Below are 57,671 nucleotides of genomic sequence, written 5' to 3' on the forward strand. Positions count from 1 at the left end.
AAATCGTTGAGGCTGAGCATACGCTCCCCAGCGATCACGGCACTGCGCGTGTCTTGTCCTGCGTGCATCAAGTGCTACGTGACGAGCAAGGCCATCCCTACTTGATTTTGACTGAGTCTGAAGATATTACCGCGCGTAAACACGCCGAACGAGAAATGCTGGTGGCCTCGAAGGTCTTCGAGCAAGCTGGCGAGGCGATTGTCGTCATCGATGCCCAAGGCAATGTTAGGTCGGTCAATAATGCGTTTAGTCGCATTACGGGGTACGCGGCTGACGCTGTCGAGGGACAGCCCGCGCTACCCTTGCTGTACCGCGACGATGACAGCCAGGAGGGTAGGCAACGACGGGGCACTTGCTATGTGCTGTGGGACATCGTCAAACAGCACGGATATTGGCAGGGTGAAGTGTTCAACAAACGCCGAGACGGCACGTTATTTTCGCAGTGGCTAACGCTCAATATGATCGAGCCCGATAGCCAAGACGAAGCGCTATGTGTAGCGGTCTTTTCGGACATCAGCCATATCAAGGAGTCGCAGCGCCAAGCAGAGTATTTGGCCACCCACGATGCGCTGACCGGCTTGCCGAATCGAACGCTGTTTCAGGACCGTCTCAAAGTAGCGATTGCTCACGCCAAGCGTAGTGAGCAGGCCAGCGCACTAATGTTTTTGGATTTGGACAACTTTAAGAGTATCAACGATACCCTGGGGCATGACGTTGGGGATGAGCTGCTCATTCAAGTCGCGCATCGTCTGAAAGAGCTGGTGCGGGACATGGATACCGTTGCCCGCCTAGGCGGTGACGAGTTTACGGTCATCCTCGTGGATACCTCCATCGAAGGGGCCGAGCAGGTCGCTAAGCGGATTGTCGAGGCACTCTCCAAGCCTTTCGACGTGCGCCGTCATGCGCTGTTCGTGACCTCTAGCGTTGGCTTGGCGTTCTGCCCCGATGATGGTGACGACGTGGCTGGGCTCACCAAAGCCGCTGATACGGCAATGTATCGAGCCAAAGAAAATGGTCGTGATCGGTTCGAATTGTTTAAACCCGAGCTTCAAGCACGCCTGATGCGTGATGTCGCCATCGAGCATGCCCTGCGCGACGGAATGGAACACGACCGTTTACAGCTGGTGTACCAGCCGAAATTCGTCTGTGTCGACCAAGGCGCGTTATCCGGAGCCGAGGCGCTGCTGCGGTGGGTCGATCCCACGCTGGGACAGGTAAGTCCTGTCGATTTCATACCGGTGGCCGAAGCGACCGGCCTGATTCTGGAGCTGGACCGCTACGTAGCATTGCAATTGATTCGCCAATTGGCCAAGTGGCGTGACGATGGACTGACGCCGCCGCCAGTGGCTATGAACGTATCCGCGCGTAGTTTTCAAGAGGAGCGCTTCATTACGCATCTGTTCGGCTGCTTGAAACAGTACCGGGTGCCTTGCTCACTGATTCAGGTGGAAATCACGGAAAGTACCCTAGTGGATCGGTCGAGTTCGGCGTTGGGCAATATCGAAAAGCTGCGTGAAGCGGGCATTAAACTGGCCGTGGACGACTTCGGCACTGGTTACTCATCGCTAGCGTACTTGAAGCGGCTGCCCTTGGCCGAGTTGAAAATAGACAAAAGCTTCGTGGATGGTTTAGGGGAAAAAGACGAGGGTGATCGCGCCATTGCGCTGGCGATTTTGGGTATGGCAAAGGCCTTGGGCATTCGCACCGTGGGGGAGGGGGTCGAAACCTCCTCTCAATTAGCGTGGTTGATTGAAAACGACTGTGACTTTGTTCAAGGTTACCTACTCTCGAAACCGTTACCGCTGGCCGAATTCACGGCCTTGATTACCGGCAGTGGTCACCCCCACGATGCCCCCTCTCAGGATGTAGTGTCATGACCCAATCCCGTGGCTTTATCCACCACTGTGAGCAGGAGGCGCTACACCTTTCTGGCGCCATTCAGCCCCATGGTGTGCTGCTGATTACCGATGTCGATGGCACGGTCTCACACGTTTCGGCCAATGCAGAGACTCTATTGAGGGATGTGGAGCCCCAAGTAGCCCTGGGAAAGCCGTTGCCCGCCTTTCTTGACGGTATCGTCAAAACGCTCCCCAACCTAGGTCCTGGAGAGCGGCATGCGGGTCAATGCGAAACGCCCCGGCAAGAGTTCGATGTCGTGGTGACTCAGCATCATGGGCGCGGTTTGATCTATGAATTGTATCCTGTCGATGCCCATGCCGCACCGATGGTTGCCGTCAGCCCTCCTACGGCTGTGCCGGAGAGTGCTGATGAGCTGGCAAGCCAGTGTCAGGCGCTAATGGATAGCCTGCTGGCGGTGAGTGGTTTCGACCGGGTGCTCTATTACCGTTTCATGCCAGAGGGTGATGGTGAGGTGATCGCCGAGGCGCGCCGCGAGGGCGTGACGGGCAGCTATCGTGGGCTGCGTTTTCCCGCCAGCGACATACCCTATATCGCTCGCCAACTCTATTTGAAGAACCCGTGGCGTACGATTCCCGATGCCACGGCCGCCCCTGTACCGATCTATGCGACCCAGGCCGATGCAACGCCTGACTTGAGCTACGTCGACCTGCGCAGTGCCTCGCCAGTGCACTTGGAGTACATGGCCAATATGGGCATTGAGGGTGCCGTCTCGCTACCGATCATCCAGGGGGGAGAGTTGGATGCGCTTATCTCTTGCCATGCTGCTATGCCCAAACAGCTTACGCTCAGCCAGCTTGAGTCCATACGTACGTTGAGTGAGGGGTTTAACTTACGTCTGCGCGATTTCAAAGCGCGTCGGCGTCAGCAAGTCATCGATGGTCTGCAGCGCTACTTCGATCACGCTAAGTCGGTGCTGATGCGTCACGGCGAGCTTGAAAGCGCCTGGGACGAGTTGAGCGAGTGGTTGATGGACACCTTCAGTGTAGATGGCGTCATACTGCAGATGGGGGAGGAGTACTACCAGCAAGGCGTAGGGTTGACGCCTCATGTGATGGCGATGGTCGCAACCCAGGCTGCGAAGGAGTCCAGCAATGTTTGGGTCAGCGAGTGTCTGCAGCGTGACTGCCCGGGGATGCCGCTTAGTGAAGTGGCGGGTGTGGCATTGATCAGCGATCTTCCCTTCGACTCGCATCATACCGTCAATCTTTACTTATGCCGCGTGGAGCACATTTACAACGTCACCTGGGGAGGCAATCCCGATAAGCCGGTGGATTACCGCGAAGGAGGCAGCATGGTGTCACCAAGGCGGTCCTTCGAAGCTTGGGTCGAACAGCGACTGGGGCACAGCCGACCCTGGACCAAAAGTACCCGTCTTCATCTTTTAAAACTACGTGCGCTGCTCCAGCAAGCCAAGACAATACCGTGGCGGCAAAATGAAGCATAAAGATGCAGGGGGGCTACTGGCGCAGACACTAAGGCTCGCGACGAAAGCCGACCATCGCTGCATCGACCATCATCCGGCATTGGTGACACTGCTGAGTCCTCACCTTGATAGGACCCGCTTTGGACGTGGGCTTGCGGCGCTTTATCCTGCCATTGCCGGGCTGGAGTTTACGTTAGATCAGTCGCCAGTAGATGACGAAGCGCGCTATCCATTGACCCTGCGGGAGCCACTGCTTCGCCAGGACCTCGTAGGCCTGAATCAACCGCAGCAGTCGGCTTGGCCGTTCACCGCCCCCGCCAACGCATACGAAAAGGTGGGAATGATGTACGTGCTAGAGGGGTCTCGACTGGGCGGACAGCTGATTGGTCGGCATGTTCGGCGCTTACTGGGGGAGCAGGTGCCATGCCGTTTTTTTACCGACGTGCCGCTGACTCCCCACGCATGGGCTGCTTTTTGGCACTATGCCGAAGCCGTGTGTCCTGAGTCCACATGGCCCGACGTCGTTATGGGCGCTCGCCAAGCCTTTGGTGAGTTCAACCAAGCGCTCACTGCGGCGCTTCCCGCCGACGACGCCATTACGCCAGCCCTAGCGCCCATAGAATGAATGCGTCTTGGCGTGCGGCATCCCGCCAGGCTTTGAACCTGCCCGAGGCGCCACCGTGCCCACTGCTCATGTCGGTATGCAGCAGAATGGGCGCGTCTCCCTGCTGCGCCTGTGTGACGCGGGCGTAGAACTTGGCAGGCTCCCAGTAGCTCACCCGAGTATCGAACCAGCTTCCTTCGACCCACAGCGCTGGGTAACGCTGCGGTTGGATGTTGTCGATAGGCGAGTAGCCCGCGATACGCTTGGCGACATTTGGGTCTTCAGGATTCCCCCATTCCGTGTACTCGGCCGTGGTGAGCGGCAGCGCTGGGTTTTGCATGGTGCGCAGCACATCCAGAAAAGGCACATCCAATACGGCGGCACAGAACGCCTCGGGCGCGCGGTTAAGGCAGGTGCCTACCAGTAGCCCACCGGCGCTGGCCCCATAGGCGATCACCCGCTCAGGTTGACTGACATGGGCGGTGACGAGGGCCTCACGGGCGGCTAAAAAGTCGTGAAAGCTGTTTTCTTTGTGGGCCATCTTGCCCTTCAAGTACCACGGTTCGCCGCGCTCACCACCACCCCGCACATGAGCCACGGCAAACGCGACGCCGCGTTCCAGAAGCTCCAGTCGGGCAATCGAAAACCAGGGGTCCAGTGCGTCCCCGTAGGCACCATAACCGTACAGCAGAGTGGGCAGCGGTTGGTCGGCCAAGTCGGTCCGCATGACCACCGAGATGGGCACCTGCTCCCCATCGTGGCTGGTCGCCCATATTCGGCGACTGGTCAATTGCTCAGGTGTCAGGTGGCCGTGAACGGCGACGCGCTTCAACAGTTTGCGTTGACCGCTATCGAGATCCAGGGCGTACCAGCTTGGCGGGCGGGTGAACGACTCTTCTCGTAGATGCAGCGTGCGCGTATCGAAGTGGGGCGAGTCTTCCAGAAGCTGTGAGCAAAGCGTTTCCGGCAGCGCCAAATAGCCATCGAATAGGAAATGATGTTGCGCATCCAGTTCCACACGGCGCAACCTTACCTGTGCATCTTGATGGCTGCGCTCGGCCAGAATTAGCCCCCATGAGAATGCATCCATACCTTCGAGCGTTGCATCGTCGCGGTGAGGAATCAGCGTTTGCCAAGGCGCCTGTGGGTTGCTCAACGAATCGGTGCGGATGTCTAACTGGAAGTGTGGTCCCGTTTGGTTGTTCAAGCGATAGAACGTGCCAGGGCGATGATCGATACTTACCTCTACACCCGGTTGGCGAGCATGAAGACATACCGGCGGGACGGCTGGCCGGTGGGCTGGAAGAGCAAGCACTTCCGTGGTCTCCTTCGACCCAGTTTCGATCATTAACCAGGCTTTCGAGCGTGTTTTGCCCACGCCGACCCAGAATTCCGGATCGGCTTCGCGGAAGATCAATTCAGGAGATGGCTGACCCCCGTCCTTGGCAAAAGCGACCCACAGACGCCATAAGCTGTCTGGTCGTTGGGTGTCGTCGAAGCGGGTGAATAGAAGCGTGGCACCCTCGGCGCTTTGGTCTTCCGCCCAGCAAACGCTAGGGCCGATATCGCTAATTAGCTGACGGGGCGCTCCGTTAGGCAGCCTTTTCAACCACAGCGTAAAACGCTCGTCACCCTGAGTATCTTCCGTCCAGGCCAGCCACTGCTCGTCGGGAGAGAGGGCCATGTCCCCCATATCAAAGAACGGCTGATGAGCAGCGCGCTCGCGGACATCGAGAAAACAGGTTTTTTGCTCTGGCTGGCCGTTGGGGTAACGCCACCAGCAAGGGTAATCATCTTCCGCGCCGGTCTCGCTCCAGAACGTAAAGTGGTCAAGCGCTGTCTCTAGACTCTTGACCGCTAACTCCCTGCGTGCAAGGTGCGAACGGTAGAGCGTATCCGCTAGGGGTGAGAGGGGGGCAAACCAGTCGGCATGCTGCTGGTTGGCCGCAGTGATGAAATCGCTGACGTCAGTGCTCTCGCGGTCTTCTAACCAGTGCCATTCAGGATCATCGGCGCGATAATAGTGCGCGACGGGCGAGCCTTCGTGCATACCAGGCTGTGCTTTCATAAATTGACAGGTACCATAACGGGAAATCAACGTCGGGTGATTCCACCCACATGAGGGGTATTATGCTGTTTGCAGACTCAATGTCACTGCTGTGGTTAAGTTATTACGGTCTTTCACTGCTGGTTCTGTTAGCGGTGTACTTTGCGTTGGCCCTGTTTCCACGTCTGCCAAGATTAGTGATCACCTGGTGCGTGCCGGGCGCCATGTGGATGCCTGCGAACTACCGCTTGCCGCTGGTTGAGGAGGGGGAGTTTTATACCGGCTGGGCGCCCTCGGCGATGGTGGCGGCCGTTGGTTTCTTTGAGCACAGCGCAAGCGCCATGCGTACCGGGCTGCTGTGGGCCGTGCTGGGCGTAGCGCTGGGGGCAGGCATTGGCATCGCGCTGTGGTGGTGGCGTCGCCCGTTGCCTGAAGAGCACACCCCGCCGCGCCATCAAGCGGAAGAGGCCCCCCAGCCGACACGTCGCCGTGAACCGGTCATCCGCTAGTGGGAGAAGCAGCAAAGGAGCGCGCCCATGTGTGAATTGCTGGGCATGAGTGCCAACGTGCCCACCGATATTTGCTTCAGCTTCTCAGGCTTCTTGCACCGCGGTGGAGGCACAGGCCCGCACCGCGACGGTTGGGGTATCGCCTTTTATGAGGAGGGCGGCTATCGCGAATTCAGAGACCCTCACCCGTCCGTAGATTCACCGATTGCCCGCTTGATCTGTGAGTATCCGATCAAATCCAACGTCGTCATCAGTCATATTCGCCAAGCCAACGTGGGCGGGGTAAGGCTGGCCAACACGCATCCGTTTACCCGTGAAATGTGGGGTCGGCCTTGGTGTTACGCTCATAATGGTCAACTGAGCGACTGGCAGTCGCTGCCCTTAGGGATGTACACCCCGGTGGGCAATACCGATAGCGAGCATGCGTTTTGCTGGATCATGGGTGAACTGCGGCGCACGTTTCCTATGCCACCGGCTTCGCCAGAGGCACTATGGGAAACACTGCATTCACTATGTGAGCAGCTCAGGGGTTTAGGCGTTTTTAATTTACTCCTTTCTGACGGCGTCTATCTTTATAGCTATTGCACCACCAAGTTGGCGCACATCACTCGGCGTGCGCCCTTTGGTGAGGCGGAGCTATCTGATGCTGAGATGACGGTCAATTTCATCGAGCATACGACGCCCAACGATATCGTATCGGTCATTGCGACTGAGCCGCTCACTCAAAACGAGGCATGGCAGCGCATGGTGCCAGGGGAGTTACTGGTATGGCGTGAGGGAGAAATCAGCGCGCGATATTGTCCATAATGCAATAGGGTTCGAAGGGTATAAGCTAAAGTTGAAACGTAAGTTTCAATCGATCGTTTTACAGTGCCCTAAACGTCGTATATCGTTGGCATTTAGTCGCTTTATACAACCCCACCACAATAACAAGGTCGGTCTCATATCGACACGGATAGCGGAGATAGCCCATGAGCGAACACGCCAACACCTCTATTTTAAGCGGACCAGCGCTTGAAGGGTTGGAAGACTACCACTCTATTACGGATGTTTTTCACTCAGCCGTCTCACGTTTTTCAAGCAAGCCCGCGTTTACCTGCATGGGCAAAACGCTGAGTTTTTCCGACCTTGACCGTCTTTCGGCTCACTTCGCGGCTTGGCTTCAGCATGAGACCGACTTGGTGCCAGGAGACAGGATCGCCATCCAGTTGCCGAACGTGCTTCAGTTCCCCGTGGCAGTGTTTGGTGCCTTGCGGGCGGGGCTCGTGGTGGTCAACACCAACCCGCTGTATACCGAGCGGGAGATGGCGCACCAGTTCAAAGACTCCAATGCCAAGGCCATCGTGATCTTGGCCAATATGGCCGACAAGCTAGAAAAAGTGCTCGATAAAACGGACATCAAGCATGTATTGGTAACGCAGCTTGCCGACCTGCACGATGCCCCCAAGCGTTGGCTCATCAATGCCGTCGTGAAGCACGTCAAGAAAATGGTGCCTGCCTACTCGCTGCCCAGCGCCGTTGGCTTTAGAGACGCACTGAAGAAAGGCGCGTCGCTAAAGCACACCCCTGTGGAGCGCACGTTGGAGGATTTGGCAGCGCTGCAGTACACGGGCGGCACGACCGGTATGCCTAAAGGGGCCATGCTGACCCACCGCAATTTGGTGGCGAACATGCTACAGGCCCGTTCAGCCATCGGTGAACATCTCACCGATGGTGAAGAGCTGGTGATTGCGCCGTTGCCTGTCTACCACATCTACACCTTTACCGTGAACTGCTTGTTCCTGATGGAAACCGGCAATCACTCGCTGCTCATCACCAATCCTCGAGATTTGCCCAATTTCGTTAAAGAACTCAAAGGGCTGCCGTTTACCGGTTTTATCGGCCTCAACACGCTATTTAACGCGCTATGTAATCGTGATGACTTCAAACAGCTCGACTTCTCCAAATTGAAACTGACCATTTCCGGCGGCATGGCGCTGACCAAGGCGGCTGCTCAGCGCTGGGAAGAGACCACCGGTTGCCCGATTGCCGAAGGCTACGGCCTTACCGAGACGTCGCCTATCGTCAGCTTCAACCCCAACGATGCCATTCAATTGGGCACCATTGGCAAACCGGTCGCGGGTACGTCGGTGAAAGTGGTGGATGGCGATGGCCAAGATATGCCGTTTGGAGAGCCAGGGGAGCTGTGTGTGAAGGGCCCTCAGGTCATGAAAGGTTATTGGCAGCGTGAAGAGGAAACGCGTAACGCCATCGATGATGACGGCTGGTTCCGGACAGGAGATATCGCTGTATTACAGAGCGACGGCTACATCAAAATCGTGGATCGTAAGAAGGACATGATTTTGGTGTCGGGTTTCAACGTCTACCCCAATGAGGTCGAGGACGTCGTCGCAGCACATCCAGATGTGTTGGAAGCAGCGGCCGTGGGCATCGCCGATGAGAACGCGGGTGAGGCCATCAAGCTATTCGTGGTGTCGAAAAACAGCCAGCTCGATGCCGAGACGTTACGGGCTTGGTGCAAGAAAGAGCTAACTGCGTACAAAGTGCCCAAATACATCGAGTTCCGCGATGAGCTACCGAAGACCAACGTTGGCAAGGTGCTGCGCCGCCAACTGCGTGATCAGGAAAAGCCTTCTACGCCATAAAGCTTGAGTACTCGGTCAAGCGGACGTTAGGCGTCTCGTTCGCGAAAGCGTTACAATGGTCGGCCCACTTGCAAGTGGGCCGACGTTTATTCTGAGATGGAACCGAGCCTAACGTGACCACCGACACGCACTCATCCCGTATCGACACCCTGCAAGACAACGCTTCCTCACTAGCAACGCTCAAGGCGTCGCTAGATCACGTCATGCGGCGTGATCAGGAGCGGCTCTCGCGTCGGGTGGCGGGCCTACGGCGGCGGCAGCGAGAGAACAAACCGATCGACCGCGGTTTGAACGAGGTGGAGCGGGAGGTCGACCAAGCCAAGCAATTGCTGGCCCAGCGGGAAAGCCTCCGCGTGACGCTGGATTACCCGGCAGAGCTGCCGGTGGTAGAGCGCCGTGAGGATATTCTCGCCGCGATCCGTGACCATCAAGTGGTGGTCGTGGCCGGGGAGACGGGGTCGGGTAAAACCACTCAGTTACCTAAAATGTGTCTGGAGCTGGGTCGTGGCCGTAAAGGGTTGATTGGCCATACTCAGCCACGGCGTCTGGCGGCGCGCAGCGTCGCGGGGCGTCTGGCGGAGGAGTTGAGCGTACCACTAGGCGAGCAAGTAGGCTATCAGGTCCGTTTCAACGACCAAAGCTCACCGAGCACGCTCGTCAAGCTGATGACCGACGGAATCCTGCTGGCCGAGACTCAACACGATCCTCTGCTGCTCCGTTACGACACGCTGATCATTGACGAAGCCCACGAGCGCAGCCTGAACATCGATTTCTTGCTTGGCTACCTCAAACGGTTGCTGCCTAAGCGTCCTGATCTGAAAGTCATCATCACCTCGGCCACAATCGATGTGGAGCGTTTTGCGGCGCATTTCGGCACGCCTGAAACGCCAGCGCCGGTGGTCGAGGTGTCGGGCCGAACGTTCCCGGTAGACGTGCATTACCGTCCGTTGGCGCGCAGCGATGAGGATGAAGAGGACCGCACACTGCAAGAAGGCATCGTTCACGCCGTGCGAGAAATCGAAACGATCGAACGAGAAAAAGGCTGGCTGCATGGCCCCCGGGACGTACTGGTGTTTTTACCCGGCGAGCGGGAGATCCGTGAAACTGCCGATACGTTGCGCCGTGCTGACTTGAAAGGCACCGAGATTTTGCCGCTGTACGCGCGCCTCTCCAACGAAGAGCAGAATCGGGTGTTTGCTCCTCACCGGGGACGGCGGATCGTACTGGCGACGAACGTGGCCGAAACCTCACTCACCGTGCCGGGGATACGCTACGTCATTGACCCGGGCCTTGTGCGCATCAGCCGTTACAGCTACCGGGCAAAAATTCAGCGACTGCCCATCGAGCCAGTCAGCCAGGCCAGCGCCAATCAGCGCAAGGGCCGCTGCGGCCGGATCGCCGAAGGCGTCTGTATTCGTCTTTACGACGAAGAGGATTTTCTGTCTCGGCCCGCGTTCACCGACCCGGAGATCCAGCGTACCAACCTGGCGTCGGTCATTTTGTCGATGCTGGCACTCAAGCTAGGCAGTATCGAAGACTTCCCCTTCGTCGACCCGCCCGATAGTCGCTTCGTCAAAGATGGCTTTAGGCTGCTTTTCGAGCTCGGTGCCGTCAACGAGAAGCAGCAACTGAGCACACTGGGCCGTAAGCTGGCGAAGCTGCCCATCGACCCTCGCTTGGCCCGTATGGTGTTGGCTGGTGCAGAGCGGGGCTGCCTGCGTGACGTACTGATTGTCGTATCGGCGCTGGCGATTCAAGACCCCCGCGATCGGCCCGCCGACAAGCGCCAAGCCGCCGACCAGGCGCATCAGCGCTGGCACGATCCGGATTCCGACTTCGTGGCGTTGTTGAACTTGTGGCATGGCATTGATAACGCCCGCGATGCGCTATCCGGCAACCAGCTGCGCCGCTGGTGTCGCGAGCACTACATCAACTACCTGCGCATGCGCGAGTGGCACGATACGTTTCGCCAGCTACGCCAGCTGTTGCGGGATATGGATATCGAGGTGCCCGCACCGCTACCCCGTGATGAGAACGAAAGCGAAGAGCAGGCCAAGCAAGCCAGACGGAAAACGTCCGGTAAGCTGCATCAGGCGTTACTATCGGGTCTGCTCTCCCATTTGGGCACGTTACTTGAAAACCGCGAGTACCTCGGCGCGCGAAACCGCAAGTTCATGATTCATCCAGGCTCAGGGCTGGCCAAGAAAACCCCCAAATGGGTCATGGCCTTCGAGTTGATCGAAACCACCAAGCTGTTTGCCCGCACCGTCGCCAAAATCGACCCCCAATGGATCGAACCGCAGGCGGAACACTTGGTGAAACGCAGCTACAGTGAGCCTCACTGGGAGATGAAGCGTGCCCAGGTGGTCGCCTTCGAGCAGGTCACTCTGTTTGGCCTACCTATCGTAGCGCGCCGTCGTGTTCATTATGGGCCCATTGCGCCACAGGAGTCGCGGGAGCTGTTCATCCGCCGGGCGCTAGTGGAAGGCGAGTTTCAAACCAAAGGGGCGTTCTTCGCCCATAATCGTGCGCTAATCGATGAAGTCGAAGCGCTAGAAGATCGCGCCCGTCGGCGGGATATTCTCGTTGACGAAGAGACGCTCTTTGCCTTCTACGACGAGCGCATACCCGCAGATGTCGTCAATGGCAAGGGCTTCGAGCACTGGCGTAAGCAGGCCGAGCGTCAGGACCCTGAGCTGCTCAAGTTCGATATCGATGCTCTCAAGGCCCGGGATGCCCATGACGTCACTCTGGCGCAGTATCCAGATCATTTAACGCTGTCTGGCGTCGCGTACCCGGTCAGTTACCACTTCGACCCGGATGCCGCCGACGATGGCGTGACCCTAACCGTGCCTGCGGCCATGCTACCGCAGTTGCCCGTTCATGCCCTTGAGTGGTTGGTGCCGGGGCTTCTACGCGAGAAGTGTATTGCGCTTTTGAAATCGCTGCCGAAAAGCATTCGTCGTCAGGTAGTGCCCATTCCTGACTGGGTCGATGCTGCATTGGAGACGCTAGCGCCCGATGAGCGGCCGCTTACCGAAGCGTTGGGTGAGTTCATTCGCCGACGTACCGGCACCCGTGTTCATCCAGACGATTGGCGTCTCGATTTGCTACCCCCGCACCTGATCATGAACGTGCGAGTGGTCGATCATGCGGGTGACATGCTTGGCCAGGGGCGCGACGTGAGGGCACTAGAGAAGCGTTTCGAAGAGGCGGCTAGTGCAGGGGCCCAGGCGTTGGCCGATCAGGCAAGCCAAGCGCCTTCGATGGACGAACTACCTCAGACACCGCTGCCCGAGTCGCGTGTGACCACGCAAGCGGGCATTCGTGTAGAAGCCTATCCAGCGCTGGTCGCCAATGGGCATCATTTCAACGTCAGCCTGTTCGATCACCCTGCGAAAGCCACTGCGGCCCACCAAGAGGGCGTTGCCCGGTTAGCCATCGCAAAGCAGCCCGAGCAAGTGAAAGCGATCAAACGCTTGCCTGGGGTGGAAAAGTGCGCGCTGCTATTTGCTAAAGTAGGCACTAAGCAGGTGCTCGTGGACGACTTGCTGCTAGCAGTGTTTACCCAGGTGGTGGCGACACATCCGCTGCCGCGCTCTGCCCCTGAGCTCGCCGAGCGTCTCGATAGGACCGGCGACTCGCTGATTCCCTATGCGGTAACGCTTTTGGAGCGGGTTGAAAACGCCTTGAAAGGGCATTTAGCCGTCACCAAGGTGCTTAAAGGGAAGCTCAATTTTGCGTTAGCGCTCGTTTACAGTGATGTGAGCGCACAGATGCAGCGGTTGGTCTATCCTGGCTTCATTCGCGATGCTGGGGAGTGGCTTGATGAGTATCCACGCTATACCGAAGCCGCGTTGATTCGCCTTGAAAAGGCGGCCCGCGAACGAGGTCGTGATCAAATGATGATGCAGGATGTCCAGGCGCTCGAAGAACGCTTCGACGCGCGACGCAAAAGCGAGCGACGCGGTAACGCTGAAGACCCGGCACTCGTGGTATTCGGCTGGTGGCTCCAGGAGCTGCGTGTTTCTCTGTTTGCGCAGCAGCTCGGAACAAAAATGCCGGTGTCAGTAAAGCGCCTGGAAAAACGCTGGGAAGAGATCACGCATCCCTAACACAGCGTTCGTCAGCACAGAGCAGGATGGTCTGCCTGCACGATACTATTTGACTGATGGTTTCGGCTTGACGTGTCGAGGCCTCTTAAGGAGACAGCATGACCAACGTAGTGATCACCGGTACTGGGCTTTACACGCCGGAAAACGCCATTGACAACGCGGCGTTGGTCGCTGCTTTCAATGCTTGGGTCGATCAGCACAACGCCCAGCATGCCAACGCCATCGCACGGGGCGAACAAGAAGCATTGGCATATTCTAGCAGTGAGTTCATCGAAAAAGCCTCGGGTATCAAAAGCCGCTACGTGCTCGATGCTGACGGCATCCTTGATCCCCAGCGCATGCGACCCAAACTGCCACAGCGTCGTAATGACGAGCCCTCCATCCAGTGTGAGATGGCCACCCAGGCGGCACGCCAAGCCTTGTCGGCGGCTGAGGTGGATGCCGCAGATATCGAGCTGGTCATCGTGGCGTGCTCTAACTTAGAACGCGCTTATCCAGCGGTAGCGGTAGAAGTACAGCAAGCATTGGGTACGTCTGGCTACGGATTCGATATGAACGTTGCCTGCAGCTCCGCCACGTTTGCGCTGGAAACGGCGGCGAATGCGATTGCGGCAGGCAGTGTCAAGCGGGCCTTGATCGTCAACCCGGAGATCTGTTCGGCGCATTTGAACTTTAGAGACCGTGACAGCCACTTTATTTTCGGCGATGCTTGTACGGCTATGGTACTGGAAAATGACGACGTGGCGGTGGCCCGGGAACGCTATGAGATCCTTGGCACGCGGCTAGTCACCAAATTTTCCAACGCGATTCGCAACAATGCTGGGTTTTTGAACCGTGTGACCGACAGTGATCCGCAGGCGTTGGACAAGCTATTCGTGCAAGAGGGACGACGCGTTTTCAAAGAGGTCTGCCCGATGGTGGCTAAGCTCATCACCGACCATCTTGCCTCGCTCGAGCTGTCGGGTGCTGATCTGACGCGTATGTGGCTTCATCAGGCCAACCGCCATATGAATGATTTGATTGCACGTAAAGTGCTGGGTGTAGAACCTAGCGAGACACAGGCCCCGATCATTCTCGATCGCTATGCCAACACTAGCTCGGCAGGCTCGATCATCGCTTTCCACCTTCACCGCGAGGCGTTAACGGACGGGGATATCGGCGTTATCTGCTCGTTCGGTGCAGGTTACAGTGCGGGCAGCGTGGTGGTGCGCCGTCAGTAAGCGTGTGGCGATTCGAGAGTGAATGTTGAGAAGCGCGAGCAATACGGGAAGAGGACAACGCATGCTGAAGGGGTGGGCAATGCAAAGACAAGCGGGAAATGGATGGCAGAAGCTGTTGCCGCTTCTGCTATTCACGATGCTCGGCATGGGCGGCTGCGCGAGCACAGGGGCTTCTCAAGAGGAGGGAGCGGCGGAGGCGCAAGTGGCCGCTGATCCACAGGATCCATGGGAAGGTTTCAATCGACGCGTGTTTGCGTTCAACGACGTATTGGACCGCTACGCTCTCAAGCCGGTAGCGCAGGGGTATAAAACCATCACGCCTGAACCTGTTCAAACAGGGGTAGGTAACTTTTTCTCCAACTTGGCAGAGATACGCACGGCGCTCAACAGCTTACTCCAGGGCAAGCCTGCTAATGCAGGGCTCGCGACCTCTCGCTTTTTGATCAATTCTACGGTAGGTATCGGCGGCTTGCTGGACTACGCCACTCTGATGGAGATCACTGCCGATGAGGAGGACTTTGGTCAAACCCTAGCCGTATGGGGCTGGGAAGATTCGCGCTATTTGGTTCTTCCGCTGTTTGGCCCTAGCACGCTGCGCGATGCCACCGGTCGACCTGCCGACATGGCCGCCTATCCGCCCACTTACCTAGACGAAGATCGTGTCAGGATCGGTCTGACAGCGCTGAACATCATCGATATACGTGCGGGCTTGCTGGATCAAGAGTCGTTGATTTCGGGAGATCGCTATCGGTTCGTACGCGATGCCTATTTACAGCGCCGACAGTTCGAGGTGAATGACGGAGCGCTGGGCGATGACCCGTTTGCCATGGATGATTTTGATTTCGACGATACCGACTTTGGTGACGACGATTTCGCCGATTGAGGCCCAACATGGATCACGCTAAGCAGTTGATCGCAGTAATCGATGAGCCTGGCCCCGAGCGCGATGCGCTGGCCGAGGCGATTACTTGCGACGGCATGTGGGTGTACGCCGCCGATAACATAGCCCATTTGCCTAACGGCACTGCGTTGATCGTCGCCCATGCGCGCGCTGTGCCGCGGCAGCAATGGTCGCCGTTAACGCTTCGGCTGCCCACGCTCATCGTGAGCGACTCTCGCCAGGATGCTGACCTGATCAAGGCGATCGATGTGGGGCTGGTGGATTATATCGTGCACCCGCTACGCCATACTGAACTACTGCGCCGGATGATTCGCAAAGCGATCGAGCTGCACGCTTTGGCGCAGGAGCGTGACCGTGACCGTGAGCGCCTGGCAGAGCTCAACGAGAGCCTCGAGACGCACTTGGCGCTATTGCGCATGGATCAACAAAGCGGGGGCCATATTCAGCGCCGATTGTTGCCCGCGCATCCCAAAGTGATCAGTGGCGTTTACTACGACTACTGGTTTGCGCCATCGCTGTATTTATCAGGCGACTTTCTTGACTACCAACGTTATAACGATCGCTTCAGTGCGTTCTACTTTGCCGATGTGTCGGGGCATGGCGCGTCGTCTGCTTTCGTGACGGTGCTGCTCAAATATCTGTGTAACCGTTGGCTCAACGAGTGGGATGGCCAAGCCCCAGAGCAATTGCCCCCCCACTGGCTCGCGGCGATGAACCGTGAGCTGCAGGATACCGATATTGGAAAACATGCCACTTTATTCGTCGGTGTTATTGACCATGAGGCGCATACTCTTCACTATTCGCTCGGTGCTCAGCTACCGATGCCGCTGCTCGCAGCCGACGGTAAACTAGAGCGTCTTGCTGGGGAAGGGATGCCGGTAGGCCTTTTCCCCGATGTGGAGTACCCTGCGCTTAGCTGTGCTTTACCGGCCAATTTTCGTTTATGGCTGTGTTCAGACGGTGTATTGGAATGCTTGCCGGGTAAAACGCTCGACACGCGGCTCACGGAACTTGAGCAACTCGTTAGCGAAAGTGTCACGCTTGAGCAGCTGCGCGACCGGCTAGCCAGCACCAACTCGCTCCTCGAAAAGGGCGATGCGGATGATGAGGCGAACCAAGACCGCGATGCTTTACCCGATGACCTGACAATCATGATGGTGAGCGGATTTGGTCATGCTGATTGAAGAGGGCCGTATCAAAGCGGCGTTCGACTCTGGTGTTTTTGTCTTGAAGCTCTGCGGAGACGTGCGACTGACGCTGTGTGCCACGCTCGATACGCAAGCGCAACGCCTTGCCCAAACCCCTGGGCTCCAGGCGGTGATGATCGACCTGCGCGAAGCGACCAACGTGGATTCCACCGCGCTCGGCTTCCTTGCGAAAGTCGCTATGGCCGTCAAAGGGCGGTTGGAACAGCCGCCGACGATCATTGCCGATAACCCCGACGTGCGGCAGATGCTCGACGTCATGGGATTTGCGCGCTTTTTTACGCTAATGGAAGCGCCTCTGCAGCCCACTACCCCGCTCAGTTCATCGATGCAAGATTTGCCAGCCGAGCCTGCCGATGAAGAGGGCCTGCGCACACGTATTTTGGAAGCGCACCGTATTTTGATGCACATGAACGAGCATAATCGTGAGCAGTTTCAACCGCTGGTCGAAATGCTCGAATCGCAATCGACGGTGACACATAAGTAAAACGCCCTCTTAGCGAGCGGTTAAGAGGGCGTCCTGGTTGGGGGCTGCCGAGGCAGCGCTTACCCTTGGCGTAGCGCGCTCAGCAGCTCCTCGAGCTTACGCTGATCGGCCATGAATTTGCGAATACCCTCGGCCAACTTGTCTGTCGCCATTTCGTCTTCGTTCATCTCCCACCGGAAATCAGCCTGCGCTAGCGCTTGCTCGATGGAGCTGCTAGCACCCATGGGCGTTAACTGCCGTGGCAAGTCACCCTGCAGCTCGTCGAGTTCGTTGAGCAGAGCAGGGGAGATGGTGAGTCGATCGCAGCCAGCGAGTGCCTGAATTTCATCGACGTTCCGGAAGCTCGCTCCCATGACGATCGTGGGGTAGCCATGGCCTTTATAGTAGTCGTAGATACGTTTTACCGACTGTACGCCCGGATCATTGGCGCCGCTAAAGTCGGCTTCCGGCGAACGGGCTTTGTGCCAGTCGAGGATGCGGCCAACGAACGGTGAAATGAGCGTGGCACCGGCGTCGGCACATGCCTGCGCCTGAGCAAAGCCGAATAGCAATGTCAGATTGGTACGAATGCCGTCGCGCTCCAACTGGCGGGCGGCCTGAATGCCTTCCCAGGTAGAGGCCATCTTGATCAGAATACGCTCAGGACCCACGCCGCACTCGGCATAACGCTCGATCAGCGAGTGCGCCTTGGCAATCGTGGCGTCACGGTCAAACGAGAGGCGGGCGCTGACTTCGGTCGATACGTAGCCGGGTACCAGCTTGCTAATTTCGCTACCGATATCCACCGCTACACGATCGACCGCGTCGTCCAGATCGGTGCTGTCTTTGGCAATACTGGCCAAGCGAGCCCGTCGTTCCTCTTGCTGGGCAGCTTGAAGAATCAGCGATGGATTGGTGGTGGCGTCCTTGGGCTGAAAACGGCGGATGGCCTCCAGGTCTCCCGTATCGGCCACCACAGTGGTCATCTCTTTCAATTGGTTTAATAGGCTAGTGGCCATGCAGTGCTCCTTGTTTGAGTCAAGGTTACTCTAACAAGGCTGACTCACGTTGAGTATGGTTGATCGGTAACGTTGGCGAAGAATCTGCGGCGCGCCACTGGTAATCAGATGCCCGGCACTGTTGGTTTACCTTGAATTGGGCCGCTTTCTCGCGCATCCCTTCGGCGGCCGACTCCAGCGACATGGCGTCTTGTGCGGTGGCATCGACCTGCCGAGCATTCGCCTGTGTCACATGGGTTTGTTCCTGTAATGTTTTGTTGATCTCTTCGATGTGCTGGTGTTGCAGGTGGGCAGCATCGGCGATGTCGGTGATTACTCGGCGGGTCGAGGAGATCGAGCCCACCATCTCTTCGAACTGTTGACTGGCATCGCGGGATAGCTGATTACCCCGCTCGATACTCGCATTGGAAGATGCCAATAAGTGACGAATTTGGGTCGCGGCTTCCGCGCTGCGGGTGGCCAGTGAGCGTACTTCTGCAGCCACGACGGCAAAGCCGCGGCCCTGCTCACCCGCTCGCGCGGCTTCTACCGAGGCGTTGAGAGCGAGCAGGTTCGTTTGGAACGAAATGCTATTGATGACATTGACGATGTCGTTGACCTGCTTGGCGTGGGTGTCGATCTCTCCCATGGTCGACAGAAAGGCTTCCATGGTCTGGTGGCTCCGCTGTGCCTGCGCCGTCGCATGTTCGGTTAACTCTTTAGCCTGGAGAGCATGTTCAGCGGTATGCGCCACACTATCGGTTAACGTATGGACGTTGGTTGCCGTGCTGTCCAACGAGGTGGTTTGCTGATGAGTGCGTGTGGCGAGGTCCTCATTACCCAATGCCAAACGCTGAGCGCTTTGGAAGACGTGCTGACTGTTGTCATGTAGCTGGGTGACGGTGCCAATGAGAGAGGTTTGCATGACGCCCAAGGCAGCATAGAGCTGGCCGATTTCATTGTTACCTCGAGCGGGAACCGCCTTGCTCAAATCCCCGTCGGCCATATGACGGAAGTGGACGATCAAGTGGCGAATGGGCTGAAGCAACTGGTAATGCCCAAGCCATATCAGCGATCCCATGAGTGCGAGTGAGATCGCCATACCCAGGGCCAAGCCAACGGCGACCATGCCACCACGCTGCTCGGCCTTTTGCATCAGACTGACGCCTTGCTGATCGGCGACCTGATAAAATGCGCGTGCATGACTGGCTAGCGCCTCGCTGTGCGCCATGGCTTCCAGCGTGATTTGTCGATAGCCACTGCGGTCACCGGAGGTGATGGCATCGTGCTGCGCATCCATGCTAGCCAGCAGTTGATGGGCTCTATCATCGATGGCATCGCGTAGCGCTGAATACGGGCTGTTCTGTGTGGCTTGCAGAAAGCTATCAAGTGCCTGTGACATTTCGTTCAACTCGTACTCGACCGCTTCAAGCGCTGCAATAGGATCACCGAGCGAGGGGCGCAGTTGTCGCTCTAAAGCGCGATCCATGCGATTGAGTCCTTCTAAACTGGCGATGTGTAGTCGATTCAGCGAAGACGCTTGCTGCACGTTGACCAGCTCCAAAGCGGCCAGATCACGCTGGCTCTGCTGCATGATGTGCCATGCTAGCGCGGCAAACATCAGCAGGCAGCCCGCCATCAAGAGCAGTGCCGATAGGCTTAGCTGGCGTAACGAAATGTTTTCAAGTTTTGTGAGTGTCATCATGCCCCCAGGTATTCCTCATTCGACTCATGAAGCCAGCTTAATAGGCAAATGTTTCAGTTCTGAGTGAACGGTGCGAGATCCTGGGGTTGAGTGTATGATTAGCGTCCTATCTAAATGGCCGCCAGGCGGTCGACCAGCGTAGCTGTGAGGAGATGTATGGAACTCAATCCGCGTCGCGTGGCGCTTTTGGTGGCGGCGAATACGGCATTGGCCCCTTTTGCGATAGATGCTTATCTGCCAGCCATGGGCGTGTTGGCGGAGAGTATCGATGCCAGCATTCACCATACCGAGCTTTCCATTAGCATGTTCTTGTTCGGCTTTGCGCTGGGGCAGCTCTGTTTTGGGCCTTTGTCGGATCGTATAGGACGCAAACCCGTCCTGCTGAGTGGGCTGGTTGTCTTTATGCTGTCCAGCTTGATGATCACCACTGCTGATAGTTTGACCTCACTGTTGATATGGCGATTCGTACAAGCACTGGGAGGCGGGGCTTGCGTGGTGAATTCGGCAGCCATTGTGCGTGACTGCTTCAGCGGGCGTGAGGCTGCCAAGGTCATGTCTACCATGGCCATGATCATGATGCTGGCCCCGCTGGTGGCTCCGGCGGTTGGGAGTCTGCTGCTGCATATTGCAGGCTGGTGGCTGATCTTCGTCTTTCTAGCGGTCTATGCTGGGTTCTTATTATGGCTGTTGGGCACGCGATTGCCCGAAACCCGTGACCCCAGTTGGCCCGCCGCCACCCCACGTCAGGTGTTGGGCAACTACGCCAGCGTGATGCGTCACCGAGAGGGAATGGGCTACATTTGTGCGGTGGCCGCCTCTTTTGCAGGCCTGTTCGCTTTCGTGACGGCATCACCGTTTCTCTACTTAGACTACTTCTCCCTCTCTCCGGGAATTTACCCGCTGGTGTTTGGTGTCAATGTGGTCATCATTGCTCTCTCTAATCGGCTGAATATTCATCTTCTGCGTAAGCGGACGCCGCAGCAGAACCTGCGGTTTGGTTTGGCGGTACAGCTATTCGCGGCGTTGGCGTTAGTCGTCACGACGGCGCTTGGCCTGGCTTCATTACCTGTCGTGGTGGTGTTGGTAATGCTCTTCACTGGGATGATTGGACTGATTACACCCAATGCCATTTCGTCGCTGCTGGATCATTTCGGTCATATCAGCGCCACGGCCACGGCACTACTGGGGGGCATCCAGTTTAGCTGTGGCGCGTTGGCGGGTGTACTCGTGGGACTCTTCCAGGTCGAGCATCTTTGGCCAATGGTGCTAACCATGTTAGGGGCGGCGCTGCTTGGGAATATTGGGGTGAGAAAGCTTACTCGGGTGTCTTGAGCGTGATGGTATTGGAAGGGTTGGAGCTCTCGCTAGGACTTTCACTGGATAGGTGGCTTGCCTGTGCCGGGGTGCTGCTACTAGGTGCCTTCGTACAGCGTGCGACGGGGTTTGGCCTTGCCGTCGTTGGGGCGCCGCTGCTGCTGATGCTGGAGCCTCGGTTGGTGCCTGTCGTACTGGTGCTGTTTGGTTTTACGGTATCGCTAATGATGGTACGTCGCTATTGGCACGAAGTGCATCTGAGCGAGATCGGCGTGGCACTGGTGGGGCGGCTGCCGGGTAATGGGCTGGGCATCTGGCTGCTGCTGGCGGCGCCCATGGCCGTGCTGGAAACGCTGATTGCCGCCATCGTGCTGTTTGCGGTCGGTGTCACGCTGTGCCGTTTTCATGTGCCGGTGAATCGCGTCACGCTGTTCGTGGCCGGTGTGCTGTCGGGCATCTTCGGCACCGTGGCGGCGATTGGTGGGCCGCCCATCGTGCTATTGATGCACGGCTTTTCGCCCGATCGAATGCGCGGTAATTTGGCGGCCTTTTTCGTCATCACCTCGCTGTTGACTCTGGCGACGCTGGCGCTGGCGGGGCAGCTCAGCGCATGGCATTTCAAGCTGGCACTGACGTTTTTGCCTGCCGTATTGGTCGGCAATGCGTTGGCCGATGCAGTGGCCCACCGGCTGGATAAAGTGCTGCTGCAGCGCTGTTCATTGGCACTATGCACGCTAGCAGCACTGGGGCTGCTGCTTTGAAGTCCTTGGGCCAACGCTTCGTTAACATTCCTTGCTAAAAAAATTACCACTGTCATATTTCTGCAATCGTCACTGTGCAAACTCCTCGGTGTGAAAGGCCAATCGCCAACATTGCCGAACGGGTTAATTCAAGCAGCCCGGGCATGAAACCAGAGGGGACATGACGATGAAAGTAACGAAAAAGACACTTGGTGTTGTTGTTGCTGCCGCACTCGCTACCGGCGTATCGACTGCCGCCGTAGCTCGTGACACGGTGCAGATTGCCGGTTCTTCCACTGTACTTCCGTTTGCCAGTATCGTTGCCGAAGAGTTTGGTAACACCTATCCCCAGTTCAACACGCCGGTCGTCGGTTCTGGCGGCTCCGGTGGCGGTTTGCGTCAGTTCTGCCAGGGCGTTGGCGAAAACACCATTGACATCGCCAACGCTTCTCGCGCCATTCGCAGCGGCGAAGTGGCCAGCTGTAACGAAAATGGCGTCAACGAAATTCTCGAAGTGATGTTCGGCTACGATGGTATCGTGTTTGCTTCTCGTATCGACCGTGGAGAGTTCGCGTTAACGCCTGAGCACGTGTTCAAAGCCGCTGCCGCACAAGTCACACAAGATGGTCAGCTGGTCGACAATCCCTACACCCGCTGGAACGAAATCGACAGCAGCCTACCCGATCAGGAAATCGTGCTGGTGATTCCGGCTTCCAACCACGGCACCCGTGAAGTATTCGAAGAGAAAGTCATCCACGCTGGCTGTGAAAGCGATGCCAACGTAGAAGGCGATGCCTGTAACTCACTGCGTGGCGATGGCCGTATCGTCGAGATCGCGGGTGACTACACCGAAACGCTGGCTCGTCTGGATGCCCAGGCAGATGCCGTTGGCGTCTTCGGTCTGAGCTTCTACGACCAGAACCGTGACCGCCTGCAAGTGGCTACTGTGGATGGCGTAACGCCCAGCCTGGAAACCATCGGTTCTGGCGAATACCCCGTTTCTCGTCCGCTGTTCTTCTACGTGAAGGGCGAGCACCTGGACGTGATTCCTGGTCTGGCCGAGTACACCGAGTTCTTCCTGAACGACATGATCTCTGGCTATGGCAGCCCGCTGGAAGACGCTGGTCTGATCCCGATGAGCGAAGAAGAGCGTGCTGAAGCACTGGCTGAGTTCCAAGCCCGTACCGTGGTAAGCGTAGAAGAGTAAGACTGCCCTTGTCGCTTGACAGCGATGTGTAGGTAGGTATCGCGCCAGCATCATGAAAATGATGCTGGCGCTTGAACGTAGGAAATCATGGGCGGAGAGAGAATGAGTAACATTGCCTTGATAGCCACGCTACTCGTGATAATGGCCTTGGCTTACCACTTAGGGTTAACACGTAGTCGCGCGGTTGCGGCAGAGCACGATGTGCGGATGCATTCGCGCCCCGGTTATTATGGAGCGTTGGTGGCCCTTTGGTGCGGGTTGCCAGCGCTTGCACTGTTTATATTGTGGTCGCTGCTGGCGCCACAATTGATGGATATGCTGGTCGTTCAACAACTGCCCCCCGAGCTAGTGGCGGGTATGAACGAACGTGAAATGGCTACCTTGTTACGGCGCATTACTGCGCTAGCCAACGAGCGAAATGTGGCGGGTGGCGGAAGCCCCGAAGAATTAGCGGCGGCCGCTCACATGGCTCGCTTGCAGACCTTTCAGAACACGACCCTGATCGCACTGTTGGCCGTTGTGGCGGTGGTGGGGCTGGTGCTTGCTCGCCGTCGCGTTTCTCCCCAATGGCGTGCACGTAACCATGTCGAAAAAGTGATCTCTATTGCGCTGGCTTCTTGCTCGGCCATTGCGATTTTCACCACCGTGGGCATCGTGCTGTCGATGCTGGGCGAAGCGCTGAAGTTCTTTAGCTTCATCAGTCCAGCAGAGTTCTTCTTTGGAACGACCTGGAATCCTCGCTTCAGTACCTCGGGTACCGATGCGCAAGGCGAATTTGGTTTACTGCCTCTGCTATGGGGCACCATGATGGTGAGTATCATTGCTTTGTTGGTGGCCATTCCTGTGGGTCTGATGACGGCGATTTACATGGCCGAGTACGCTCCCCCTTGGCTGCGTAGTGTGGCCAAGCCGATCATCGAAGTGCTGGCGGGTATTCCCACGATCGTTTACGGTTTTTTCGCGTTGATCGTCATCGGTCCGTTTTTGTCTAGCCTTGGGGATGTGGTGGGTATCAACATTCGCACCACCAGTGCACTAACGGCGGGTTTGGTGATGGGCATCATGATCATTCCATTCGTCTCGTCCTTGTCAGACGACATCATTACCCAAGTGCCTAAGTCGTTGCGCGATGGTGCGCTAGGGTTGGGTGCAACGAAGTCCGAAACGATTCGCCAAGTCGTGTTGCCTGCTGCGCTTCCAGGTATCGTCGGTGCGTTTTTGTTGGCCGCCAGCCGCGCCATTGGTGAAACCATGATCGTGGTATTGGCGGCTGGTAATAATCCGGTGCTTCACGGCAATCCGTTCGAAGCGGTGTCGACCATTACGGTGACCATTGTCAACCAGCTGACAGGGGATATGGACTTTGCCAGCCCGCAGTCGCTGGTGGCTTTTGCTCTGGGGCTGACGCTGTTCGTCATTACCCTTGGCCTGAATGTCATCGCACTGGTTGTGGTGCGTAAATACCGCCAGCAATACGAGTAAGCGACCATGTCTATTACGATTGAGCAGCGCCGTCAGCACCGTCTGACAACGATCGAAAATTCGCTGGCAAGACGTCATCGTCAAGAAAAGCGTTTCCGCTTTGCGGGTTTGGCCGCGGTAGTGATTGGCCTCACGCTTGTCACCATTCTGTTCATCAGTATTTTGATGCGCGGTGTGCCGGCATTCTGGCAGTCAACTCTGTATCCAGAAATTTACTTCGATCCTGAAGTGATTCAACTTGACGAGAAGCCCGAGCGTGCCAGTGGTGAAAGCCAGGCGGCCTTCGATGAGCGCTACACACAGTGGTTGATTCAAGCGGGAATGGTAAATTGGCAGTCGCTGATCGACCGCGCCATGGAAGAGGCGTTAGGTGTCGAGGTCGAGCCACGCCAACTGCGCGACTTACGTGCATTAGTCGCGTCGGATGAGCGTTTTTCCCTGCGCGATCAGTTCGTCGAGAATCCTTCCCTATTGGGTCAGACCGTCGAAGTTAAAATGCTGGCCGCTGCGGATGTCGATGTCTGGATAAAAGGCAATATCGACCGCTCCCTGCCGGATTCACGCCAGCAGCTAAGCGCTCAAACGCGCGAGTGGGCGGATCGTCTTTACGATGAAAATGTCATTCGTAACTCTTTCAGCACCTCGTTGTTCCTCAATACGGACTCGCGCAGCTCGCCTGCGTCGGCAGGCCTGGCAGGCGCGTTTATGGGGTCGCTGTTCATGATGCTGATCGTGATCGTGCTATCGGTACCAATTGGTGTGGCTAGCGCCATCTACCTCGAAGAGTTCGCCCCTAAGAACCGGCTGACCGATCTCGTCGAGATCAATATCAATAACTTGGCGGCAGTGCCCTCCATCGTGTTTGGCTTGCTGGGGGCCTCCATCTTCATTGGCTATCTGGGCTTGCCGCTATCAGCCCCGCTGGTGGGTGGCCTTGTGCTGACGCTGATGACCTTGCCTACCATCATTATCGCGACTCGGGCGTCGCTGCGCTCTATTCCTCCCTCCATACGCCAGGCGGCCTTGGGAATTGGAGCGTCGAGAGTGCAGACCGTTTTCCATCATGTGCTGCCTTTGGCGCTGCCCGGTATTCTAACGGGTTCCATTCTGGGCGTTGCCCAGGCGCTGGGTGAGACGGCGCCGCTGCTATTGATCGGCATGAATGCATTCGTATCCAACGTGCCTGCTACGCCGTTGGACCAGTCTGCTGCGCTACCCGTGCAAATCTATCTATGGCAGGGTAACGAGCTACGTAATTTCTTCGAAGCGCGTACGTCAGCGGCCATCATTGTACTGCTGGGGTTGATGCTGAGCCTGAATGCACTGGCAATCTGGCTGCGTAAAAAATTCGAGACGAGGTGGTAAGTGAATACTTCAACAGAGCCAAAGACATCCCCTATGGTGAGCGTGGGCGCTGGCGAGAGCCGCACCAGTAAAGCCACTGACACGGTCAAGATGAGCGCCCAGAACGTCAAGGTCTTTTACGGTGCCAGCCAAGCGATCAACGGCATCGACTTGGACGTGTACGAAAACGAAGTGTTGGCGTTCATCGGGCCTTCTGGCTGCGGTAAGTCTACCTTTCTGCGCTGTTTGAACCGTATGAACGATACCATCGACATCTGTCGGGTGGAGGGCAAGATCACCCTGGATGACAAGGACATCTATGCGCCGGATCGCGATGTCGTGTTGCTACGCGCTCAAGTCGGTATCGTGTTTCAAAAGCCTAACCCGTTCCCCAAGTCGATTTATGAGAACATCGCCTATGGTCCGCGTTTGCACGGGCTGGCAAAACGCAAGGCGGAGTTGGATGACATCGTCGAAAGTAGCTTACGCCGTGCAGGCCTCTGGGACGAAGTGAAAGATCGCCTGGATCAGCCGGGGACGGGGTTATCGGGGGGGCAACAACAGCGCCTGTGCATTGCCCGTACCGTGGCCGTTAGCCCGGACGTCATTTTGATGGACGAACCCTGTTCGGCCCTGGACCCCATCGCGACGGCCAAGGTCGAGCAACTGATCGATGAACTCAGCGAGAGCTACACCATCGTCATGGTGACGCACAACATGCAGCAGGCGGCACGCGTGGCGGATCGCACGGCGTTCTTCCACATGGGTGACCTGGTGGAGGTCGATAGCACCGACGAAATCTTCACTAATCCGCAAGACCAGCGTACCCACGACTACATCACGGGGCGCTTCGGATGATGTAGCGCCGCTCACTCCCTATCGCGCAGGCGGCTTGTCGCCTGCGCGATAGAACACTGCTTTTTTTTGATCTTTAATATATGATTTTTCATATATCTAGCTCGCTTTGCTCTGGAGGTTCAGCATGTCACTACGCATTGGTATCAACGGATTTGGCCGTATTGGTCGTTTGGCACTACGCAGTCTGTGGGCGCGAGCCGCTGCCGACGAGGTAACGTTGGTGCGCATCAACGACCCCGGCGGCGATGCGGCGACGTTTGCCCATTTGCTGGAGTTTGACTCGGTACATGGTCAGTGGGCGCCGGGGCAGGGCATCGACGCCGCCCCAGAGGCGATCACCATCGATGGCCGTACTATCGCCTTTAGCGCCCACAAGACGATTGCCGAAGGTGATTGGTCCGGGTGCGATGTGGTGATCGAATGCTCCGGCAAAATGAAAACCACGGAGAAGCTGCAGGCCTACCTGGATCAGGGGGTCGATCGTGTGGTGGTGAGTGCGCCGGTCAAGGAGGAGGGCGTGCTCAACGTGGTGGTGGGTGTCAACGATCATCTGTTCGAACCCGCTACGCACCGCATCGTCACCGCGGCCAGCTGCACCACCAACTGTCTGGCCCCCGTGGTCAAGGTCATTCTAGAGACGTTCGGCATCCGTCATGGTTCCATGACCACGGTTCACGACATTACCAATACCCAGACGATTCTGGACGCACCGCACAAGGACCTACGCCGGGCGCGCGCCTGCGGCATGAGCCTGATTCCCACCACCACCGGTTCGGCCAAGGCAATCACGGCCATCTTCCCTGAGCTGACCGGCAAGCTGAACGGCCATGCGATTCGCGTGCCGCTGGCCAATGCCTCGTTGACCGATATGGTATTCGAGCTCGAGCGCGAGGTAACCGTCGAGGAGGTCAATCAGGCGCTCAAGATGGCCGCAGAGGGGCCCTTGAAGGGGATTCTGGGTTACGAGGAGCGGCCGCTGGTGTCCATCGACTATCGCACCGACCCACGCAGCTCGATCATCGATGCACTCTCGACCATGGTGGTGAATGGTACGCAGTTGAAGCTCTACGCCTGGTACGACAACGAGTGGGGCTATGCCAACCGCACCGCTGAGCTTGCCTGGATGGTGGGCAAGGAGCAGGCGCGCCGTGGCTGAGTCGCTCAGGGCACGCATCGGCGCACTGCCTTTCGACGTGCGCCAGTACATGTTGATTACGGGCAACTACTGGGCGTTTACCATCACCGATGGGGCCCTGCGGATGCTGGTGGTGATGTACTTCCACCAGTTGGGTTACTCGCCGCTGCAAATCGCCATGCTGTTTCTGTTCTACGAAGCGTTTGGCGTGGTGACCAATCTGGTGGGTGGCTGGTTGGGCGCGCGGTTGGGGCTCAACCGCACCATGAACGTGGGGCTGGGGCTGCAGATCGTGGCGCTTGCCATGCTCATGGTGCCTGCCGGGATGCTCACCGTCGTTTGGGTCATGACGGCCCAGGCGCTGTCGGGTATTGCCAAAGACTTGAACAAGATGAGCGCCAAAAGTGCGGTGAAAGTGCTGGTGCCTGCAGATAGTGCCAATGCCAACAGCGCTCTGTACCGCTGGGTAGCGATGTTGACCGGTTCCAAAAATGCCCTGAAAGGGCTGGGCTTTTTTGTGGGCGGCGTGCTGCTGACGCTGATCGGCTTTCGCGGCGCGGTGGTGGCCATGGCGCTGATGCTGGGTGCCGTGCTGGGGCTGTCGCTGTGGCGGTTGAAGGCTGATCTCGGCAAACAGAAGGTCAAGCCAAAGTTTTCCGAGATTTTCTCCAAGTCCCGCGCCATCAATGTGCTTTCGGCGGCGCGCTTCTGCTTGTTTGCCTCTCGAGACGTGTGGTTTGTCGTGGCCTTGCCAGTATTCCTCTATGATCAACATGGCTGGAGCCACTGGACCGTGGGAGGGCTGTTGGCCGCCTGGATCATTGGTTACGGCGGCGTGCAGACCCAGGCGCCCAGGCTCACCGCACTGTTCCATGGAGATGCTCGTATGCTCACGGCTGGCTGGGCAGCCGCGCTTGCCGTGCTCGCCATTCTGATGGCACTGTTGCCTCTGGTTCAAGTGGGGTGGTTGGTGGTGGGGCTGCTGGCCTTTGGCGTGCTGTTTGCCGTCAACTCCAGCTGGCACAGCTATCTGATCGTCCACTACGCCCGTGCCGATGGCGTGTCCATGGACGTAGGCTTCTATTACATGGCCAACGCCATGGGCCGCCTGGTCGGCACGCTGCTCTCGGGCTGGCTCTACATGGCCTATGGTTTGAGTGCGTGCCTGTGGGTGGCGGCGGCGCTGGTGGCTGCCAGCGCACTCATGGCACTGGCGCTGCCCCGGCAGGTGGCGTGATTCGTTCGCCTGGCGCTGGTCTGACGCTCACCCTGGGGAGTGCCCAGACCCTTGCCTGGGCATCCAGCTACTATCTGCCCGCCATTCTGGCGGGGCCCATGGCGCTGGAATTGGGGCTGTCCACTCGCTGGGTATTTGGCGCCTTCTCGGCTGCGTTGCTGCTGGTCGCCATGTTGGGACCCAGCGTCGGGCGTCTGATCGATCGCCAGGGCGGGCGCGGTGTGCTGATGGCCTCGAACGCCATCATGGCGGTGGGCTTGTTGGCACTGGCGTTGGCGCAAGGGGCGGTGACACTGGTGCTGGCATGGTTGCTGATGGGCGTGGGCATGGCGCTGGGTCTTTACGATGCGGCCTTTGCTACGCTGGGGCGGCTGCTGGGGAGTCACGCCAGGGCATCGATTACCGGCGTGACCCTGGTGGCAGGATTTGCCAGTACTCTTGGCTGGCCCATCACTGCCTTCATCGAGAGCGAGTGGGGCTGGCGTGCTGCCTGCGCCAGCTGGGCGCTGGCCCATGTCGTGTTGGGAATGCCCTTGAACGCTCGCTTGCCCAAGGCCGAGCGAGCGCTCTCCAGCGCGTCGAGCCCTGCGTCTGGGGCGCCTGAACGCCCGCGTTTTACCCTGCTGCTGCTGGCGTACGTGTTCGCGGCGGGCTGGTTCGTCTCCACGGCCATGGCCGCCCACCTTCCCAGGCTGCTGCAGGAGAGTGGCGTTTCTCTGTCGGTGGCGATTGCAGCGGCTGCTCTGGTGGGGCCTGCGCAAGTAGCGGCGCGCATGGGGGAGTTCGTTTTGCTGCGCCGGTTTCACCCCTTGTTCGCAGGCAGGATAGCTACCACGCTGCATCCCGTGGGCGCCGGGTTGCTGACGTTTTTCGGCATGCCGGCCGCCGGGTTTGCGTTGCTGCATGGGGCGGGTAACGGCATGATGACGATTGCCTCGGGGACGCTGCCCCTGGCACTGTTTGGCCCGCAGGGGTTTGGGCGCAGGCAGGGGCTCATCATGATGCCCGCTCGGGCCTTGCAGGCTCTGGCGCCGCTGCTGTTTGGGCTGCTGATCGACCAGTGGGGCGCAGCCGCGTTATGGCTGACGTCGCTGCTCATGCTGGCAGCCACGCTAGCGCTGTTGAGTATCCCGGCTCCTCGGCGTTAACGGGGCGTCATCCAGGAACAGCCGCCTGAATTTCCACCATCCTTCCACCCGTAATCGCAGGTCTTGCCAGGCAAGGGACGGCTCTATCCAGAGGCCGGCCTCTGGCAACTGATGATATTCGAAGGCCGATGTATCGCTTGGCGCGCCCAGCTCTGCCACGGCGATATGTGCCGTCCCGCCACAGCAGCCATGACGTGGTGAACGGCGTACCGTCACCACGCCTCCATGCTGCTGGATGAATGCCACGGCAGGGTGCTCCATCTCGATGACTTGACGCATGACGCTCCTGGCTGCCCATGCCGGGCCGTTAGGTGGGGGGATAGTAGACGGTCTCTCCGTCTTCCTTGGTAAATTGTGCAACAGGGTGGTCCAGGAGCGCCAATACCTGCTCGGATGGGCGGCATAATCGCGTGCCCTTGGGCGTACTGACGATGGGCCGGTTGATGAGCAGCGGGTGAGCCATCATGGCGTCGATGAGCTGGTCATCGCTCAACGTTGGGTCGTCGAGCTGCAGTTCATCATAAGGCGTCCCTTTCTGGCGCAAGAGCGCCCTGGGGGGCAGCTGCATCATGGCCAGCAGTGCCAACAGCCGCTCTCGGCTGGGCGGCGTTTCCAGGTAGTGGATCACCTGCGGTATTTCTCCCGATGCTTCGATCATGGCCAGCGTATTGCGCGACGTGCCACACGCAGGGTTGTGATAGATCACGATCATGGCGGGGTCCTCATCAGGAGGGTTGGGCTGCAGGAAAATGCGCGCGCGTCTTATTGGCGATACGCACCAGGGCCAGCATGAGCGGGACTTCTACCAGCACGCCGACCACCGTGACCAGGGCTGCTCCAGACTGCAGGCCAAACAGCGCGATGGCGGCGGCCACGGCGAGTTCAAAAAAATTGCTGGCACCAATCATCGCCCCCGGCGCGGCGATATTATGCGGTACGCGCCACGCCTTGGCCCAACCATAGGCGATGAAGAAAATAAGAAAGGTCTGAATGATCAGCGGAACGGCAATCAGCACGATATGCAGCGGATTGCTCAGGATGACATCGCCTTGAAAAGCAAACAGTAAGACCAGCGTGACGATCAGGCCCATGGGGGTGACCGGGGCCAGGCGTTTCATGAACACCTTGTCGTACCATTCGGCGCCTTTTCTGGCCATCAGCGCTTTGCGAGTGACATAGCCAGCGGCCAGGGGAATGACGATGTAGAGCACGACCGAGAGCAGCACCGTGTTCCACGGGACCTGGATGTTCGAGATGCCCAACAGCAGAACCACGATGGGGGCAAAGGCAAACAGCATGATCAGATCATTCAGCGCTACCTGTACCAGGGTGTAAGCCGCGTCGCCCCGTGTCAGGTAGCTCCATACGAACACCATGGCCGTGCAGGGGGCGGCCCCCAGCAGAATCGCCCCGGCCAGATACTGGTTGGCCAGCGCTTCAGGGATGAACGGGCGGAAAATCACCATGAAGAAGAGCCAGGCCAGCGCGAACATGGTGAATGGCTTGATCAGCCAGTTGACGGTGGTGGTGATGGTCAGCCCCTTGGGCTGACGGCGCACACCGGCGACCGCGCTGAAGTCGATTTGGGCCATCATCGGGAAAATCATCGCCCAGATCAGCACGGCGATGGGCAGCGACACCTGAGCATATTCAAAGCGCGCCAGGGTTTCCGGTACCTGGGGCGCCCATTGACCCACGGCGATACCGACCATGATGGCAATGGCCACCCAGAGCGACAAATAGCGCTCGAAAAGTCCCATGTCGGCGCTGCTGGGGGTGGCTGGCTGTGGCTGTGTCATGTTCACTCCTCGTTCAAATGGCGCGCTGGTTGACCCGTCGGGAGAGCTCTTCGGCACTCTCCTTACGCTCGGAATAGCGGTCGGTCAGCAGGTCGCTGCGCTCTCGGGTCAGCAGCGTGAATTTCATCAGCTCTTCCATGACGTCCACGATGCGGTCATAGAAAGGGGAGGGTTTCATGCGGTCGTCGTCATCGAACTCCATGAAGGCCTTGGGCACCGAGGATTGGTTGGGAATGGTCAGCATCCGCATCCAGCGACCCAGAATACGCAGCTGATTCACCGTATTGAACGACTGGGATCCGCCACACTCCTGCATGACCGCCAGTGTCTTGCCTTGGGTGGGCCTGACACCCCCCAGTGCCAGAGGAATCCAGTCGATCTGTGCCTTCATGATGCCGGTCATGGCGCCATGTCGTTCGGGGGAGCACCAGACCATGCCTTCCGCCCACTGGGCCAGCGTGCGCAGCTCTTCCACTTTGGGATGGCTGGCATCCTCGGCATCGGGGAGAGGCAGTCCGCTGGGGTCATAGATACGTGTTTGAGCCCCCATGGCTTCGAGCAGGCGCGCGGCTTCTTCGACGACCAGTCGGCTGAAGGAGCGTTTGCGTAGCGAGCCATACAGCAGCAGTATTTTAGGCGAGGGAAGGTCGTTACACGTTAACCCCAGGGATTCCGGGCTGGGAATGTTGAACAGGGCAGGATCGAGATTGGGTAAGGTGTCGAAGTGTGCCATGTGAAGGTCCGTTAAAAACGATGTCCTTCATTTTGGCATTGATATATGAATTTTCATATATCTTTTGTTGCAACACCGATCATCTTGTCAGCCCTGGGCCAGACGCGCTTCATCGCTACCGCCATGAAGCGCGTTGTAAATCAGTCGATCAGCTCGACCGCCACGGCGGTTGCTTCACCGCCACCAATGCACAAGCTGGCGATACCGCGTTTGCCCCCTTTCTGGCGCAAGGCATGAATCAGCGTGGCGATGATGCGTGAGCCGGTAGAGCCGATGGGATGCCCCTGGGCACAGGCGCCGCCAAACACGTTGACCTTTTCATGAGGCAGGCTCAAATCATCCATGGCCATCAGCGTGACGACCGCAAAGGCTTCGTTGATTTCGAACAGGTCCACCTCATTGACGCCCCAGCCAAGCTTTTTCATCAGCTTCTCGATGGCTCCTACCGGCGCAATGGTAAATTCGCTGGGATGACGCGAGTGGGTGGCATGTCCCAGCATCCTGGCCAGCGGTTTGACACCGTGACGCTGTGCTGCTTCATGACTCGATAAAATCAGCGCCGAGGCGCCGTCGGAGATCGAACTCGCATTGGCGGCGGTAATGGTGCCGTCTTTTGCAAACGCTGGGCGCAGCTGGCGAATCTTGTCCAGTTTGGCCTGAAAGGGCTGCTCATCGTGGCTTACCACGGTTTCACCCTGGCGGGTCGTCACGGTGACGGGCGCCATCTCGGCATCCAGGTCGCCATGGTTGGTGGCGGCCATGGCCCGCTCCAGTGAGGCAATGGCGAAATCGTCCAGCCGCTCGCGCGTATAGCCCCGTTCTGTGGCTACTTCCTGGGCAAAAACGCCCATTAGCTTGCCCGTTTCGGCGTCTTCCAAACCATCCAAGAACATATGGTCTTTCAGCTCGCCGTGGCCCAGACGATAGCCGCCGCGTGCCTTGGTCAGCACATGGGGGGCATTCGACATGGATTCCATGCCGCCCGCCAGCACTATTTCTCCACTGCCCGCCTTGATCAGGTCATGGGCCAACATGGCCGCTTTCATGCCAGAGCCGCAGAGCTTGTTGATGGTCGTGGCGCCGTTGGCATCGGGAATGCCTGCTTGGCGCATCGCTTGGCGCGCAGGGCCTTGTTTGACGCCCGCTGGCAGCACGCAGCCCAGGATGCCCTCTTCAATGGCGGCGGCCTCAATGCCCGCCCGCTCGATGGCAGCGCGGATGGCAACGGCGGCAAGTTCAGGGGCACTCATACTAGACAGGCTGCCCATCATGCCGCCCATCGGGGTACGGGTGGCAGATAAAAAAACGACGTCGGTAGCGCGACTCATGACCTATCTCCTGATAGCTTTTTTGTGATTATCGAGCTGAGTAGTTAGCGATGCGTTGACCCATTCGCGGGGCTGTGGTTTTCTCCTGAGTAACCAAGCAAGCGCTAGTGTAAATGACATGAATGTAATGAATGCATCTCCTCGCCGCAAGGAATTGACGCGCTTAGCTGCTCAGCTATTCGTCCAAGAAGGCTTTGATCGCACCACGGTGCGCATGTTGGCGCAGGAAATGGGCATTAAGTCGGGTAGCCTGTTTCATCACTTCAAAGATAAGCAAGAAATTCTGGCAGCGGTGATCGAAGAGGGTACCCAAAATGCGCTTGCCATTGCGAAAGCTGCGCTTCAGTCCTGTCCCGACGGTGCAGAGGCACGGCTACATGCTATGGCAAGAGCTCATCTGGAAACACTGTTTGCAGACCGTAACGCCCATGTCGTCGCACTGTTCGAGTGGCGGCGATTGGACCCTGCTGCCAGCGCGCATTTGAGTCATCTGCGGGATGCTTACGAGGCTCTGTGGGTCGAGGTGATCGATGACGCCTTGGCGGCCGGGCTGATTCATGGTGACCGCTTTCTCGTTTCCCGCTTCATCTTAGGAGCGTTGAACTGGACTGTCCGTTGGTATGACCCCAACGGTCCTCGAACGCCAGACGACCTTGCCGACGAGCTGGTGGCGATGATCCTATCGCGGTGAGCCTAACAGCGAGTCTTCTGTTCGGTCGACCAACGTCTAAGCTTGTTGCGGCGCTTGCGGCTTGCGCAATAGGTGAAATACTTTTAGCGTTGGTCTATTGGCAGGCTTCCGTTAACGTAAACTGATAATAAAGCTGACAGCGCGTGGAGTTTTGCCTGCTTGAGTGCTCACGACCAACAACATAAGAGAGCCGTCATGACAGCAACATCATCGTCACTTCCCTCGTATTCCTCATTTGTCGAGAAATTTTCAATAGAGAGTGTCGTCGCCAAGCTGGACGACCATCAAGATGGTTACCTGAACGCCTATGAAGCATGCTGCGGAAGGCATGTGCGCCAAGGCCGCGGTGATGTGTTAGCGCTGGTGCATGAAGACACCCAAGGCCAGACCCATACGCTGACCTATGCCGAGCTTGACAGCCAAAGTAGCCAGCTAGCGGGCTGGTTCATAAGCCAAGGGCTTGGTGAGGGCGACCGAATTGCCTGTATGCTGCCTCGTTCTGTCAATTTGCTGGTCGCCGTGCTGGCGACCTGGCGAATCGGTGCGGTCTATCAGCCACTGTTCACCGCTTTTGGCCCTGATGCAGTTGACTATCGGCTCGGTCGTGCTGATACCAAGTTAGTGATTACGGATCACGCCAATCGCTATAAATTCGATGGATTGAGCCAGTGCCCACCCGTATTAGCCGTGGGTGGTGCGAGCAGTGAGCATGGCGATGACCTCGATTGGCAAACGGCATTGACGTATACGTCAATGAGCGATGCGCCACCGCGCCTGTCGCCAGATCAGCCCTTTCTGCAAATGTTCACTTCGGGGACGGTGGGCAAGCCAAAGGGCGTTGCCGTGCCTTTAGCAGGCATGACGGCTTTCGCGCTTTATATGGAGCTCGCTGTGGATCTGCGCGAGGAAGACCGTTTTTGGAACATGGCAGATCCAGGTTGGGCCTACGGCCTTTATTACGCCATCGCGGGGCCGCTGCTACTTGGAGTCACGACCCACTTTTGCGAGGCAGGCTTCAGCGCCGAAGGGGCGCTGGCGTTCATGAAGCGCCATCAGATCACCAATTTTGCTGCGGCACCCACGGCTTACCGTTTGATGAAAGCATCTGGGTTATTCGATGACGCGCATCAAACGTTATCGCTGCGTGCAGCCAGTTCCGCTGGAGAACCGCTTAATACCGAGGTGGTCACCTGGGTGGAAAAATCGTTGGGCTGTCCGGTGATGGACCATTATGGCCAGACGGAAACGGGCATGACCTGTAATAACCATCACTCTCTTGACCATCCCAAGCACGTGGGGGCCATGGGCGTCCCGATGCCGGGCTACCGATTGGCCATTCTCGATGCCGAGTACAATGAGCTGCCGCCCGGTGAACCAGGTGTGCTTGCGGTGGACATTAAGAATTCTCCGGCTCACTTTTTCCAAGGATACACTTGGCAGGAGAAAGATCCCTTCGTCAATGGCTATTACCTGACCGGCGATGTAGTGATTCGTAACGAAGATGGTTCGTTTCAGTTTGCTGGTAGGGACGATGACATCATCACCACGGCGGGCTACCGAGTGGGACCAACGGACGTAGAGAATAGCGTCATGACGCACCCGGCAGTGGCAGAGTCCGCCGCCGTTGGCCAGCCAGATGAGATTCGTGGCGAGATCATCAAATCCTATATCGTACTTCGCGATGGCTACGAGCCCAGCGATGCGCTGGCGGAAGAGATTCGTCAGCAAGTACGTGAACGGCTCTCTACGCATGCTTTTCCTCGTATCATCGAGTTCGTCGATGAGCTGCCCAAAACGCCCAGCGGCAAGATTCAGCGCTTCAAACTGCGTGCTCAAGCGGCCGAACAAGTGCGCCACAGCTCATAATTCACAGGATATCATTCACAGGAAGAGTGCCATGCAGGTCCAGGATCGTACGTTTTTGATTACCGGCGCTGCGTCGGGTTTGGGTGCCGCCACGGCCGAACGGCTGGTAAAGGCGGGCGGGAAGGTGGTGCTGTGCGACATGAGTGATCGTGTGACGGACCTTGCCGTGCAGTTGGGCGCTCACGCGCAAGCATGCATCGCCGACATTACCTCCGCCGACGCCATGCAGGAGGCGGTGAACAAAGCCGTTGCGCTGGGGGGCGAAAGCGGTCTTTCGGGGGTGGTTCATTGTGCCGGTGTGGTCAGCGTAGCCAAGCTGGTGGATCGGCAAGGCAACCCAGCAGATCTCGAGGGCTATGCGCGCACGATTCAGATCAATCTGGTAGGCACTTTCAATGTCATGCGGCTGGCGGCCGCCGCCATGGCCAGCAACCCGCCAGACCAAGGGGGTGAGCGTGGCGTCATCATCAATACCGCATCGATTGCCGCGTTCGATGGGCAAGTCGGTCAGTGCGCCTACAGTGCCTCTAAGGCGGGGGTCGTGGGCATGAGCTTGCCTGCTGCCAGAGAGCTGTCGCGCCACGCGATTCGTGTCATGGCCATTGCGCCAGGGGTGTTCGAAACCCCGATGATGAGCGAGATACCGGATGAAGCCGCCCAAGCGTTGGCCGCTGCGGTGCCTTTTCCCAAGCGTTTGGGCAAGGCCGACGAGTTTGCGCTGCTGGCCGAGCAGATCATCACCAACCCGATGCTCAATGGTGAAGTGATTCGCCTGGATGGTGGTATCCGCATGCAGTGATTTACGCTCAGTAAGCTCTGATAAACAGCCTGCTCGGTTTTTTCGGGCGGGCTTTTTTTTATTTTCAAACCATGACGTTACTAAGGTAAAGACCAAAGTTGTAGTCGGTTTTTCGATTTAATTCAAACGACTGCTTGACTGTGTCGGGTCTGCGCGCTAATTTTCAAACATGTGTTTGAAAGTAGCTGCTGAGTACCGGCTCTTTCAGCCCCCGTTTAGGAGAAGTGACATGCCGAGCTATCAAGCCCCCCTACGTGACATGCGTTTCGTGATGAACGAAATGTTTGATTACCCAAGCCACTATGCGGCACTGCCGAATGGTGAAGAAGCGTCTCCTGACGTCGTTGGGGCGATTCTGGAAGAGGGCGCTCGCTTTGCCCGTGACGTTCTGCTGCCATTGAACCAGAGCGGTGATGAAGAGGGCTGCCTGCTGGAAGGTGGGGAGGTCAAAGCGCCCCGTGGTTTCAAGGAAGCCTACCAGCAGTATGTCGAAGGGGGTTGGCCAAGCCTGGCGGCGGACCCTGAGCAAGGCGGACAAGGGCTGCCGCCTTCGCTGGCCATGATGCTCTCCGAAATGATTTGCGCCACCAACCTGGCGTGGGGCATGTACCCGGGGCTTTCCCACGGTGCCGCAGACGCGCTGCGTCATCACGGAACCGATGCCCAAAAGGCTACTTACCTCACCAAGCTGGTCGAGGGCGTCTGGACCGGCACCATGTGCCTGACCGAGCCCCATTGCGGTACCGATCTCGGGTTGATCAAGACCCGTGCGGTTCCTGCGGAAGGCGACGCGTATCAGATCACCGGCACCAAGATCTTCATTTCTGCCGGTGAGCACAATCTGGCCGAGAACATCGTTCATCTGGTGCTGGCCAAGCTGCCGGATGCGCCCGAAGGCTCCAAAGGCATTTCACTGTTCGTCGTACCCAAGTTCCTGCCCGATGCCGAGGGCAACCCCGGGCAGCGTAACGGTGTCAGCTGTGGCTCTCTCGAGCACAAGATGGGTATTCACGGCAACGCAACGTGCGTCATGAACTTCGATGGTGCCACGGGCTACCTGGTAGGCGCGCCGAACAAGGGTTTGGCTTGCATGTTCACCATGATGAATGCGGCCCGTCTGGGCGTGGGGATCCAGGGGCTTGGTCTGATGGAAGCCAGCTTTCAGAACTCGCTCGGCTATGCCCGTGATCGTTTGCAGATGCGTGGCCTTTCAGGTGTTCAGGCCCCTGATAAAGCCGCCGACCCCATCATCGTCCATCCTGACGTGCGTCGCATGCTACTGACCCAAAAAGCCTTTGCCGAAGGCGGTCGCATGCTGGTGCTGTATACCGCCCAGATGCTGGACGTGGTCGAGCATGGCGCAGCAGGCGAAGAGAAGGAGCGTGCCGAGACCTTGCTTGGCCTGCTGACGCCGATCGTGAAGGCCTTCCTGACGGAAGTGGGCTTCGAGTGTACCAATGAAGGCGTGCAGATTTTTGGCGGTCACGGATTCATCAAAGAGTGGGGCATGGAGCAACTGGTACGTGATGCGCGTATCACGCGCCTCTATGAAGGCACGACCGGTATCCAGGCGCTGGACCTGCTGGGTCGCAAAGTGCTGATGAGCCAGGGTGAATCCCTCAAGGTCTTCACCAAGGAGATTCATAAGTTCTGCCAGGCCGAAGCCGACAACCCTGCGCTCAAGGAATTCATCGAGCCGCTGGCCAAGCTCAATGCCCAGTGGGGTGAGCTCACCATGGGTATCGGTATGAAGGCCATGCAGGATCGTGAAGAAGTAGGGGCCGCCAGCGTCGATTACCTGATGTACTCCGGCTATGTCGCTGTCGCCTACCTGTTTGCTCGCGCTGCCAAGCAAGCCGCTAGCGCACAGGGGGGGGAAGATGCGGCTTTCTACACCGCCAAACTAAATACGGCGCGTTTCTACTACCAGCGTCTGCTGCCACGTACCAAGGCGCACGCCGCCATGATCCAGGCAGGTGCCGGTAGCTTGATGGCGATTTCCAGCGAAGATTTTGGTCTGGGCTTCGAGATCTGAGCCCATGCCTTTGCCAGGCACTCTCTGGTCAGGGTACTGATCGGTGGTTTGCGGCAGGTTTGCCCTCGGGCATTGCCTGCCGCTTTTTTATCTCGGCTATTTGAAAACTTTTTCACATTAGCCCTTGCCAACCCGGCATCGAATCCGTAAAGTACGCATCCGCTGCCGGGGACGCCCAGCGTTACCAGCGGTGATGAGGTTGAAAAACCTCTTGTTTGTCAGAAAGTTAGAGCTCTGTGGTAGGTTGGTCAGATCGCTCGCTTCGCCCGCTGAAAACAGCGGTTGACAAACACCACGGAATGCGTAGAATACGCCTTCCTCGCTGAGGCAACACGGGTCAGGTCATCGAGCCCGCCGCAGCGACATTGAGACAGTTGCTCTTTAACAATTTGATCAGGTAATTCATGTGGGCGCTTGCCGATGAGGGTGATAAATCACCCATTATCAAGGCAAGCGACTCGTCAAACAGGCTTCGGCCTAATGAATGAATTCGTTTGACCCTTGAGCCAAGTTTGGTTCGCTTCTGTTGCTTCGGCGACAGGCAAGAACCGCATTGATCTTAAACTGAAGAGTTTGATCATGGCTCAGATTGAACGCTGGCGGCAGGCCTAACACATGCAAGTCGAGCGGTAACAGATCCAGCTTGCTGGATGCTGACGAGCGGCGGACGGGTGAGTAATGCATAGGAATCTGCCCGATAGTGGGGGATAACCTGGGGAAACCCAGGCTAATACCGCATACGTCCTACGGGAGAAAGGGGGCTTCGGCTCCCGCTATCGGATGAGCCTATGTCGGATTAGCTAGTTGGTGAGGTAACGGCTCACCAAGGCCACGATCCGTAGCTGGTCTGAGAGGATGATCAGCCACATCGGGACTGAGACACGGCCCGAACTCCTACGGGAGGCAGCAGTGGGGAATATTGGACAATGGGGGGAACCCTGATCCAGCCATGCCGCGTGTGTGAAGAAGGCCCTCGGGTTGTAAAGCACTTTCAGCGAGGAAGAACGCCTAGCGGTTAATACCCGCTAGGAAAGACATCACTCGCAGAAGAAGCACCGGCTAACTCCGTGCCAGCAGCCGCGGTAATACGGAGGGTGCAAGCGTTAATCGGAATTACTGGGCGTAAAGCGCGCGTAGGTGGCTTGATAAGCCGGTTGTGAAAGCCCCGGGCTCAACCTGGGAACGGCATCCGGAACTGTCAAGCTAGAGTGCAGGAGAGGAAGGTAGAATTCCCGGTGTAGCGGTGAAATGCGTAGAGATCGGGAGGAATACCAGTGGCGAAGGCGGCCTTCTGGACTGACACTGACACTGAGGTGCGAAAGCGTGGGTAGCAAACAGGATTAGATACCCTGGTAGTCCACGCCGTAAACGATGTCGACCAGCCGTTGGGTGCCTAGCGCACTTTGTGGCGAAGTTAACGCGATAAGTCGACCGCCTGGGGAGTACGGCCGCAAGGTTAAAACTCAAATGAATTGACGGGGGCCCGCACAAGCGGTGGAGCATGTGGTTTAATTCGATGCAACGCGAAGAACCTTACCTACTCTTGACATCCTGCGAATTCGGTAGAGATACCTTAGTGCCTTCGGGAACGCAGAGACAGGTGCTGCATGGCTGTCGTCAGCTCGTGTTGTGAAATGTTGGGTTAAGTCCCGTAACGAGCGCAACCCTTGTCCTTATTTGCCAGCGCGTAATGGCGGGAACTCTAAGGAGACTGCCGGTGACAAACCGGAGGAAGGTGGGGACGACGTCAAGTCATCATGGCCCTTACGAGTAGGGCTACACACGTGCTACAATGGTCGGTACAAAGGGTTGCCAACTCGCGAGAGTGAGCCAATCCCGAAAAGCCGATCTCAGTCCGGATCGGAGTCTGCAACTCGACTCCGTGAAGTCGGAATCGCTAGTAATCGTAGATCAGAATGCTACGGTGAATACGTTCCCGGGCCTTGTACACACCGCCCGTCACACCATGGGAGTGGACTGCACCAGAAGTGGTTAGCCTAACGCAAGAGGGCGATCACCACGGTGTGGTTCATGACTGGGGTGAAGTCGTAACAAGGTAGCCGTAGGGGAACCTGCGGCTGGATCACCTCCTTAACCGATGACTCATCCTCGCGGTAAGCGCTCACAATGAATTACCTGATCAGAATACTGTTGTTACGCAGTGATAAGCGTTTTCTTCACATTAAAAAAAGAAAAAAGGTCTTTCTTTTTCTTTTGAAGTGAAAAAAAGCATCCGCTTATCACTGCGCATAGCAGTCGCTCTTTAACAATGTATATCATGCTGACATGAACGTTTTATAACGTTCATACGTAATTGTTAAGTGATACGTCTCAAGCGTATCCGGCAATCGTTATCATTGCGAGACACCAGACCCCTTCGGGTTATAGGGTCAAGCAATGAAGCGCACACGGTGGATGCCTAGGCAGCCAGAGGCGATGAAAGACGTGGTAGCCTGCGATAAGGTTCGGTGAGGTGGCAAACGACCTGTGACCCGGACATCTCTGAATGGGGAAACCCACTCATCACAAGATGAGTATCTTGCGCTGAATCCATAGGCGTAAGAGGCGAACCAGGGGAACTGAAACATCTAAGTACCCTGAGGAAAAGAAATCAACCGAGATTCCCCTAGTAGCGGCGAGCGAACGGGGACCAGCCCTTAAGCGTGTGAATGATTAGGCGAACAGACTGGGAAGTCTGGCCATAGCGGGTGATAGCCCCGTAGTCGAAAATCTGATCACGTGAAATCGAGTAGGTCGGGGCACGAGAAACCTTGACTGAAGACGGGGGGACCATCCTCCAAGGCTAAATACTCCTGGCTGACCGATAGTGAACCAGTACCGTGAGGGAAAGGCGAAAAGAACCCCGGAGAGGGGAGTGAAATAGATCCTGAAACCGTGTGCGTACAAGCAGTAGGAGCGGACTTGTTCCGTGACTGCGTACCTTTTGTATAATGGGTCAGCGACTTATATTCAGTGGCGAGGTTAACCGTATAGGGGAGCCGTAGGGAAACCGAGTCTTAACTGGGCGACACAGTCGCTGGATATAGACCCGAAACCGAGCGATCTATCCATGAGCAGGGTGAAGGTTGAGTAACATCAACTGGAGGCCCGAACCAGGATCTGTTGAAAAAGATTTGGATGACTTGTGGATCGGAGTGAAAGGCTAATCAAGCTCGGAGATAGCTGGTTCTCCTCGAAAGCTATTTAGGTAGCGCCTCACGTATCACCGCCGGGGGTAGAGCACTGTTTCGGCTAGGGGGTCATCCCGACTTACCAACCCGAGGCAAACTCCGAATACCGGTGAGTGCCAGCGTGGGAGACACACGGCGGGTGCTAACGTCCGTCGTGAAAAGGGAAACAACCCAGACCGTCAGCTAAGGTCCCCAAATCCTGGTTAAGTGGGAAACGATGTGGGAAGGCTCAGACAGCTAGGAGGTTGGCTTAGAAGCAGCCATCCTTTAAAGAAAGCGTAATAGCTCACTAGTCGAGTCGGCCTGCGCGGAAGATGTAACGGGGCTAAACCAGGTACCGAAGCTACGGGTTCACACGATGTGTGAGCGGTAGAGGAGCGTCGTGTAAGCCGATGAAGGTGTGTTGAGAAGCATGCTGGAGGTATCACGAGTGCGAATGCTGACATGAGTAACGATAAAGGGAGTGAAAAACTCCCTCGCCGGAAGACCAAGGGTTTCTGTTCGACGCTAATCGGAGCAGAGTGAGTCGGCCCCTAAGGCGAGGCCGAAAGGCGTAGTCGATGGGAAACGGGTCAATATTCCCGTACCGGACATGATTGCGATGGGGGGACGGAGAAGGCTAGGTGAGCCAGGCGTTGGTTGTCCTGGTGAAAGTGAGTAGGCTGAGCGCTTAGGTAAATCCGGGCGCTCAAGGCCGAGACACGAAACGAAGACACTACGGTGTCGAAGTCATTGATGCCACGCTTCCAGGAAAAGCCTCTAAGCTTCAGATCATGTGCGACCGTACCCCAAACCGACACAGGTGGTCAGGGTGAGAATCCCAAGGCGCTTGAGAGAACTCGGGTGAAGGAACTAGGCAAAATGGTGCCGTAACTTCGGGAGAAGGCACGCCGGCGTAGGGTGAGAGGACTTGCTCCTTCAGCCCGAACCGGTCGAAGATACCAGGTGGCTGCAACTGTTTAGTAAAAACACAGCACTCTGCTAACGCGCAAGCGGACGTATAGGGTGTGACGCCTGCCCGGTGCCGGAAGGTTAAGTGATGGTGTTAGGCCTCGGCCGACGCTCTTGATCGAAGCCCCGGTAAACGGCGGCCGTAACTATAACGGTCCTAAGGTAGCGAAATTCCTTGTCGGGTAAGTTCCGACCTGCACGAATGGCGTAATGATGGCCACGCTGTCTCCACCCGAGACTCAGTGAAATTGAAATCGCCGTGAAGATGCGGTGTACCCGCGGCTAGACGGAAAGACCCCGTGAACCTTTACTATAGCTTCACACTGGACGCTGATGTTGCCTGTGTAGGATAGCTGGGAGGCTTTGAAACCCGGACGCCAGTTCGGGTGGAGCCAACCTTGAAATACCAGCCTGGCATCATTGGCGTTCTCACTCAGGTCCGTGATCCGGATCGAGGACAGTGTGTGGTGGGTAGTTTGACTGGGGCGGTCTCCTCCCAAAGCGTAACGGAGGAGCACGAAGGTACCCTCAGCACGGTCGGACATCGTGCAATGAGTGCAAGAGCATAAGGGTGCTTGACTGCGAGACAGACACGTCGAGCAGGTGCGAAAGCAGGTTCTAGTGATCCGGTGGTTCTGTATGGAAGGGCCATCGCTCAACGGATAAAAGGTACTCCGGGGATAACAGGCTGATACCGCCCAAGAGTTCACATCGACGGCGGTGTTTGGCACCTCGATGTCGGCTCATCACATCCTGGGGCTGAAGTCGGTCCCAAGGGTATGGCTGTTCGCCATTTAAAGTGGTACGCGAGCTGGGTTTAGAACGTCGTGAGACAGTTCGGTCCCTATCTGCCGTGGGCGTTGGATGTTTGAGAAGAGCTGCTCCTAGTACGAGAGGACCGGAGTGGACGACCCTCTGGTGTTCCGGTTGTCACGCCAGTGGCATTGCCGGGTAGCTATGGTCGGACGGGATAACCGCTGAAAGCATCTAAGCGGGAAGCCCCCTTCAAGATGAGACATCCCCGAGGCCTAGAGCCTCCTAAAGGGCCCAGCGAGACCAGCTGGTGGATAGGCACGGTGTGGAAGCGCTGCAAGGCGTTGAGCTAACGTGTACTAATGGCCCGTGAGGCTTGACCCTATAACACCCAAGGGGTCTGGTCGCCGTGATAACGACCGAGTGGACAGCCACTCGAAAAACCGGATACGCATCCGCCCGCCAAGACGCTGGCGGACAAGAGACGATCACTTACCGCGTCAACGACGCACTCAGCATGATATGCATGACCCGTTACGCCTGACGACCATAGCACGCGTGAACCACCTGATCCCATGCCGAACTCAGAAGTGAAACCGCTTAGCGCCGATGGTAGTGTGGGGTCTCCCCATGCGAGAGTAGGTCATCGTCAGGCACTTATACCGCAAAGAACCCAGCCAACCGGCTGGGTTTTTTGTTGCGCGCTCGATAAGCGTGCCATTATTCAGGCCCCGGGTACGCTGTGCTCGGGGTTTTTTGCTGTGTGCACGAAGGGGAAGTGAAAAACCATAAGCGGGGAAGGGCGAATAGCATTATTCATGCATTTATTATTCACCCATCCCGTTCATTGCTAAGGTACGGGCACTGGCCACCTTCCTATTCGCATAAGTGGCTCTTTTGATCGACGTTAGCGGTGGTACTGCTTCTCGCGTTCGGGTTGCCAGAGAATCGCGTCTACTCGCAGGCGAGCATTTTGCTGATTGGGCAGCGGCCAGTCGATGGTGTCGCCCACTTTGAGCCCTAATAGGCTGGCTCCAATGGGGGCCATGATCGAAATAGCGTCTTTCGTCGTGCTGAGAGAGTGCGGGTACACCAGTGTACGCACCATCTGCTGGTTACGCGTTAGGTCAGTGAACTGAATCTGGCTGTTCATACTGACGACGTTGTCGGGAATGTCTTCAGGATCCACTACTTCTCCGCGACTAAGCTCGTCTTGTAAAAGCTCAGCCACCATTTGATCCTTGTCGGTGGCGTTATCGATCAAGCGCTGCAGACGATCTGCGTCGAGACGATTAATCAAGAGGGGAGGACGCTGCCCCATGATGCTCTCCTTGGCAAACGCGGCCGAACGACGCGGCGTGCGTTGTTAGTCAAATGGTACTGTCTGGCATAAAAAAAGCCCCACCAAGAAGGAAGGACTCAAGATACTGTTTGGATAGTGTACGACACTTCTAATGAAAAGACGACGCGCTTAGAGCGAGGCGCGCAAAGTGCTATGATGCAGGCCGCCGAGCGAGCAAGTGATAAATATCGCATTTATGGATTGCAAATGATTTTGAGGTGAAAGGTGAGCGATACGGTACCCACGTCATGGCTTGTTTACTGCCGACCAGGGTTTGAAAACGATGCGTTAGCAGAGATGCAGCATCATGCACAGCAACTTGACGTGCCCTGTGAGTCGGTGCGAGGTGAAGGTTGGGTAAGTGTCACGCGCCAAGACGGAGAGGCCATTAACGATTTACATCGTCGGGCCGCCTTCCATCGACTCATCTTCGCCAGACAGAGCTTAGCGGCGCTACCTGCGTTAGCATTGTCGCGTGATGATAGGCTAACGGCTATCTTGGAGCAAATCAAAGCAAGCCGTTGGAGTTTTGAAGACATTTGGCATGAAACGCCGGATACGAATGAGGGAAAAGCGTTAGCGGGTTTGATCAAGGCGTTGACCAAGCCATTGCAAAGCATGCTGAAAAAGCGAGGAGCGCTTCGCAAAAAGGCGGGTGGCCGACGCTTACACATATTTTGGACCGATGGTGACCGTGTCCAGCTAGGGATGAGTTTTCCTGATAATCGCAGCGACCTCATCAACGGAATTCGTCGGTTGCGTTTTCCTTCACGCGCGCCCAGCCGCTCGACGTTGAAGTTGGAGGAAGCTTGGCACGAATTCATACCCAGAGACGAGTGGGATGAGCGTTTGGCCGCGCACATGCAAGCGGCAGATCTTGGGGCAGCGCCGGGCGGCTGGACATGGCAGTTAGTGCAGCGTGGTATGTATGTCTATGCCATCGATAATGGCCCCATGAATAAGCAGCTCATGGACACTGGGCAAATCGATCACCTACGTGAGGATGGTTTTGCGTGGGAGCCGCCCCAGCGATTGGATTGGCTGGTGTGTGACATTGTCGATAAGCCAGTACGCGTATTGGCCATGGTTGAGCGCTGGTTAACGCGCAAATGGTGCAGGGAGGCGATCTTCAACCTCAAACTGCCGATGAAAAAGCGTTGGGATGAAGTGACACGCTGTCTGGCGGCACTGGAAGAAACATTGGCGGCGTCTGGGGTCCACGCCACGATTCGATGCCGCCACCTCTATCACGATCGCGAAGAAGTGACGGTACACGTCAGATTAGCGCATTAGTATGGCAACTGCTGTGTCCTAGTAGCCCGGCTCGTAGATGCGGATGGTTTCATCTTCCGTGAGCAACGGTAAAATACGCTGCATGGCCATGGCGCGCTCTTCGCTCCCGTGCCACTCTTTCCAGGCGCGCAGGTCGCGCCATTTGGTGATCATCAAACGGCGGTCGGTGTGGCCAAGCTCTACCAAGGTTTCACCACCAACGAAGCCTCGGACACCCAGAGAGACACGCATGGCCTCGCGTGCGGCCTGTTCATATTCGTCTTCTAAACCGGGCATAATGCGTCGTTCAATGATGATTTTTATCATAGGTCCGTTTCCTAACCGAGAGAGTCGATGACTGATACTACGGATGATTCCACCGCGTTCGATACGGCATTAGATACCACAGGGCTTTATTGCCCAGAGCCCATTATGTTGATGCATAACAAAGTGCGAGATATGGCGTCGGGCCAAATCTTGAAAGTCGTGGCGACCGATCCTGCCACCACTCGTGATGTGCCAAAGTTCTGCCAATTTCTTGGCCACGAACTGTTACATAAGGAGAGTGAGGGCGATCAATACGTCTACTTTATCCGCTTGGCATGACCCTGTGGAGAGAGACAAGGCGTTTACCGACTAAAGAGTAAACGCCTTGCATAGAGGATTATGGATGGTCACTACTGGGTACGACCATCATGGCAAGTGCCTCTAGTGTGGCTGGGTCCTCGTCCAAAATGCGGTTGGCAATGTGGCGCTGGAAGAAGTAGACGGTTTGATGCTGGGAGTGGGCATCGTAAAGGCATTCATCCCCCAGTAGGATCGGTGTCATAGTGGCCTTTTGCTCATCTGCCAAGACCGCCTCGACGCTGCCATTGCTATAAAGGCGCCATCCATACACCGACTTCATGTGCCAAGGAGCGCTAGGGTGATTCATGCAGAGCGCATGAGTGCCTAACGTGTCGGGAAGCTGCTGAATCAGTGTGACGTCGCCAGATGATTCATACTCGAAGTAACCGGCTGCCGCGATCAGCTCATCGTATTTGTGGTCAGGCGGAGTGTCGAAGATTTCGTCTGTCTCTGGGTCACGATAACCAACGAAAACACCACTCTCATGACTATCTAGCTCATGACAAGCAACGAGTGACTCCATCCAAGGAACGAGGCCAACGACACTACCATCTTCTCTCAGCCCCCAAGCAAGAATCGGCAGGCCGTAGTAGGTGTCGGGACTCGCAGCGAGCTGGTAGACCATCTCTAATCCATCTAGCTCTGGGGCTAAACGCACTAAATACTTTCGCGCCTGATGACGCTGACGCACGGTTTCCAGGTCGATGACCTGGGCAGAGCGAGTTGACAGGGGTGCGCCCATGGTGTCCCTCCTTGTACTGCGTGGCCACGACGTTGGCAAGCAGCGATCACCGCCTGCCGCTACCTTCACCAATAGCACAGCTTGACCGTCAGGTTAAGCGTAAACATGATTTTTAATCAGGTGTACAAGTAGTGTGTGCGCTCTTTAACGCGGTATGTTCTTTCCAGGTCGATTGAAATTGCGACCACGGTGCCTCTGGATTATCCAGTGAGAGCCAGTCGCGTTGGTAAGTGGCAACAGCATCGGGAGGTGTGATTGGGTGGGCATCGATCAATTGATTGACGCTAACGAGCCATTGCTGTGAGTGAGTGGCCATCGTCTCGATCCAAACGGGTGTGTCCACGGTGAGACAGGCTTCTTCGTCAGAGGTCTGCGTGAGCAGTTGATTAGCTTCACGGAGTCGCTGTTCCGCGAGGAGGAGCGCGCGCAGAACCTCTGCCGTAAGCGGTCGTTCCTGTAATGTCTTAAGGTGATTCTCAAGTCGTGAAGAGTCTTGCTCCCATCGATGGCTGAACTGCTCATTGACCATTTGACGAAGATAAGTGAGGGCAGCTAGCTGCTCGCTAATGTCGTCCGCCCCCCCTGGGGGTAGTGGGCTGCTAGCCCTGGAAAAGCTTTTTTCCCACTCGTCGGAATCGAAGATGGCGTTCCAGCTCACAGCGGGTAGCTGCTCGGTTTTTAGATCGGTTAGCTGCGCCAAGCGTGCTTTGTCGTCATCGCCTAGAGTGTTGGGGATATCGCTATTCCAGCAAGCGTCCAAGCGTTGCCATAGAGAGCGTTCATAAAGCCAGTGCTGGCTGGGAGGGGCGACACGGCCCAACTGATTATTGCGGGCAGCAATCAAGGACGTAATTTGGCACTCACGCAGCGCGTAGATGTTGAGCATGCCGTCGCGGGTTTCTGGCACGTCGATCAAGCGCTGCTGACGCTCAGGGAAAGCACCTATGTTACGCGGCTCTGATCGCGTTGGCAGTGGTGTATCGAGCGCCGCTGCCAACTGCTGGTGGTATTGCTCCCAGGCGTGCTCAGCGCTGTCGTCACTACACCCAACAAGTAAAAAAACCGTAGCGACCGGCCACCAGAGTGTGCGGAATGGTTTGGGCATACATCACTCCTGTCGACTGATCCTTTTTAAACGCCAAGCCAATAAACAGGCAGCTGTGCTGAGGCCCGCAATCAACCCCATCCAGTAGCCGTGTACACCCAACGGGTCAGACACACTCCCCAGGCCGTAGGTTCCTAGCCAGTGCCCGCCTCCCAAACCAACGATCCAGTAAGAGAGCACGGTAATTACCATCACGATCCGCGTATCTTTGTAGCCTCTGAGTGCGCCAGCCAAGTTGACTTGTAAGGAGTCAGAAAGCTGAAAAATCACCGCCAGTGAAATGATGGTAAGCGCTAACGCTTGAATATCTGCATTCGAGGTATAAAGCGATATCACCCAGGGCGCAGTGAACCACAATAGCGTGCTATTGATGGCAGCAACAATGACGCTGATGACGATACCATTCCAAGCCACTTGGCGCGCCATAGTCAAGCGCTGTTGGCCAAGCGTGTTACCTACGCGAACGGTCAGTGCCATGCTCAACGACATCGGTAACATGAACAGAATGGTCGTATAGCTGAGCGCGATTTGGTGCGCGCCAACGGTCACTTCACCGAAGCTGGCAATGAATAACGCGATCAGCGTGAACAGCGTGACTTCGACGAAAATAGCCACCCCGATCGGCACCCCTACGACGACGAGTTCGCGAATGCCCGCTAAACGAGGTGGCGTCAGCTGCTGCCATAATGACACGCTGCGATAGGTGTTGCCGCGGCGAGTGTAAAGCGCCATAGCGATGGCCATGGTCCACATGGAGATGGCGGTGGCAATGCCACAGCCAAAAGCACCCAGTGCCGGGAGCTGCTGCCAACTGACGGGGGCGAGATCGCCAAACAGAATCGACAAACCCTCGCCGCCGTAGATGAGTAAATAGTTACAGGGGACATTGACGGCCAAACCGATCAAGCTGATCCACAGGGCGGGGCGGGTGTGGTTCATACCATCCGAAAAGGCGCGTAGTGCTTGGAAGAGAGCAATGCCCGGCATGCCAAACGCCACAGCGCTAAGGTAGGCAGCGGACTCCTTTGCAACGCTCGACGGCACGTCCATGCGTTCGAAAATAGGTGTCACGGCGACCCATAGCAAGATTGCGGAGAGTAGGCCCAATGCCAACGCTACCCACAAAGCTTGATGCACGGCCGGGCGAATGGCATCGTGGCGCTGGCCACCCAGCAAGTGTGCCACGATGGGCGTCAAGCCCATGAGGGTGCCGGTCATGAAGAGCATCAGCGGCATCCACAAGCTCGACCCGACCGAGACCGCCGCTAAGTCCGTGGCGTTGTGTCGGCCGGTCATCATGACGTCGACCACGCTCATGCCCGCTTGGGCTAGCTGTGCACCACAAATCGGCAGTGCCAATGTGACCAGTGTGCATGTTTCTGGCCAGTAGATGGATTTGATATCGCTAGTAAAGCCGCCCAAGGTATGGCTCCTGTTTAGCAAAGAGACCTAAGAAAAGTCGATAGAGTAGCAGGAGTCGCTGTGCTTTGCCGTCTCCTCTTTAGCCTTGTGGAGGGGCAGGGGTATACTGCGTGAAATGCATCACGAAAGTATCAACATGGTCACACACGAAAAAGAGCGTTGGACGCTCGACGATATCAGGGCGCTGTTCGATGGTGTGTTTTTAGAGCAGTTTCAAACGCGTCTCGTCAAAGGGGGCGATGAGCCGCTTTATCGTCCCGCAAGTGCCGAGTTTCCGTACCATCAAGTTATTTTTGCTCGTGGTTATTTTGCCAGCGCGCTTCATGAAATTAGTCATTGGTGTATCGCAGGGGAAAAGCGGCGGCAGCTCGAAGACTATGGCTACTGGTATCTACCGGATGGTCGGAATGCCGAACAGCAGCAGGCCTTCGAGCGAGCAGAAATTGCGCCACAGGCCCTCGAACGACTGTTCGCTCATGCCTGTGGACGCACGTTTCACGTCAGCGTTGACAATTTAGGGGGAGAGGTCGAGGTAGACCGAGACGCCTTCGCCGCAAAGGTCGCTGCAAGAGCGCAGCGCTATTTATATGAGGGGTTACCGCTGCGCGCCAACGCTTTTCATACAGCGTTGGCGCACTATTATCAGCAACACGCCTCTCTCGATGACGCCATTGACAAGGGAAGAGCGCAGCTAGCGGCATGTGCCGCGGTTTAATCCTGTATGTTTAACTGGCGGTGGAGGGTCAGCATCACTTCTATTTCGTGCTCAGGGCGCATCGGTTCCAGGCCAAGATCGTTGAAGGCTTCGCTACGTAGGCGATGCCACTCTCCGGCATCCAACCGGTCGTAGAGCACCTTGGCCGGTGCAAGTTCAACGAAAGGATCCAAACCATAGGTATCGAAAAGCCTGGCGAACGCGGCTTCGTCTTCGCCGTTATCGCTGGTATAGAGAGTCGCTGAGAAGTGGTCGTTCTCCAGCTCGCGAATCACGTCCAGCGGGCTGACCCCCAAACTCTCCAACTCTTCGATACTGTACGCGCCCATGACGTTGCTGTCCTCGTCGATCCAGCTATCGTCAGGCTGAATCAGCGTTTGTTTGATACGTCCATCGGGCAGCGACCAGGCAATGGAGAGCGGCAGGCCATGGTCTTCGCCTGTTTCGATGGCAATGAAGCCAGGATAGTCAGCCACGCAGTTGCTCCTTTTAAGCATCAGCATTCAATACGGAAAAAACGTCGGGCGGTCTGCGTCGAAGCAGCCCCCAGCTCGGTGTCGCTTACCTCATGCCAACGGGCGATCTCTTGCACGATCCATGGCAGCAAAGCCGGTTCGTGTCGGCGTCCCTTCAATTTAGCAGGCAAATTCCGGGGCAGCAGGTAAGGGCAGTCGGTTTCCACCATCAGTCGGTCCAACGGAATGTCGCGCACCACTTCGCGTAGATGATGCCCTCGGCGCTCGTCGCAAATCCAGCCGGTGAGGCCGATGTGTAGGTCTAGGTCCAGATAGCCATGCAGGGTCGCTCGATCCGCCGTAAAGCAGTGTATCACTGCCTCACTAATGTCATCTCGCCAGTGGCGGAGGATATCCCGCATACGCGCTCCTGCATCCCGCTCATGTAGAAACAGTGGCAGGCCGCTTTCTGCCGCCAGTGCCAGCTGGGCTTCGAAGGCATGCTCCTGCTGCGCTGGGGTGGAAAAATTGCGATTAAAATCCAACCCGCACTCTCCAACCGCCACCACTTCCGGCATGCCATAGAGCCGTCGCATCTCTTGGGCGACCGTGTCGGTCCATCCACTGGCATCATGAGGGTGAACGCCCGCCGTTGCGTGAACCCCCGGGTACTGCTGCGCCATGTGCACAGCCTGCTTAGCGTGGGCGATATCGGTGCCGGTCACGATCAGCGTCGTAACATTGGCCGCCTTGGCCCGCGCTAGCACGTTATCCAGGTCGTGCTGGAAGCTTTCGTGGGTCAAGTTCGCGCCAATGTCCACCAAGGGTGTCTCGGGGCGAAATTGCAGTGCTTCGGGTAAAAACGTATCGGCCTCAATGCTTGCCAAACTGTATTCCTCCGCCATGGGTCATTAACGCTATTGTAACGCTGGCGGCTCACAACCACTAATGCGCCTACAATCTGCACGCGGTACGAATGGCACGAATTGCAAAAAAACTGGCTTGTTAGGTAAACAGTAGCCGGGTGTTTACTTTTACTATGCAAGGGGTCCATCGAATAAATGCACAGTAAATACTCCTTCAATAACAACAATAGACAGGTATAAATCATGCAATTATCACGTCACTTCGCAATGACAGCGCTATCCGCTGCGGTGCTTACGGCCGCCTGTGCGCCCCAGGTAATGGCCAATGAAGGGATCTCGGATAACGAAATTCGTATTGGTTATCTAGCTGATATGTCTGGGGTTTACCGTGACCCCATCGGCCCCCTTGGTGAGGATGCCATTCATATGGCCATAGAAGATGTGGGGGGTAGCGTGCAGGGTGCCAATATCGTTGTGTTTAGTGCCGACGACCGAAATAGTCCCGACGTGGGCTCCAGCGTCGTGCGTGAATGGATCGACGAGCGTAACGTGGATATGGTCACAGGCTTGGTGGCCTCATCGGTCACATTGGCGGCGGTGAGCTTGTTGCAAGAGGCCGATAAGCTGGGGTTAGTGAACGGCGCGGTTTCATCTGGAGTGACCAATGAGCACTGTTCTCCCAATCATATTCATTGGGTTTATGACACCTGGGCAATGTCTAATGGTACTGCTAAAGCGATTACGCAAGAGGGCTACAAAAATTGGTACTTATTGAGCGCTGACTACTCGTTTGGTCACGCACTTGAAGCGGACGTCGAGCGCGTCGTCACTGAAAATGGCGGGACCATCGTAGGGCGCGCCCGCCACCCCTTCCCCAACAACGATTTCTCATCGTTTATGCTGCAGGCGCAAGCGTCTGGGGCGGATGTCATCGCCCTGAACAATGCCGGTGGGGACACTATCAACGCAGTGCAAACAGCAGGGGAGTTTGGGATTACCCAGGCAGGCCAGGTGTTGGCAGGGATGGTGCTGTTTAGTACTGATATTCGCAGTATTGGACTTGAGAATGCGCAGGGTCTGCAGTTTACCAAGGCGTGGTATTACGACCTCAATGAAGAGACGCGTGACTGGGCGGAACGTTTTCGTGAGCGCACGGGCAGCATGCCGACCATGGTGCACGCCGGAATTTATTCCAGTACGCGCCACTACCTAGAAGCCATTGCCGCGGTAGGCACCGATGATACACAAACGGTTCGCCAGCAGATGGCCGATACGCCGATTAACGATATCTTTGCCACGAATGGCTATATCCGAGAAGACGGTCGCATGGTGCACGATATGTATCTTGTCGAAGTGAAAACACCGGAAGAGTCGGCCAATGAAGATGACTTGTTCCGCATCGTGCGGACTATCCCCGCAGAGGAAGCGTTCAGGCCGCTGTCTGAAAGCGTCTGCCCATTGATAACGAGTTAATCCATCGCTGAAGCCTTTTAGACCATAACAACAAGGACTTAGCATGACGCTTACCGACTCAATCCATCGTAATACCATTGGCGCTGCGCTTGACCGCAGCGCACGTAAATATCCTCAGCAGCTGGCTCTTCGCTTCGCTGAGCGCTCTTGGAGCTATCACACTCTCAATGCTGCCGCTAACCAAGTGGCTAATGCCCTTTTGGAGGCAGGGCTGGTGCCAGGAGACCGCCTAGCCGTTTATGGCAAAAACTCCGACGCCTACGTGATTGCTTGGCTGGCAGCGGTTAAGGCTGGGCTGGTGCATGTTCCGGTCAATTTTGCCCTGAGTAGTGAGGAGCTTGGCTACATTTTGCAGCAGTCAGGCGCTAAGGGAGTGCTGAGTGATGCGTCGCTGGCTGACAAAGTGTGTGAGGCCACTCAATCCATCACGCTGACGGTGAATGGCACCTTGCATGCTGTAGAGCCTAGCGGCTTCGATGTATTAGCCAGCGCCGGTTCGTCCCACTCAAGTAAAGAACCTGACGTCGCGCTAGAAGGGAGTAGCCTTGCCCAGCTGCTCTACACCTCGGGCACGACCGCCGCGCCCAAGGCCGCGATGATGAGCCATCAGGCGCTAATGGCTGAATACATGGCGTGTATGGTGGAGCTGGATATCAAAGGCAATGAGGCGATGTTGGCCGCATTGCCGCTTTACCACTCAGCGCAAATGCACGTGTTTTTAATGCCTGCATTACTGCTCGGTGCCCCGGTCACTCTTTTGGAGGCGCCGCTGCCCGAAAGCTGCTTAGCGGCCATGGCTCAACACAAGATTAGCTCTTTTTTTGCGCCGCCTACGGTGTGGATAAGCCTCTTACGCCATCCGCAGTTCGGCCAGCACGACCTCTCTTGCCTGAAAAAAGCCTACTACGGTGCCTCCATTATGCCGGTGCCCGTACTCGAAGAGATGCAGCAGCGCTTTAGCGGTGTGGGGTTATACAACTGTTACGGCCAAAGCGAAATAGCGCCCTTGGCGACTGTTTTACGACCCGAAGAGCATGCTGAGCGCCCGGCATCGGCGGGTCGTGCGATTCTCACGGTAGAAACGCGTATCGTCGATTTAGAGGGAAACGATGTCGCCCCAGGGGAGCACGGTGAAATCGTGCATCGCTCGCCGCAGCTCATGGTGGGTTACTGGGATAAGCCCGAGATGACCGCTGAAGCGTTTCAAGGCGGTTGGTTTCACTCAGGGGATGTCGGTTATGTCGACGAGGCGGGATATCTATACATTGTTGATCGCATTAAAGACGTGATTAACACCGGCGGTGTGTTGGTGGCCAGCCGCGAAGTGGAAGAGGCGCTGTTCAAGCACGAGGCGATTTCTGAGGTGGCGGTGATAGGTCTGCCGGATGAAAAGTGGATCGAAGCGATTACGGCAGTGGTGGTATTAAAAGAGGGCCAGGCAGTCAGTGAAGAAACGCTGATTCACCACGTCAAAGGCATCATGGCGCCTTACAAAGTCCCTAAACGGATCGTCTTCACCGACGCACTCCCCAAAAGCACGGCGGGAAAAATTTTAAAGCGCCATCTGCGTCATGATCTCAAGGAGTCATGATGGACGAGCAGACGCACGCGCTTTTTCACACCATGATAACCCGCTGCTTAGCACAGGAAGTCGCGCCGTATTACCCACAGTGGGAAGAGGCTGGCGAGATTCCACGTTCGTTATGGCAGGCACTAGGAGCCGCTGGATTGCTTGGGATAGATCTAGAGGAGACGTACGGCGGCTCTGGAGCGGATATTGCCATCACACAGTTGGCGCTTGAAGAGATGTCTCGCCATGGCTTTGGTGGCCTTGCCAGTGCCTACAACATTCACGCCAATATCGTGATGCCCTATGTACTGAATCTGGGGTCGCCTGAACAAAAAGAGACATGGCTGCCGCGAATGGCTCAAGGTGAGTGCTTAGGAGCGATTGCCATGAGCGAACCTCATGCAGGCAGTGACTTGGCCGCAATGAGAACGCGTGCCACCCCAACAGATCAGGGTTGGCAGCTCGATGGCAGCAAACTGTTTATCACCAACGGTCAAGTAGCTGACCTGGTGATTGTCTGCGCAAAAACGGATCCTACTGCTGGCGCAAAAGGGGTCTCGCTATTTTTGGTGGACACCACGTTGCCTGGTTTTTCCCGGGGTAAGCCGATCAAAAAAATAGGTCAGCATGCCAGTGATACGGCGGAGCTAGCCTTCGATCAATTACAGCTGCCTACCAACGCGCTACTGGGTAAAGAGGGCGAAGGGTTTCGCTATCTCATGCAAGAGCTGCTCCGTGAGCGTTTGGGGGTGGGCGCCCAAGCGTTGGGGGCGATAGAAGGGGCGCTGGCGCTAACGCTTGAGTACGTCACCCAGCGGGAAGCCTTTGGCCAGCGGATCGCCGATTTTCAAAATACCCGCTTTACGCTGGCGCAGATTAAAGCCCAGCTAGAGATGGCAAGGGCTTACTTCGAGCAGTGTGTCGAACGGTATCGACAAGGCACCATGAGTAGCACCGATGCGGCTATTCTCAAGTTACAGCTGAGCGAGCTGCAGTGCCATGCAATTGATCGCTGCTTGCAGCTATTTGGTGGCTACGGCTACACCCAGGAGTACCCCATTTCACGCTTTTATCTGGATGCACGGGTACAAACGATTTATGCCGGCAGTTCTGAAATCATGAAAGAAGTGATCGCGCGCTCGCTGCTGGGCAAAGCTTCTGAATAGGCGGAAAGCGTGAGCGTGTCATGTTCAACAAGGAGAAGATATGCAGCTGGATAGCGTAGTCATCGTGGGCGGTGCACGTACGGCCATCGGCGGGTTTGGCGGGGCGCTGTCAACGTTTGCCCCGCACGAGTTAGGTACCATCACGGCCATAGAGGCGCTACGCCGAGCTGGGGTAGACGGCGCCGATATTGATCACTCAGTGTACGGTCATATTATTACCACCGGCCCACAAGATGCCTACTTGGCTCGCCATGTTGCGCTCGATGCAGGCGTCCCTAAAGAAGCCGGCGCCTTTAATGTTAATCGGCTGTGCGGCTCCGGAGTCCAAGCGGTGGTGTCAGCGGCGCAGCAAATTGCCATGGGTGATAGCCGTCTTGCCTTAGCGGGCGGTGCCGAAACCATGTCCCGTGGTGCCTACGTATTGGCTCCCCAGGCGCGTCATGGCATCCGTATGGGTGACACTTCCCTTCAAGACTTGACCCTGGGGGTGCTCAGCGACCCATTTGGCAGTGGTCACATGGGGCTCACCGCTGAAAATATCGCTCAG

45 protein-coding genes, 3 rRNA genes and 1 pseudogene (2 of these 49 cut by a window edge) are annotated in these 57,671 nt (G+C 56.9%); 34 read left to right on the forward strand and 15 right to left on the reverse strand.

The window, feature by feature from the left end; all coding sequences use genetic code 11:
- The 3 genes in view from GYM47_RS06360 to GYM47_RS06370 are tightly spaced (each overlapping or abutting the next) and all read left to right on the forward strand, a layout consistent with a single transcriptional unit that may run on beyond the window.
- Positions 1-1,877 carry the 3' end of an EAL domain-containing protein gene (locus GYM47_RS06360; RefSeq protein ID WP_153842439.1) on the forward strand. Its footprint begins 2,680 nt before the window's first position, so 1,877 of the gene's 4,557 nt are visible here — the last part of the coding sequence; its start codon lies off the left edge, out of view; its stop codon occupies positions 1,875-1,877.
- Positions 1,874-3,364 (forward strand): GAF domain-containing protein, encoded by a 1,491-nt coding sequence (locus tag GYM47_RS06365; protein WP_153842440.1) that lies wholly within the window; start codon positions 1,874-1,876, stop codon positions 3,362-3,364. Before GYM47_RS06360 ends, GYM47_RS06365 begins: the two co-directional genes overlap by 4 nt.
- A complete protein-coding gene (locus GYM47_RS06370; RefSeq protein WP_139525625.1) occupies positions 3,354-3,968 on the forward strand; it encodes a biliverdin-producing heme oxygenase in 615 nt (204 codons plus the stop codon). Before GYM47_RS06365 ends, GYM47_RS06370 begins: the two co-directional genes overlap by 11 nt.
- Here the strand turns inward: GYM47_RS06370 and GYM47_RS06375 are convergent.
- Complete coding sequence (locus tag GYM47_RS06375) at positions 3,940-6,015, reverse strand: S9 family peptidase (RefSeq protein ID WP_153842441.1); 2,076 nt, start codon at positions 6,013-6,015, stop codon at positions 3,940-3,942. The two genes, GYM47_RS06370 and GYM47_RS06375, sit on opposite strands and share 29 nt — an antisense overlap.
- A 62-nt stretch (positions 6,016-6,077) precedes the next feature.
- On the opposite strand from GYM47_RS06375, the gene GYM47_RS06380 reads away from it, so the two are divergent.
- The 8 genes from GYM47_RS06380 to GYM47_RS06415 all read left to right on the forward strand — a co-directional run bounded on the left by GYM47_RS06380 (position 6,078) and on the right by GYM47_RS06415 (position 17,076).
- Positions 6,078-6,503, forward strand: coding sequence for a hypothetical protein (locus tag GYM47_RS06380; RefSeq protein ID WP_153842442.1), 426 nt, complete (start codon positions 6,078-6,080; stop codon positions 6,501-6,503).
- 27 nt (positions 6,504-6,530) lie between these two features.
- Positions 6,531-7,310, forward strand: a complete 780-nt coding sequence (locus GYM47_RS06385; RefSeq protein WP_153842443.1) for a class II glutamine amidotransferase — start codon at positions 6,531-6,533, stop codon at positions 7,308-7,310.
- Between the two features lie 164 nt (positions 7,311-7,474).
- Positions 7,475-9,148 carry an AMP-binding protein gene (locus GYM47_RS06390; RefSeq protein ID WP_153842444.1) on the forward strand — a complete coding sequence of 558 codons (1,674 nt, stop codon included), beginning with the start codon at positions 7,475-7,477 and terminating at the stop codon, positions 9,146-9,148.
- Positions 9,149-9,351: 203 nt separating this feature from the next.
- Positions 9,352-13,263 (forward strand): ATP-dependent RNA helicase HrpA, encoded by a 3,912-nt coding sequence (gene hrpA, locus GYM47_RS06395; protein WP_231125545.1) that lies wholly within the window; start codon positions 9,352-9,354, stop codon positions 13,261-13,263.
- Positions 13,264-13,361: 98 nt separating this feature from the next.
- Positions 13,362-14,483, forward strand: coding sequence for a beta-ketoacyl-ACP synthase III (locus GYM47_RS06400; protein WP_139525631.1), 1,122 nt, complete (start codon positions 13,362-13,364; stop codon positions 14,481-14,483).
- A 79-nt stretch (positions 14,484-14,562) separates the two neighbouring features.
- Positions 14,563-15,366 (forward strand): MlaA family lipoprotein, encoded by an 804-nt coding sequence (locus tag GYM47_RS06405; protein WP_231125525.1) that lies wholly within the window; start codon positions 14,563-14,565, stop codon positions 15,364-15,366.
- Positions 15,367-15,374: 8 nt separating this feature from the next.
- A complete protein-coding gene (locus tag GYM47_RS06410) occupies positions 15,375-16,568 on the forward strand; it encodes a PP2C family protein-serine/threonine phosphatase (protein ID WP_153842446.1) in 1,194 nt (397 codons plus the stop codon).
- A complete protein-coding gene (locus tag GYM47_RS06415; protein ID WP_139525634.1) occupies positions 16,558-17,076 on the forward strand; it encodes an STAS domain-containing protein in 519 nt (172 codons plus the stop codon). The genes GYM47_RS06410 and GYM47_RS06415 overlap by 11 nt, the downstream gene beginning before the upstream one ends.
- 59 nt (positions 17,077-17,135) lie before the next feature.
- On the opposite strand, the gene tal is transcribed toward GYM47_RS06415, so the two are convergent.
- Together tal and GYM47_RS06425 are read right to left on the reverse strand one after the other, a co-directional pair.
- The gene (gene tal, locus GYM47_RS06420) at positions 17,136-18,074 is read right to left on the reverse strand and encodes a transaldolase (protein ID WP_139525635.1); all 939 of its coding nucleotides are present in this window, start codon (positions 18,072-18,074) and stop codon (positions 17,136-17,138) included.
- 25 nt (positions 18,075-18,099) lie between these two features.
- Positions 18,100-19,758: a methyl-accepting chemotaxis protein gene (locus GYM47_RS06425; protein WP_231125527.1), complete on the reverse strand. Its 1,659-nt coding sequence runs from the start codon at positions 19,756-19,758 to the stop codon at positions 18,100-18,102.
- A 156-nt stretch (positions 19,759-19,914) separates the two neighbouring features.
- On the opposite strand from GYM47_RS06425, the gene GYM47_RS06430 reads away from it, so the two are divergent.
- From GYM47_RS06430 to GYM47_RS06470, 9 genes and pseudogenes are all read left to right on the forward strand, one after another.
- The gene (locus GYM47_RS06430; protein ID WP_153842447.1) at positions 19,915-21,090 is read left to right on the forward strand and encodes a multidrug effflux MFS transporter; all 1,176 of its coding nucleotides are present in this window, start codon (positions 19,915-19,917) and stop codon (positions 21,088-21,090) included.
- 5 nt (positions 21,091-21,095) lie between these two features.
- The gene (locus tag GYM47_RS06435; protein WP_139525678.1) at positions 21,096-21,833 is read left to right on the forward strand and encodes a sulfite exporter TauE/SafE family protein; all 738 of its coding nucleotides are present in this window, start codon (positions 21,096-21,098) and stop codon (positions 21,831-21,833) included.
- 166 nt (positions 21,834-21,999) lie between these two features.
- A complete protein-coding gene (locus GYM47_RS06440) occupies positions 22,000-23,019 on the forward strand; it encodes a substrate-binding domain-containing protein (protein ID WP_139525637.1) in 1,020 nt (339 codons plus the stop codon).
- A 102-nt stretch (positions 23,020-23,121) separates the two neighbouring features.
- Positions 23,122-24,501 carry a phosphate ABC transporter permease subunit PstC gene (gene pstC, locus GYM47_RS06445; RefSeq protein WP_153842448.1) on the forward strand — a complete coding sequence of 460 codons (1,380 nt, stop codon included), beginning with the start codon at positions 23,122-23,124 and terminating at the stop codon, positions 24,499-24,501.
- A gap of 6 nt (positions 24,502-24,507) precedes the next feature.
- A complete protein-coding gene (gene pstA / locus GYM47_RS06450) occupies positions 24,508-25,866 on the forward strand; it encodes a phosphate ABC transporter permease PstA (RefSeq protein WP_139525639.1) in 1,359 nt (452 codons plus the stop codon).
- A pseudogene (gene pstB, locus GYM47_RS06455) lies at positions 25,848-26,703 on the forward strand (phosphate ABC transporter ATP-binding protein PstB). The gene pstA and the pseudogene pstB overlap by 19 nt, the downstream one beginning before the upstream one ends.
- Positions 26,704-26,827: 124 nt before the next feature.
- Positions 26,828-27,859, forward strand: coding sequence for an ArsJ-associated glyceraldehyde-3-phosphate dehydrogenase (locus tag GYM47_RS06460; RefSeq protein ID WP_139525640.1), 1,032 nt, complete (start codon positions 26,828-26,830; stop codon positions 27,857-27,859).
- Complete coding sequence (gene arsJ, locus GYM47_RS06465; protein WP_139525641.1) at positions 27,852-29,075, forward strand: organoarsenical effux MFS transporter ArsJ; 1,224 nt, start codon at positions 27,852-27,854, stop codon at positions 29,073-29,075. The genes GYM47_RS06460 and arsJ overlap by 8 nt, the downstream gene beginning before the upstream one ends.
- Positions 29,072-30,223 carry an MFS transporter gene (locus tag GYM47_RS06470; RefSeq protein WP_139525642.1) on the forward strand — a complete coding sequence of 384 codons (1,152 nt, stop codon included), beginning with the start codon at positions 29,072-29,074 and terminating at the stop codon, positions 30,221-30,223. The genes arsJ and GYM47_RS06470 overlap by 4 nt, the downstream gene beginning before the upstream one ends.
- Here GYM47_RS06470 and GYM47_RS06475 read toward each other — a convergent pair.
- The 5 genes from GYM47_RS06475 to GYM47_RS06495 all read right to left on the reverse strand — a co-directional run bounded on the left by GYM47_RS06475 (position 30,188) and on the right by GYM47_RS06495 (position 34,083).
- Positions 30,188-30,502: a CC/Se motif family (seleno)protein gene (locus GYM47_RS06475; protein WP_139525643.1), complete on the reverse strand. Its 315-nt coding sequence runs from the start codon at positions 30,500-30,502 to the stop codon at positions 30,188-30,190. The two genes, GYM47_RS06470 and GYM47_RS06475, sit on opposite strands and share 36 nt — an antisense overlap.
- A gap of 28 nt (positions 30,503-30,530) precedes the next feature.
- Entirely contained in the window at positions 30,531-30,935 is a 405-nt protein-coding gene (gene arsC, locus GYM47_RS06480; protein WP_016914320.1) for an arsenate reductase (glutaredoxin), read from the reverse strand.
- A gap of 13 nt (positions 30,936-30,948) precedes the next feature.
- A complete protein-coding gene (gene arsB / locus GYM47_RS06485) occupies positions 30,949-32,022 on the reverse strand; it encodes an ACR3 family arsenite efflux transporter (protein WP_139525644.1) in 1,074 nt (357 codons plus the stop codon).
- A 13-nt stretch (positions 32,023-32,035) separates the two neighbouring features.
- Complete coding sequence (gene arsH, locus GYM47_RS06490) at positions 32,036-32,755, reverse strand: arsenical resistance protein ArsH (protein ID WP_139525645.1); 720 nt, start codon at positions 32,753-32,755, stop codon at positions 32,036-32,038.
- 140 nt (positions 32,756-32,895) lie between these two features.
- Positions 32,896-34,083 carry an acetyl-CoA C-acyltransferase gene (locus GYM47_RS06495; protein WP_139525646.1) on the reverse strand — a complete coding sequence of 396 codons (1,188 nt, stop codon included), beginning with the start codon at positions 34,081-34,083 and terminating at the stop codon, positions 32,896-32,898.
- 127 nt (positions 34,084-34,210) lie between these two features.
- Between GYM47_RS06495 and GYM47_RS06500 the strand changes: the two genes are divergently transcribed.
- The 7 genes from GYM47_RS06500 to rrf all read left to right on the forward strand — a co-directional run bounded on the left by GYM47_RS06500 (position 34,211) and on the right by rrf (position 45,024).
- Positions 34,211-34,774, forward strand: coding sequence for a TetR/AcrR family transcriptional regulator (locus GYM47_RS06500; RefSeq protein ID WP_139525647.1), 564 nt, complete (start codon positions 34,211-34,213; stop codon positions 34,772-34,774).
- 195 nt (positions 34,775-34,969) lie between these two features.
- On the forward strand, positions 34,970-36,640 hold the full coding sequence (locus tag GYM47_RS06505; protein ID WP_139525648.1) for an AMP-binding protein: 1,671 nt from the start codon (positions 34,970-34,972) through the stop codon (positions 36,638-36,640).
- A gap of 31 nt (positions 36,641-36,671) precedes the next feature.
- The gene (locus GYM47_RS06510) at positions 36,672-37,439 is read left to right on the forward strand and encodes an SDR family NAD(P)-dependent oxidoreductase (protein WP_153842449.1); all 768 of its coding nucleotides are present in this window, start codon (positions 36,672-36,674) and stop codon (positions 37,437-37,439) included.
- Positions 37,440-37,668: 229 nt separating this feature from the next.
- The gene (locus GYM47_RS06515) at positions 37,669-39,474 is read left to right on the forward strand and encodes an acyl-CoA dehydrogenase C-terminal domain-containing protein (protein WP_153842450.1); all 1,806 of its coding nucleotides are present in this window, start codon (positions 37,669-37,671) and stop codon (positions 39,472-39,474) included.
- A 561-nt stretch (positions 39,475-40,035) separates the two neighbouring features.
- Positions 40,036-41,568 (forward strand): 16S ribosomal RNA (locus tag GYM47_RS06520).
- Positions 41,569-41,862: 294 nt separating this feature from the next.
- Positions 41,863-44,753: ribosomal RNA gene (locus GYM47_RS06525) — 23S ribosomal RNA — on the forward strand.
- Between the two features lie 155 nt (positions 44,754-44,908).
- A 5S ribosomal RNA gene (gene rrf, locus GYM47_RS06530) occupies positions 44,909-45,024 on the forward strand.
- Together the 16S, 23S and 5S rRNA genes form the textbook arrangement of a ribosomal RNA operon.
- 252 nt (positions 45,025-45,276) lie before the next feature.
- Here rrf and rnk read toward each other — a convergent pair.
- A complete protein-coding gene (gene rnk / locus GYM47_RS06535) occupies positions 45,277-45,690 on the reverse strand; it encodes a nucleoside diphosphate kinase regulator (protein ID WP_139528414.1) in 414 nt (137 codons plus the stop codon).
- Positions 45,691-45,936: 246 nt separating this feature from the next.
- Here rnk and rlmM point away from each other — a divergent pair, with 246 nt between their 5' ends.
- Positions 45,937-47,004 carry a 23S rRNA (cytidine(2498)-2'-O)-methyltransferase RlmM gene (rlmM, locus tag GYM47_RS06540; RefSeq protein ID WP_153843919.1) on the forward strand — a complete coding sequence of 356 codons (1,068 nt, stop codon included), beginning with the start codon at positions 45,937-45,939 and terminating at the stop codon, positions 47,002-47,004.
- An 18-nt stretch (positions 47,005-47,022) separates the two neighbouring features.
- Here the strand turns inward: rlmM and GYM47_RS06545 are convergent, their stop codons facing one another.
- On the reverse strand, positions 47,023-47,310 hold the full coding sequence (locus tag GYM47_RS06545) for an antibiotic biosynthesis monooxygenase family protein (protein ID WP_139528416.1): 288 nt from the start codon (positions 47,308-47,310) through the stop codon (positions 47,023-47,025).
- 27 nt (positions 47,311-47,337) lie between these two features.
- Between GYM47_RS06545 and tusA the strand changes: the two genes are divergently transcribed.
- Positions 47,338-47,589, forward strand: coding sequence for a sulfurtransferase TusA (gene tusA, locus GYM47_RS06550; RefSeq protein WP_139528417.1), 252 nt, complete (start codon positions 47,338-47,340; stop codon positions 47,587-47,589).
- A gap of 58 nt (positions 47,590-47,647) precedes the next feature.
- On the opposite strand, the gene GYM47_RS06555 is transcribed toward tusA, so the two are convergent.
- The 3 genes from GYM47_RS06555 to GYM47_RS06565 form a co-directional block, all read right to left on the reverse strand.
- Positions 47,648-48,352, reverse strand: coding sequence for a hypothetical protein (locus tag GYM47_RS06555; RefSeq protein WP_153843920.1), 705 nt, complete (start codon positions 48,350-48,352; stop codon positions 47,648-47,650).
- A 112-nt stretch (positions 48,353-48,464) separates the two neighbouring features.
- Positions 48,465-49,457: a DUF3080 family protein gene (locus GYM47_RS06560; protein ID WP_153843921.1), complete on the reverse strand. Its 993-nt coding sequence runs from the start codon at positions 49,455-49,457 to the stop codon at positions 48,465-48,467.
- A gap of 3 nt (positions 49,458-49,460) precedes the next feature.
- A complete protein-coding gene (locus GYM47_RS06565; RefSeq protein WP_153843922.1) occupies positions 49,461-50,879 on the reverse strand; it encodes an MATE family efflux transporter in 1,419 nt (472 codons plus the stop codon).
- 136 nt (positions 50,880-51,015) lie between these two features.
- On the opposite strand from GYM47_RS06565, the gene GYM47_RS06570 reads away from it, so the two are divergent.
- Positions 51,016-51,594 (forward strand): elongation factor P hydroxylase, encoded by a 579-nt coding sequence (locus GYM47_RS06570; protein WP_153843923.1) that lies wholly within the window; start codon positions 51,016-51,018, stop codon positions 51,592-51,594.
- Here the strand turns inward: GYM47_RS06570 and GYM47_RS06575 are convergent.
- Positions 51,591-52,070 (reverse strand): hypothetical protein, encoded by a 480-nt coding sequence (locus GYM47_RS06575; RefSeq protein WP_153843924.1) that lies wholly within the window; start codon positions 52,068-52,070, stop codon positions 51,591-51,593. The two genes, GYM47_RS06570 and GYM47_RS06575, sit on opposite strands and share 4 nt — an antisense overlap.
- Before the next feature lie 20 nt (positions 52,071-52,090).
- Positions 52,091-52,936, reverse strand: a complete 846-nt coding sequence (locus tag GYM47_RS06580; protein WP_231125664.1) for a TatD family hydrolase — start codon at positions 52,934-52,936, stop codon at positions 52,091-52,093.
- Between the two features lie 222 nt (positions 52,937-53,158).
- Between GYM47_RS06580 and GYM47_RS06585 the strand changes: the two genes are divergently transcribed.
- The 4 genes in view from GYM47_RS06585 to bktB are tightly spaced (at most 43 nt apart) and all read left to right on the forward strand, a layout consistent with a single transcriptional unit that may run on beyond the window.
- Positions 53,159-54,388 carry an ABC transporter substrate-binding protein gene (locus GYM47_RS06585; protein WP_196781582.1) on the forward strand — a complete coding sequence of 410 codons (1,230 nt, stop codon included), beginning with the start codon at positions 53,159-53,161 and terminating at the stop codon, positions 54,386-54,388.
- A 43-nt stretch (positions 54,389-54,431) separates the two neighbouring features.
- On the forward strand, positions 54,432-55,979 hold the full coding sequence (locus GYM47_RS06590) for a fatty acyl-CoA synthetase (protein ID WP_153843926.1): 1,548 nt from the start codon (positions 54,432-54,434) through the stop codon (positions 55,977-55,979).
- Positions 55,979-57,124: an acyl-CoA dehydrogenase family protein gene (locus GYM47_RS06595; RefSeq protein WP_153843927.1), complete on the forward strand. Its 1,146-nt coding sequence runs from the start codon at positions 55,979-55,981 to the stop codon at positions 57,122-57,124. Before GYM47_RS06590 ends, GYM47_RS06595 begins: the two co-directional genes overlap by 1 nt.
- Positions 57,125-57,164: 40 nt before the next feature.
- On the forward strand, positions 57,165-57,671 hold the beginning of the coding sequence (gene bktB / locus GYM47_RS06600; RefSeq protein ID WP_153843928.1) for a beta-ketothiolase BktB. The gene runs 678 nt beyond the window's last position; the window shows 507 of its 1,185 coding nt (coding positions 1-507); its start codon is at positions 57,165-57,167; the stop codon falls past the right edge of the window.

The sequence above is a fragment of the Vreelandella piezotolerans genome, assembly GCF_012427705.1.
Lineage (GTDB): Bacteria > Pseudomonadota > Gammaproteobacteria > Pseudomonadales > Halomonadaceae > Vreelandella > Vreelandella piezotolerans.

What these genes read in the sequence shown, in the direction of transcription:
- GYM47_RS06365 (WP_153842440.1), top strand. Translation starts at nt 1,874, where the DNA reads ATGACCCAATCCCGTGGCTTTATCCACCACTGTGAGCAGGAGGCGCTA.
- GYM47_RS06370 (WP_139525625.1), top strand. Translation starts at nt 3,354, where the DNA reads ATGAAGCATAAAGATGCAGGGGGGCTACTGGCGCAGACACTAAGGCTC.
- GYM47_RS06375 (WP_153842441.1), bottom strand. Translation starts at nt 6,015, where the DNA reads ATGAAAGCACAGCCTGGTATGCACGAAGGCTCGCCCGTCGCGCACTAT.
- GYM47_RS06380 (WP_153842442.1), top strand. Translation starts at nt 6,078, where the DNA reads ATGCTGTTTGCAGACTCAATGTCACTGCTGTGGTTAAGTTATTACGGT.
- GYM47_RS06385 (WP_153842443.1), top strand. Translation starts at nt 6,531, where the DNA reads ATGTGTGAATTGCTGGGCATGAGTGCCAACGTGCCCACCGATATTTGC.
- GYM47_RS06390 (WP_153842444.1), top strand. Translation starts at nt 7,475, where the DNA reads ATGAGCGAACACGCCAACACCTCTATTTTAAGCGGACCAGCGCTTGAA.
- hrpA (WP_231125545.1), top strand. Translation starts at nt 9,352, where the DNA reads ATGCGGCGTGATCAGGAGCGGCTCTCGCGTCGGGTGGCGGGCCTACGG.
- GYM47_RS06400 (WP_139525631.1), top strand. Translation starts at nt 13,362, where the DNA reads ATGACCAACGTAGTGATCACCGGTACTGGGCTTTACACGCCGGAAAAC.
- GYM47_RS06405 (WP_231125525.1), top strand. Translation starts at nt 14,563, where the DNA reads ATGCAAAGACAAGCGGGAAATGGATGGCAGAAGCTGTTGCCGCTTCTG.
- GYM47_RS06410 (WP_153842446.1), top strand. Translation starts at nt 15,375, where the DNA reads ATGGATCACGCTAAGCAGTTGATCGCAGTAATCGATGAGCCTGGCCCC.
- GYM47_RS06415 (WP_139525634.1), top strand. Translation starts at nt 16,558, where the DNA reads ATGCTGATTGAAGAGGGCCGTATCAAAGCGGCGTTCGACTCTGGTGTT.
- tal (WP_139525635.1), bottom strand. Translation starts at nt 18,074, where the DNA reads ATGGCCACTAGCCTATTAAACCAATTGAAAGAGATGACCACTGTGGTG.
- GYM47_RS06425 (WP_231125527.1), bottom strand. Translation starts at nt 19,758, where the DNA reads ATGATGACACTCACAAAACTTGAAAACATTTCGTTACGCCAGCTAAGC.
- GYM47_RS06430 (WP_153842447.1), top strand. Translation starts at nt 19,915, where the DNA reads ATGGAACTCAATCCGCGTCGCGTGGCGCTTTTGGTGGCGGCGAATACG.
- GYM47_RS06435 (WP_139525678.1), top strand. Translation starts at nt 21,096, where the DNA reads ATGGTATTGGAAGGGTTGGAGCTCTCGCTAGGACTTTCACTGGATAGG.
- GYM47_RS06440 (WP_139525637.1), top strand. Translation starts at nt 22,000, where the DNA reads ATGAAAGTAACGAAAAAGACACTTGGTGTTGTTGTTGCTGCCGCACTC.
- pstC (WP_153842448.1), top strand. Translation starts at nt 23,122, where the DNA reads ATGAGTAACATTGCCTTGATAGCCACGCTACTCGTGATAATGGCCTTG.
- pstA (WP_139525639.1), top strand. Translation starts at nt 24,508, where the DNA reads ATGTCTATTACGATTGAGCAGCGCCGTCAGCACCGTCTGACAACGATC.
- GYM47_RS06460 (WP_139525640.1), top strand. Translation starts at nt 26,828, where the DNA reads ATGTCACTACGCATTGGTATCAACGGATTTGGCCGTATTGGTCGTTTG.
- GYM47_RS06475 (WP_139525643.1), bottom strand. Translation starts at nt 30,502, where the DNA reads ATGCGTCAAGTCATCGAGATGGAGCACCCTGCCGTGGCATTCATCCAG.
- arsC (WP_016914320.1), bottom strand. Translation starts at nt 30,935, where the DNA reads ATGATCGTGATCTATCACAACCCTGCGTGTGGCACGTCGCGCAATACG.
- arsB (WP_139525644.1), bottom strand. Translation starts at nt 32,022, where the DNA reads ATGACACAGCCACAGCCAGCCACCCCCAGCAGCGCCGACATGGGACTT.
- arsH (WP_139525645.1), bottom strand. Translation starts at nt 32,755, where the DNA reads ATGGCACACTTCGACACCTTACCCAATCTCGATCCTGCCCTGTTCAAC.
- GYM47_RS06495 (WP_139525646.1), bottom strand. Translation starts at nt 34,083, where the DNA reads ATGAGTCGCGCTACCGACGTCGTTTTTTTATCTGCCACCCGTACCCCG.
- GYM47_RS06500 (WP_139525647.1), top strand. Translation starts at nt 34,211, where the DNA reads ATGAATGCATCTCCTCGCCGCAAGGAATTGACGCGCTTAGCTGCTCAG.
- GYM47_RS06505 (WP_139525648.1), top strand. Translation starts at nt 34,970, where the DNA reads ATGACAGCAACATCATCGTCACTTCCCTCGTATTCCTCATTTGTCGAG.
- GYM47_RS06510 (WP_153842449.1), top strand. Translation starts at nt 36,672, where the DNA reads ATGCAGGTCCAGGATCGTACGTTTTTGATTACCGGCGCTGCGTCGGGT.
- GYM47_RS06515 (WP_153842450.1), top strand. Translation starts at nt 37,669, where the DNA reads ATGCCGAGCTATCAAGCCCCCCTACGTGACATGCGTTTCGTGATGAAC.
- rnk (WP_139528414.1), bottom strand. Translation starts at nt 45,690, where the DNA reads ATGGGGCAGCGTCCTCCCCTCTTGATTAATCGTCTCGACGCAGATCGT.
- GYM47_RS06545 (WP_139528416.1), bottom strand. Translation starts at nt 47,310, where the DNA reads ATGATAAAAATCATCATTGAACGACGCATTATGCCCGGTTTAGAAGAC.
- tusA (WP_139528417.1), top strand. Translation starts at nt 47,338, where the DNA reads ATGACTGATACTACGGATGATTCCACCGCGTTCGATACGGCATTAGAT.
- GYM47_RS06555 (WP_153843920.1), bottom strand. Translation starts at nt 48,352, where the DNA reads ATGGGCGCACCCCTGTCAACTCGCTCTGCCCAGGTCATCGACCTGGAA.
- GYM47_RS06560 (WP_153843921.1), bottom strand. Translation starts at nt 49,457, where the DNA reads ATGCCCAAACCATTCCGCACACTCTGGTGGCCGGTCGCTACGGTTTTT.
- GYM47_RS06570 (WP_153843923.1), top strand. Translation starts at nt 51,016, where the DNA reads ATGGTCACACACGAAAAAGAGCGTTGGACGCTCGACGATATCAGGGCG.
- GYM47_RS06585 (WP_196781582.1), top strand. Translation starts at nt 53,159, where the DNA reads ATGCAATTATCACGTCACTTCGCAATGACAGCGCTATCCGCTGCGGTG.
- GYM47_RS06590 (WP_153843926.1), top strand. Translation starts at nt 54,432, where the DNA reads ATGACGCTTACCGACTCAATCCATCGTAATACCATTGGCGCTGCGCTT.
- GYM47_RS06595 (WP_153843927.1), top strand. Translation starts at nt 55,979, where the DNA reads ATGGACGAGCAGACGCACGCGCTTTTTCACACCATGATAACCCGCTGC.